General features: G+C 62.1%; 52 protein-coding genes and 1 pseudogene (2 of these 53 only partly in view). 32 read left to right on the top strand and 21 right to left on the bottom strand.

The annotated features are described in order from the left end of the window. The 7 genes from BLW05_RS13800 to ntrC all read left to right on the top strand — a co-directional run. On the top strand, positions 1–945 hold the 3' portion of the coding sequence (locus BLW05_RS13800; protein ID WP_093163352.1) for a sterol desaturase family protein. It extends 27 nt beyond the left edge of the window; 945 of the gene's 972 nt are visible here — the last part of the coding sequence; the start codon falls outside the window, past its left edge; its stop codon occupies positions 943–945. Positions 946–990: 45 nt separating this feature from the next. After that, positions 991–1,863 (top strand): EI24 domain-containing protein, encoded by an 873-nt coding sequence (locus BLW05_RS13795; protein WP_093163350.1) that lies wholly within the window; start codon positions 991–993, stop codon positions 1,861–1,863. Beyond that, the gene (locus BLW05_RS13790; RefSeq protein ID WP_093163348.1) at positions 1,860–2,660 is read left to right on the top strand and encodes a competence/damage-inducible protein A; all 801 of its coding nucleotides are present in this window, start codon (positions 1,860–1,862) and stop codon (positions 2,658–2,660) included. The genes BLW05_RS13795 and BLW05_RS13790 overlap by 4 nt, the downstream gene beginning before the upstream one ends. A 147-nt stretch (positions 2,661–2,807) precedes the next feature. Further along, positions 2,808–4,223 (top strand): type I glutamate--ammonia ligase, encoded by a 1,416-nt coding sequence (glnA, locus tag BLW05_RS13785; RefSeq protein ID WP_093163347.1) that lies wholly within the window; start codon positions 2,808–2,810, stop codon positions 4,221–4,223. A gap of 205 nt (positions 4,224–4,428) precedes the next feature. After that, the gene (locus BLW05_RS13780; RefSeq protein WP_093163345.1) at positions 4,429–4,941 is read left to right on the top strand and encodes a hypothetical protein; all 513 of its coding nucleotides are present in this window, start codon (positions 4,429–4,431) and stop codon (positions 4,939–4,941) included. Then, the gene (gene glnL / locus BLW05_RS13775) at positions 4,941–6,017 is read left to right on the top strand and encodes a nitrogen regulation protein NR(II) (RefSeq protein WP_093163344.1); all 1,077 of its coding nucleotides are present in this window, start codon (positions 4,941–4,943) and stop codon (positions 6,015–6,017) included. Before BLW05_RS13780 ends, glnL begins: the two co-directional genes overlap by 1 nt. A 22-nt stretch (positions 6,018–6,039) precedes the next feature. Then, complete coding sequence (gene ntrC / locus BLW05_RS13770) at positions 6,040–7,584, top strand: nitrogen regulation protein NR(I) (protein ID WP_093163342.1); 1,545 nt, start codon at positions 6,040–6,042, stop codon at positions 7,582–7,584. Positions 7,585–7,590: 6 nt separating this feature from the next. Here ntrC and BLW05_RS13765 read toward each other — a convergent pair whose 3' ends face one another. Genes BLW05_RS13765 through BLW05_RS13730 form a run of 8 tightly spaced genes read right to left on the bottom strand, consistent with a single transcriptional unit; the run spans position 7,591 to position 12,682 of the window. After that, a complete protein-coding gene (locus tag BLW05_RS13765; RefSeq protein WP_093163341.1) occupies positions 7,591–8,088 on the bottom strand; it encodes a hypothetical protein in 498 nt (165 codons plus the stop codon). Further along, entirely contained in the window at positions 8,085–8,864 is a 780-nt protein-coding gene (xth, locus tag BLW05_RS13760; RefSeq protein WP_093163339.1) for an exodeoxyribonuclease III, read from the bottom strand. Before xth ends, BLW05_RS13765 begins: the two co-directional genes overlap by 4 nt. Positions 8,865–8,917: 53 nt before the next feature. Continuing rightward, positions 8,918–9,415, bottom strand: a complete 498-nt coding sequence (locus BLW05_RS13755; RefSeq protein ID WP_093163337.1) for a dihydrofolate reductase — start codon at positions 9,413–9,415, stop codon at positions 8,918–8,920. Positions 9,416–9,418: 3 nt separating this feature from the next. Continuing rightward, positions 9,419–10,252: a thymidylate synthase gene (locus BLW05_RS13750; protein ID WP_177142656.1), complete on the bottom strand. Its 834-nt coding sequence runs from the start codon at positions 10,250–10,252 to the stop codon at positions 9,419–9,421. Position 10,253: 1 nt separating this feature from the next. Beyond that, on the bottom strand, positions 10,254–10,568 hold the full coding sequence (locus BLW05_RS13745; protein ID WP_093163334.1) for a CcdB family protein: 315 nt from the start codon (positions 10,566–10,568) through the stop codon (positions 10,254–10,256). Positions 10,569–10,575: 7 nt separating this feature from the next. After that, positions 10,576–10,815 carry a type II toxin-antitoxin system CcdA family antitoxin gene (locus BLW05_RS13740; protein WP_093163333.1) on the bottom strand — a complete coding sequence of 80 codons (240 nt, stop codon included), beginning with the start codon at positions 10,813–10,815 and terminating at the stop codon, positions 10,576–10,578. A 47-nt stretch (positions 10,816–10,862) separates the two neighbouring features. Further along, positions 10,863–12,284: an FAD-binding oxidoreductase gene (locus BLW05_RS13735; protein ID WP_093163332.1), complete on the bottom strand. Its 1,422-nt coding sequence runs from the start codon at positions 12,282–12,284 to the stop codon at positions 10,863–10,865. Beyond that, on the bottom strand, positions 12,281–12,682 hold the full coding sequence (locus BLW05_RS13730) for a DUF2069 domain-containing protein (protein ID WP_256330286.1): 402 nt from the start codon (positions 12,680–12,682) through the stop codon (positions 12,281–12,283). The genes BLW05_RS13735 and BLW05_RS13730 overlap by 4 nt, the downstream gene beginning before the upstream one ends. 69 nt (positions 12,683–12,751) lie before the next feature. Here BLW05_RS13730 and BLW05_RS13725 point away from each other — a divergent pair, with 69 nt between their 5' ends. Genes BLW05_RS13725 through BLW05_RS13715 form a run of 3 tightly spaced genes read left to right on the top strand, consistent with a single transcriptional unit; the run spans position 12,752 to position 15,077 of the window. Continuing rightward, a complete protein-coding gene (locus tag BLW05_RS13725; RefSeq protein ID WP_093163330.1) occupies positions 12,752–13,969 on the top strand; it encodes a YihY family inner membrane protein in 1,218 nt (405 codons plus the stop codon). A 46-nt stretch (positions 13,970–14,015) separates the two neighbouring features. Further along, positions 14,016–14,399 carry a thioredoxin family protein gene (locus BLW05_RS13720; protein WP_093163328.1) on the top strand — a complete coding sequence of 128 codons (384 nt, stop codon included), beginning with the start codon at positions 14,016–14,018 and terminating at the stop codon, positions 14,397–14,399. A gap of 12 nt (positions 14,400–14,411) precedes the next feature. Beyond that, complete coding sequence (locus BLW05_RS13715) at positions 14,412–15,077, top strand: NAD-dependent epimerase/dehydratase family protein (RefSeq protein ID WP_093163327.1); 666 nt, start codon at positions 14,412–14,414, stop codon at positions 15,075–15,077. 1 nt (position 15,078) lies between these two features. Here the strand turns inward: BLW05_RS13715 and BLW05_RS13710 are convergent, their stop codons facing one another. After that, a complete protein-coding gene (locus BLW05_RS13710; protein ID WP_093163325.1) occupies positions 15,079–15,885 on the bottom strand; it encodes an alpha/beta fold hydrolase in 807 nt (268 codons plus the stop codon). Next, positions 15,885–17,195, bottom strand: a complete 1,311-nt coding sequence (locus tag BLW05_RS13705) for an O-acetylhomoserine aminocarboxypropyltransferase (protein ID WP_093163324.1) — start codon at positions 17,193–17,195, stop codon at positions 15,885–15,887. Before BLW05_RS13705 ends, BLW05_RS13710 begins: the two co-directional genes overlap by 1 nt. A 138-nt stretch (positions 17,196–17,333) precedes the next feature. Between BLW05_RS13705 and BLW05_RS13700 the strand changes: the two genes are divergently transcribed. Next, on the top strand, positions 17,334–17,774 hold the full coding sequence (locus BLW05_RS13700; RefSeq protein ID WP_093163322.1) for a CBS domain-containing protein: 441 nt from the start codon (positions 17,334–17,336) through the stop codon (positions 17,772–17,774). Between the two features lie 131 nt (positions 17,775–17,905). Here BLW05_RS13700 and BLW05_RS13695 read toward each other — a convergent pair whose 3' ends face one another. Further along, positions 17,906–18,892: a Bug family tripartite tricarboxylate transporter substrate binding protein gene (locus tag BLW05_RS13695; RefSeq protein ID WP_093163320.1), complete on the bottom strand. Its 987-nt coding sequence runs from the start codon at positions 18,890–18,892 to the stop codon at positions 17,906–17,908. After that, entirely contained in the window at positions 18,889–19,980 is a 1,092-nt protein-coding gene (gene add / locus BLW05_RS13690; RefSeq protein ID WP_093163318.1) for an adenosine deaminase, read from the bottom strand. Before add ends, BLW05_RS13695 begins: the two co-directional genes overlap by 4 nt. Before the next feature lie 92 nt (positions 19,981–20,072). On the opposite strand from add, the gene BLW05_RS13685 reads away from it, so the two are divergent. Beyond that, positions 20,073–21,044, top strand: a complete 972-nt coding sequence (locus tag BLW05_RS13685) for a LysR family transcriptional regulator (protein ID WP_093163317.1) — start codon at positions 20,073–20,075, stop codon at positions 21,042–21,044. Between the two features lie 61 nt (positions 21,045–21,105). Here BLW05_RS13685 and BLW05_RS13680 read toward each other — a convergent pair whose 3' ends face one another. Beyond that, the gene (locus BLW05_RS13680) at positions 21,106–22,323 is read right to left on the bottom strand and encodes a polyhydroxyalkanoate depolymerase (RefSeq protein WP_093163315.1); all 1,218 of its coding nucleotides are present in this window, start codon (positions 22,321–22,323) and stop codon (positions 21,106–21,108) included. Positions 22,324–22,436: 113 nt separating this feature from the next. On the opposite strand from BLW05_RS13680, the gene BLW05_RS13675 reads away from it, so the two are divergent. Further along, positions 22,437–23,093: a glutathione S-transferase family protein gene (locus BLW05_RS13675; protein ID WP_093163314.1), complete on the top strand. Its 657-nt coding sequence runs from the start codon at positions 22,437–22,439 to the stop codon at positions 23,091–23,093. 6 nt (positions 23,094–23,099) lie between these two features. Here BLW05_RS13675 and BLW05_RS13670 read toward each other — a convergent pair whose 3' ends face one another. Then, positions 23,100–23,453, bottom strand: a complete 354-nt coding sequence (locus BLW05_RS13670; RefSeq protein ID WP_093163312.1) for a DOPA 4,5-dioxygenase family protein — start codon at positions 23,451–23,453, stop codon at positions 23,100–23,102. 134 nt (positions 23,454–23,587) lie between these two features. Between BLW05_RS13670 and BLW05_RS36420 the strand changes: the two are divergent. From BLW05_RS36420 to BLW05_RS35390, 4 genes and pseudogenes are all read left to right on the top strand, one after another. Next, positions 23,588–23,848: pseudogene (locus BLW05_RS36420) on the top strand (radical SAM protein); the annotation flags it as partial. A 41-nt stretch (positions 23,849–23,889) separates the two neighbouring features. Further along, positions 23,890–25,278, top strand: coding sequence for a tyrosine-type recombinase/integrase (locus BLW05_RS13660; protein WP_093163310.1), 1,389 nt, complete (start codon positions 23,890–23,892; stop codon positions 25,276–25,278). Beyond that, entirely contained in the window at positions 25,265–27,247 is a 1,983-nt protein-coding gene (locus BLW05_RS35395) for a hypothetical protein (RefSeq protein ID WP_143044830.1), read from the top strand. Before BLW05_RS13660 ends, BLW05_RS35395 begins: the two co-directional genes overlap by 14 nt. Further along, complete coding sequence (locus BLW05_RS35390) at positions 27,244–29,544, top strand: hypothetical protein (RefSeq protein WP_143044829.1); 2,301 nt, start codon at positions 27,244–27,246, stop codon at positions 29,542–29,544. Before BLW05_RS35395 ends, BLW05_RS35390 begins: the two co-directional genes overlap by 4 nt. Before the next feature lie 541 nt (positions 29,545–30,085). Here the strand turns inward: BLW05_RS35390 and BLW05_RS13650 are convergent. From BLW05_RS13650 to imuA, 3 genes are read right to left on the bottom strand one after another with little or no spacing between them, the layout of a single operon-like run. Then, positions 30,086–33,199: an error-prone DNA polymerase gene (locus BLW05_RS13650; protein ID WP_093163307.1), complete on the bottom strand. Its 3,114-nt coding sequence runs from the start codon at positions 33,197–33,199 to the stop codon at positions 30,086–30,088. Continuing rightward, positions 33,196–34,509 carry a Y-family DNA polymerase gene (locus tag BLW05_RS13645; protein ID WP_177142654.1) on the bottom strand — a complete coding sequence of 438 codons (1,314 nt, stop codon included), beginning with the start codon at positions 34,507–34,509 and terminating at the stop codon, positions 33,196–33,198. Before BLW05_RS13645 ends, BLW05_RS13650 begins: the two co-directional genes overlap by 4 nt. Next, positions 34,454–35,257: a translesion DNA synthesis-associated protein ImuA gene (imuA, locus tag BLW05_RS13640; RefSeq protein WP_143044837.1), complete on the bottom strand. Its 804-nt coding sequence runs from the start codon at positions 35,255–35,257 to the stop codon at positions 34,454–34,456. Before imuA ends, BLW05_RS13645 begins: the two co-directional genes overlap by 56 nt. Between imuA and BLW05_RS36790 the strand changes: the two genes are divergently transcribed. After that, positions 35,256–35,924, top strand: coding sequence for an alpha-ketoglutarate-dependent dioxygenase AlkB (locus BLW05_RS36790; protein ID WP_371126940.1), 669 nt, complete (start codon positions 35,256–35,258; stop codon positions 35,922–35,924). The two genes, imuA and BLW05_RS36790, sit on opposite strands and share 2 nt — an antisense overlap. Positions 35,925–36,160: 236 nt before the next feature. Beyond that, on the top strand, positions 36,161–36,622 hold the full coding sequence (locus BLW05_RS35385; protein ID WP_143044828.1) for a P-loop NTPase family protein: 462 nt from the start codon (positions 36,161–36,163) through the stop codon (positions 36,620–36,622). A gap of 410 nt (positions 36,623–37,032) precedes the next feature. Here the strand turns inward: BLW05_RS35385 and BLW05_RS13625 are convergent, their stop codons facing one another. Further along, entirely contained in the window at positions 37,033–38,121 is a 1,089-nt protein-coding gene (locus BLW05_RS13625; protein ID WP_093163302.1) for a helix-turn-helix domain-containing protein, read from the bottom strand. A 251-nt stretch (positions 38,122–38,372) separates the two neighbouring features. Next, positions 38,373–39,779: a competence protein CoiA family protein gene (locus BLW05_RS13620; RefSeq protein WP_093163301.1), complete on the bottom strand. Its 1,407-nt coding sequence runs from the start codon at positions 39,777–39,779 to the stop codon at positions 38,373–38,375. Positions 39,780–40,059: 280 nt separating this feature from the next. On the opposite strand from BLW05_RS13620, the gene BLW05_RS13615 reads away from it, so the two are divergent. The 13 genes from BLW05_RS13615 (at position 40,060) to BLW05_RS13560 (ending at position 53,318) form a co-directional block, all read left to right on the top strand. After that, positions 40,060–40,953, top strand: a complete 894-nt coding sequence (locus BLW05_RS13615) for a beta-keto acid cleavage family enzyme (protein WP_093163299.1) — start codon at positions 40,060–40,062, stop codon at positions 40,951–40,953. Positions 40,954–41,018: 65 nt separating this feature from the next. Continuing rightward, the gene (locus BLW05_RS13610; RefSeq protein ID WP_093163297.1) at positions 41,019–41,999 is read left to right on the top strand and encodes a 3-hydroxyacyl-CoA dehydrogenase NAD-binding domain-containing protein; all 981 of its coding nucleotides are present in this window, start codon (positions 41,019–41,021) and stop codon (positions 41,997–41,999) included. A gap of 11 nt (positions 42,000–42,010) precedes the next feature. Continuing rightward, entirely contained in the window at positions 42,011–42,817 is an 807-nt protein-coding gene (locus tag BLW05_RS13605) for a crotonase/enoyl-CoA hydratase family protein (RefSeq protein ID WP_093163295.1), read from the top strand. Beyond that, positions 42,814–44,376, top strand: coding sequence for a long-chain-fatty-acid--CoA ligase (locus tag BLW05_RS13600; RefSeq protein ID WP_093163293.1), 1,563 nt, complete (start codon positions 42,814–42,816; stop codon positions 44,374–44,376). Before BLW05_RS13605 ends, BLW05_RS13600 begins: the two co-directional genes overlap by 4 nt. Before the next feature lie 10 nt (positions 44,377–44,386). After that, entirely contained in the window at positions 44,387–45,535 is a 1,149-nt protein-coding gene (locus tag BLW05_RS13595; RefSeq protein ID WP_093163291.1) for an acyl-CoA dehydrogenase family protein, read from the top strand. A gap of 50 nt (positions 45,536–45,585) precedes the next feature. Continuing rightward, on the top strand, positions 45,586–46,731 hold the full coding sequence (locus BLW05_RS13590) for an ABC transporter substrate-binding protein (protein ID WP_093163290.1): 1,146 nt from the start codon (positions 45,586–45,588) through the stop codon (positions 46,729–46,731). A 44-nt stretch (positions 46,732–46,775) separates the two neighbouring features. Continuing rightward, on the top strand, positions 46,776–47,888 hold the full coding sequence (locus BLW05_RS13585; RefSeq protein ID WP_177142653.1) for an alcohol dehydrogenase catalytic domain-containing protein: 1,113 nt from the start codon (positions 46,776–46,778) through the stop codon (positions 47,886–47,888). Positions 47,889–47,944: 56 nt separating this feature from the next. Next, positions 47,945–48,511 carry a cupin domain-containing protein gene (locus tag BLW05_RS13580; RefSeq protein WP_093163288.1) on the top strand — a complete coding sequence of 189 codons (567 nt, stop codon included), beginning with the start codon at positions 47,945–47,947 and terminating at the stop codon, positions 48,509–48,511. Between the two features lie 73 nt (positions 48,512–48,584). Beyond that, a complete protein-coding gene (locus BLW05_RS13575; RefSeq protein ID WP_093163286.1) occupies positions 48,585–49,625 on the top strand; it encodes a branched-chain amino acid ABC transporter permease in 1,041 nt (346 codons plus the stop codon). Next, positions 49,622–51,400 carry a branched-chain amino acid ABC transporter ATP-binding protein/permease gene (locus BLW05_RS13570; protein WP_093163285.1) on the top strand — a complete coding sequence of 593 codons (1,779 nt, stop codon included), beginning with the start codon at positions 49,622–49,624 and terminating at the stop codon, positions 51,398–51,400. The genes BLW05_RS13575 and BLW05_RS13570 overlap by 4 nt, the downstream gene beginning before the upstream one ends. Further along, positions 51,397–52,131 carry an ABC transporter ATP-binding protein gene (locus BLW05_RS13565; protein WP_093163283.1) on the top strand — a complete coding sequence of 245 codons (735 nt, stop codon included), beginning with the start codon at positions 51,397–51,399 and terminating at the stop codon, positions 52,129–52,131. The genes BLW05_RS13570 and BLW05_RS13565 overlap by 4 nt, the downstream gene beginning before the upstream one ends. 309 nt (positions 52,132–52,440) lie before the next feature. Continuing rightward, the gene (locus BLW05_RS35935; RefSeq protein WP_177142652.1) at positions 52,441–52,641 is read left to right on the top strand and encodes a hypothetical protein; all 201 of its coding nucleotides are present in this window, start codon (positions 52,441–52,443) and stop codon (positions 52,639–52,641) included. After that, positions 52,560–53,318 (top strand): reverse transcriptase domain-containing protein, encoded by a 759-nt coding sequence (locus tag BLW05_RS13560; RefSeq protein WP_256330331.1) that lies wholly within the window; start codon positions 52,560–52,562, stop codon positions 53,316–53,318. Before BLW05_RS35935 ends, BLW05_RS13560 begins: the two co-directional genes overlap by 82 nt. A 15-nt stretch (positions 53,319–53,333) precedes the next feature. Here BLW05_RS13560 and BLW05_RS13555 read toward each other — a convergent pair whose 3' ends face one another. Both BLW05_RS13555 and BLW05_RS13550 read right to left on the bottom strand, forming a co-directional pair. Beyond that, the gene (locus BLW05_RS13555; protein WP_093163280.1) at positions 53,334–54,749 is read right to left on the bottom strand and encodes an argonaute/piwi family protein; all 1,416 of its coding nucleotides are present in this window, start codon (positions 54,747–54,749) and stop codon (positions 53,334–53,336) included. Continuing rightward, on the bottom strand, positions 54,746–56,111 hold the 3' portion of the coding sequence (locus tag BLW05_RS13550; RefSeq protein ID WP_256330284.1) for an SIR2 family protein. It continues 404 nt past the right edge of the window; the window shows 1,366 of its 1,770 coding nt (coding positions 405–1,770); its start codon lies off the right edge, out of view; the stop codon is at positions 54,746–54,748. The genes BLW05_RS13555 and BLW05_RS13550 overlap by 4 nt, the downstream gene beginning before the upstream one ends.

The raw sequence follows: 56,111 nt of genomic DNA, 5'->3' as shown, positions 1-56,111 counted from the left end.
ACATTGCAGCAATGGCTGTTCGAGGCCGTGGTGCAGCCGATCGTCTATGCGATCGGCCTCGGCGGCTGGGTCGAAGATGCCTTCGATGCCACCGGGTGGCTGCTGGTCGGGCTGATCCAGATCGCGGTGCTCGTTGCGGTGATCGGGCCGTTGCAGCGCTGGAAGCCGGTGGAGCCGGTGGTCGACCGGCCCGCGATCCGCACCGATGTCCTCTACACGCTGATCCATCGGCTGGGTCTGTTCCGGTTGGCGATGTTCTTCGCGGTGGCGCCGTTGTTCGACGGCGCGCTCGGCATAGTCCGCGCGGCCGGCTGGGGGACGATGCACCTGGACGAACTCTGGCCCGGCGTGACCGACGTGCCCTGGGTGGCCTTCGGGCTGTACCTCGTGGTGATCGATTTCGTCGAATACCTCATCCATCGCGGGCAGCACCGCTTCAACTGGTGGTGGGCGCTGCATTCGCTGCACCACTCGCAGCGTCAGATGACGATGTGGAGCGACAACCGCAACCACCTGCTCGACGACCTGATCCACGACGCGATCATCGTGATCGTCGCGCAGCTGATCGGCGTCGCGCCCGGGCAGTTCATCGCGATCGTGGCGTTCACCCAGCTCAGTCAAAGCCTGCAGCACGCCAATCTCCGCCTCGGCTTCGGCACGCTGGGCGAGCGGCTGTGGATCAGCCCACGCTTCCATCGCGTGCACCACAGCATCGGCATCGGGCACGAATCCGAGGGGCCGCGCACGCTCGGCGGCCACAATTTCGGCGTGCTGCTGCCATGGTGGGACATGCTGTTCCGCACCTCGAATTTCGACGAGCGCTACGACCCGACCGGCATCCGCGACCAGGTCGAGCCCGACGCGCAGGGCCGCGTGAGGGACTACGGCCGTGGCTTCTGGTCGCAGCAGTGGCTCGGTCTCAAGCGACTCGCGGGACGGGGTTGAAACGCAGGTTTTCGCTTCACGCGATGGCGTTATCCTCGGGCCCCCATGCGACTTCTTCTCGATTCGTTCTGGCGCGCGGTCGCCTACTGCATGCACCCGCGGGTGATCGTGCTGTCGTTCCTGCCGCTCGGACTGATGGTGGTCATCTCGGCGGTGCTCGGCTACTTCTACTGGGACGCCTCGGTCGCCTGGACACGGCAGGCGCTCGATGCATGGCCTCTGCTCTCTGGTGTGTGGGCGTGGATCGGCAGCATCTTCTCCAGCGACGTCAAGGCGATCCTCGCTCCGCTGCTCGTGGTGCTGGCAGTCACGCCGTTGATCGTGGTCGTGTCGCTGCTGTTCGTGGCCGGATTCATGGCGCCGGCCCTGACCCGACTGGTCGCCGAGCGCAGATTTCCTGAACTGGAGCAGAAGAAGGGTTCCTCCTTCATCGGCAGCGCCGCCCGAGCGCTCGGATTGACCGTTCTCGCAATGCTCGCGCTCGTGGTCTCGATGCCGCTGTGGCTCATTCCGCCGCTGGTGCTGATTCTTCCGCCGCTGATCTGGGGCTGGCTCACCTATCGGGTGATGAGTTTCGATGCGCTGGCCGAGCACGCCACCGCCGAGGAACGCAACGCGCTCCTGCGCACCCACCGGATGCAGCTGCTGGTTATCGGCGTGCTGTGCGGCTATCTGGGCGCGGCGCCGAGCATCGTCTGGGCATCGGGCCTGCTGTTCGCGGCGGCGTTCTTCGTGCTCGCGCCGATGGCCATCTGGATCTACACGCTGGTGTTCGCGTTCTCCGCGCTCTGGTTCGCCCACTACTGCCTCGACGCGCTCGCAAGACAGCGCCTGCAGCAGGCGGCCGCCGCGGTCGCGCCGCCGGGCCTCGACATGGCGGACGCGAAGGCCGCCGCAAGCCAATGGAGCGCACCATGAGCCGGTCATTCGGTCTGATCGTCGTCGGCGACGAAATCCTGTCGGGCAAGCGTCTCGACAAGCACATGCCCAAGGTCATCGAGCTGCTCGCTGCACGCGGGTTGCAGCTTGCCTGGGCCGAGTACGTCGGCGATGTCCCGGCGCGCATCACTGCCGCGCTCGCACGCGCTTTCGCGTCGGGCGACGTGGTGTTCTCCACGGGCGGCATCGGCGCCACGCCCGACGACCACACGCGCCAGTGCGCGGCCGCGGCGCTCGGCGTCCCGCTGGGACTGCATCCCGAGGCCGAGGCGCTGATCCGCGAGCGCATGCAGGACACGGCGCGCGAGCAGGGCGTGCCCTACGAACCGGACCGCCCCGACAATGTGCATCGTCTCAACATGGGCGTGTTCCCGCTGGGTGCGAAGATCATCCGCAATCCGTACAACAAGATCCCGGGCTTCAGCATCGGCGACGTCCATTTCGTGCCGGGCTTCCCGGTCATGGCCTGGCCGATGATCGAGTCGGTGCTCGACGAGCGCTATGCCGAGCTCTTCGCGCGCGGGCGTGCCGTCGAGAAATCGGTGATCGTCTTCGGCTCCATGGAGGCGACGCTGACTCCGCTCATGGAGACCATCGAGCGCGAACATCCGGGCATCAAGGTCTTCAGCCTGCCGAGCGTGGACCATGCCGAGCACGGCCGCCACATCGAGCTCGGCGTCAAGGGCGATGCCGACAAGGTCGATGCCGCCTACGCGCAGCTTCTACAGGGTCTGCACAGCTTTGATGCGCGCCTTGGCCCCGAGTTGGTGCGATGACCGTCTGCGCACCAATTTGGTTACAACTTGCATGTTCCTCGGTGTGCATGAGTGCACCAAAGGCTTCTGTGCGCCAGTGACAATGGCATAGAAACTGCATTCCCTTTCCCCCGTAATACCAACCACCATCCAAACCAGGAGAACCTGATGGCAAAGACCGTCGCCGATGTACTCAAACTCGTGAAGGAAAACGAGGTCAAGTTCGTCGACTTCCGCTTCACCGACACCCGTGGCAAGGAACAGCACGTGACCGTGCCGGTTTCGCACTTCGATGAAGACAAGTTCAATTCGGGCCATGCCTTCGATGGTTCGTCGATCGCCGGTTGGAAGGGCATCGAAGCCTCGGACATGCTGCTCATGCCCGATCCGAACACCGCGAACATCGATCCGTTCTTCGAAGAGACGACGATGATCCTGACCTGCGACGTGGTCGATCCCACCGACGGCAAGCCCTATGAGCGCGACCCGCGCTCGCTCGCCAAGCGCGCCGAGGCCTACATGAAGGCATCGGGCCTGGGCGACACCGCCTTCTTCGGACCCGAACCGGAATTCTTCGTCTTCGACAGCGTGCGCTGGAAGAACGACATGTCCGGCTGCTTCGTGAAGATCGATTCCGAAGAAGCCTCGTGGAACACCGACAAGGAATACGAGCACGGCAACACCGGCCACCGTCCGGCGGTCAAGGGCGGCTACTTCCCGGTTCCGCCGGTCGACAGCTTCCAGGACATGCGCTCGGAAATGTGCCTGGTGCTCGAATCGCTCGGCATCCCGGTCGAAGTGCATCACCACGAAGTGGCGAATGCCGGCCAGATGGAACTCGGCACCAAGTTCAGCACGCTCATCCAGCGCGCCGACTGGGTCCAGCTGCAGAAGTACGTCATCCACAACGTCGCCCACGCCTACGGCAAGACCGCGACCTTCATGCCCAAGCCGATCGTCGGCGACAACGGCTCCGGCATGCACGTGCACCAGTCGGTCTGGAAGGACGGCAAGAACCTGTTCGCTGGTGACGGCTATGCCGGCCTGAGCGAATTCGCGCTGTTCTACATCGGCGGCATCATCAAGCACGCCCGCGCGCTCAACGCCATCACGAACCCCGGCACCAACAGCTACAAGCGCCTGGTGCCCGGCTTCGAAGCCCCGGTCAAGCTGGCCTACTCGGCCAAGAACCGCTCGGCTTCGATCCGCATTCCGTTCGTGGCGAACCCGAAGGGCCGCCGCGTCGAGGCTCGCTTCCCCGATCCGATGATGAACCCGTACCTCGGCTTCGCCGCGATGCTGATGGCCGGTCTCGACGGCGTGGAAAACAAGATCCACCCGGGCGAAGCCGCGAGCAAGGACCTCTACCACCTGCCGCCGGAAGAAGACGCGCTGATCCCGACCGTCTGCCACAGCCTCGACCAGGCGCTCGAATACCTCGACAAGGATCGCGCGTTCCTGACCAAGGGTGGCGTGTTCACCGATGCCTACATCGATGCCTACATCGACCTCAAGATGCAGGAAGTCACCCGCTTCCGCATGGCCGCTCACCCGGTCGAGTTCGACATGTACTACTCGCTGTAATGTTGCTCGCCCCCAGGCCTGCTCGCTGCGCGTAGCCGCCAACCCCCTACCGGGGGCAACACCAGCGGACCGGCCGAGCCGGTTCCGCGGTGTTTCATGAACGAAAGCCCGTCTTTGACGGGCTTTTCCTTTTTGGGAGGAACGCTTCGGTCGTGGGGGCATCGAATTGCATCAAAATGTCCGACTGCGCACTCCACCGACGATCATGAAGACTCTTTCCGCTTTCCTGCTGGCCGCCGTTGCATTGGGCGGCCTCCATACGCAAGCCAGCGCGCAGGAACGCGTCTGGCGCTGCGGCAACGAATACACCAACAACGCCACGCTGGCGCAGCAGCGCGGCTGCAAGATCATGGAAGGCGGCAACGTCACCGTCGTGCAGGGCACCCGGCCGGTAGCGTCCGCCGCATCCTCGAGCGGCGCATCCGCCGCACGATCGCCGGCGGGCAGCCCGCGCGTCGAGAGCGCCGACCAGCGCGCGCGCGACGGCGAAGCGCGTTCGGTGCTCGAATCCGAGCTCAGGAAGGCGCAGGATCGCCAGGCGCAGCTTCTCAAGGACTACAACAACGGCGAGCCCGAAAAGCAGGGCAGCGAGTCCAAGAACTACCAGAAGTACCTGGATCGCGTGGCCGAAATGAAGGCCGAGATCGACCGCAACCAAAGCGACATCGACGGCATCCAGCGCGAAATCGGCCGGCTGCCTGCTGCGGCCAATCGTTGATGGCTTTTGGAAAGCCGGCGGGCCCCGGCAAACGCTTCCAGGCCTTCGATCTGCTCTCCACACTGATCGCGGTGGTTCGCACCGATGGGTCGGTCCTGTTTGCCAACGCGGGCCTCGAGGACGCACTCGGCACATCGCGCCGGACGCTCGAAGGCTCGCAATTCGGGGCCTGTTTCCATGAGCCCCAAGTGCTTCGCACCGCCATCGAAGGCGCAAGCAGCAACGACTTCGCGACGCTTCGCTACGAGGCGATGCTGCGCCGGGTCAATCACGAGCTGATGCCGGTGCAGGTCACGATCGCGCAGAGCGGCAAGGCCGGCGAACTCATCATCGAGATGTCGCCGCTCGAGCAGCAGGTGCGCCAGGACCGCGAGGAGCGCCTGCTCGACCAGGCGCAGGCCAACAAGGAACTCATCCGCAATCTCGCGCACGAGATCAAGAACCCGCTCGGCGGCATCCGCGGCGCCGCGCAATTGCTGCAGATGGAGGTCGAGTCGCGCGACCTCGTCGAATACACGCAGGTCATCATTCATGAGGCCGACCGCCTGCAGACGCTGGTCGACCGCCTGCTTGCGCCGCACCGTCGGCCGCACGTGGTGGGCGACGTCAACATTCACGAAGTGTGCGAGCGCGTTCGCTCGGTGATCCTCGCGGAGTTTCCGCGCGACCTGCATATCGAGCGCGACTTCGACGTGTCGATTCCCGAGTTTCGCGGCGACCGCGAGCAGCTCATCCAGGCGACGCTCAACATCGTTCACAACGCGGCGCAGGCACTCGCAGAACGACGTGCCGCGGGCGATGCGCAGATCACGCTCAAGACGCGTGTTGCGCGTCAGGTCATATTCAACAAGCAGTGGTATCGACTGGCACTGGAATTGCATGTCATCGACAATGGACCGGGCGTGCCGGACACGATCAAGGACCGCATCTTCTATCCGCTCGTATCGGGAAGAGAAGGCGGGACGGGACTGGGATTGACGCTTGCGCAAACCTTTGTGCAGCAGCATCACGGCGTGATCGAGTGCGACAGCGTCCCGGGCCGGACCGATTTCAAAATATTGATACCGCTGCCCTAGCAGCCACGCAACAAGGAGCTGCATGAAGCCGATCTGGATAGTGGATGACGATCAATCAATCCGCTTCGTGCTGGAAAAAGCGCTGCTGCGCGAAGACCTGCCGACCCGTAGCTTCACCAACACGCGCGAGGTTCTTGCCGCACTCGAAGCGGCAGCCGACGACGAACTGCAGGGCCCCCAGGTCCTGGTGAGCGACATCCGCATGCCGGGTGGTTCCGGCCTCGATCTGCTCGACAAGATCAAGGCCAAGCACCCGGGACTGCCGGTCATCATCATGACCGCGTTCTCCGACCTCGACAGCGCCGTCTCGGCGTTTCAGGGCGGTGCCTTTGAATACCTTCCGAAACCGTTCGACCTGCCGCGTGCGGTGGAACTGATCCGCCGCGCCGTCGACGAAAGCCAGCGCGAGGAAGTGGCCGAGGAACGCATGGCCGCCACGCCCGAGATGCTCGGCCAGGCGCCTGCGATGCAGGACGTGTTCCGCGCCATCGGCCGGCTGTCGCAAAGCAACGTCACGGTGCTGATCACCGGCGAGTCGGGCTCGGGCAAGGAACTCGTGGCGCGCGCACTGCACAAGCATTCGCCACGCGCCAATGGGCCTTTCGTCGCGATCAACACCGCTGCCATTCCGAAGGACTTGCTCGAGAGCGAGCTCTTCGGCCATGAGCGCGGTGCATTCACCGGCGCGCAGACCATGCGCCGCGGCCGCTTCGAGCAGGCCGAAGGCGGTACGCTGTTCCTCGATGAAATCGGCGACATGCCGTTCGACCTGCAGACGCGCCTGCTGCGCGTGCTGAGCGACGGGCATTTCTATCGCGTCGGTGGCCACAACTCGGTCAAGGCCAACGTCCGCGTGATCGCGGCGACCCACCAGGACCTGGAGCTGCGCGTCAAGCAAGGTGGCTTCCGCGAGGATCTTTTCCACCGGCTCAACGTGATCCGCCTGCGCCTGCCCGCGTTGCGCGAACGCAGCGAGGACGTACCCGCGCTCACGCGCCACTTCCTGCAGCAGAGTGCGAAGCAACTCGGTGTCGAGCCAAAGCGCATCTCCGACGCGGCACTGGCACAGCTGGCGGCGTTCAACTTCCCGGGCAACGTGCGCCAACTCGAGAACATCTGCCACTGGCTCACCGTCATGGCGCCGGCTCAGTTGATCGAGGCCAAGGACCTGCCGCCCGAGGTCATGGCGAACTCGTCCGTCGAACTGGCTCTGGCATCGCCCGCGACGTCGACCCCCTCGGTTGCCGAGCACGATTCGGCGACGGCGACGCCGGCTGCGGCTGTCACACCCAGTGCGGCGCCCTCCGTCCCGTCCGCCGCGCCGGCGATCATGGCCAGCGCTTCGGTTTCCACCGCCTCGTGGGAAAGCGGCCTCGAGCTCGAAGCCCAAAGCATGCTGGCCGCCGGCCGGACCGACGTGTGGGACGCGCTCTCGCGACGCTTCGAGTCGCGGCTGATCCTCACGGCGCTTGCGAACACGCGCGGGCGCCGCATCGAGGCCGCGCAGAAGCTCGGCATCGGCCGCAATACGATCACGCGCAAGATCCAGGAACTGGGTCTGGAGTAGCCGGTTTCAGCGGCTGCGCTGGCCCTGCGTCAGCGTATCGAGTTGGAACTGGCCGCTCCTGTCCCACAACCAGGTGTCGACGTAGGTGTGGCCGCCGACCTTGCCGGGGTTGGGCAGGGGCGAAGCGTCCTTGATCAGCTCGGCGATCATCGGCGCCACCTCTGGCGCATGGCTCGGCGTGCGGCTGAAGAAAACGCCAGTCACCTTGCCTGTCGCGTCGATGTCGGTCTCGGTCACGACGACCGCATACACGAGCGGCGGAATCTTGCCCTTGAAGATGCGCTTCGGGTAGGTCTTGTAAATGTGTTGCGCGCCGAGCTTCCGGTAGGCGCGCACCGCGGGCGTCTGGGCGGTAATGGTCCGGCCCGTCGTCTCCTGAACCGGGGTTCCGGGTTCAGCCGCGGCTTCCTTGGCGGCCTCGCTCTTGCGTCCCTCCTGGAGCGCCGAACAGCCGGCAAGACCGATCGCAGCCGCAAGAAGCGCAAGGGTGAGAGCGTGTGTCATGTTGCGAGCTCGAGGATCACCGGCGCGTGGTCACTGGGCTTGTCCCACTTGCGCGGCACGCGGTCAATCACGCAGCCCTTGACGCGCGGCACCAGCGGTTCGCTCACCAGGATGTGATCGATGCGCAGGCCCCGGTTCTTCTGGTAGCCGAGCATGCGGTAGTCCCACCATGAGTAACTCTTTTCGGGTTGCTCGAAGAGGCGGAAGCTGTCGGTGAGCCCGAGTTCGAGCAGATCCTTGAAGTGATTCCGCTCCTCGGTGGTGTGGTGGATCGTCTCCGCAAGGCCCACCGGGTCGAAGCTGTCGCGGTCTTCCGGCGCGATGTTGAAGTCGCCGAGCAGGACGAGGTTCGGGTGCGCCACGAGTTCCTGTCGCAGCCAGTCGCGCAGCGCTTCGAGCCACTTCATCTTGTAGGCGAACTTGTCGGTGCCCGGCGCCTGGCCGTTCACGAAATAGCCGTTGACGACGCGCAATTCGCCCAAGGGCGTGTCGAGGGTCGTACTGATCACGCGCGAATGTTCATCGGTGAAGCCGACGATGTTCTTCACCACGTTGCGCGTCGGTGCAAGGCTCAGGATCGCGACGCCGTTGTAGGTCTTCTGCCCGAACACGGCGGCTTCGTATCCGGCGGACTTCAGCACTTCCAGCGGGAACTTGTCGTCGCTCATCTTGAGCTCTTGCAGGCAGAGCACGTCGACCGGGTTGGCGGTCAGCCAGTCGAGCACATGCTGCAGGCGGGCAGTGAGGGAGTTGACGTTCCAGGTGGCGATTTTCATGGGGCTTGTCTCGGGACCATCGGCCGCGTCTTCCGGCCAAAATTTTCGCGTACTCAGCGGCGTTCGAGCGTAACGAAGCTGTAGGGAATACCGCTTGCGGCGATGTGGGACTCGCGCGCGACTTCGTGCCAGCCGCCGCCGAAGCGCGGGGCGAACGCGTCGCCTTCGTAGTCGCGCGCGATCTCCGTGATGATGGCGCGCTGTGCGATCGGCTCGGCCTCGGCGTAGATCTGCGCGCCGCCGATCACCCAGGCTTCGGGCGATGCATCGCGCTCGCAGATCGACAGTGCCTCCTGCAGGCTGGCCACACGCTCCGCGCCCTCGGCGAGCCAATCCGGCTGTCGGGTGATGACGATGTTGCGCCGGCCCGGCAGCGGACGAAACCGCGGGGGCAGCGAATCCCAGGTCTTGCGCCCCATGATCACGGGCGCCCCGCCGGTCTGCTTCTTGAAGTGCGCCAGATCCTCCGGCAGATGCCAGGGCATCACGCCGTTGAGGCCGATCACGCCGTTGGCGGCGCGCGCGAGTATGAGGTTGATGCGCGTCGACATGGTTCAGACGGCGACCGGTGCCTTGATGGCGTCGTGGTGCTGGTAGTCGACCACTTCGAAGTCCTCGTACTCGTAATCGAAGATCGAAGCCGGCTTGCGCTTGATCTTCAGCGTCGGGTAGGGATAGGGCTTGCGACTGAGTTGCAGCGCCACCTGCTCGGCGTGGTTGCTGTAGATGTGGCAGTCACCGCCGGTCCAGATGAAATCGCCGACGTCGAGATCGCACTGCTGCGCGATCATGTGCGTGAGCAGCGCATAGCTTGCGATGTTGAACGGCACGCCGAGGAAGATGTCCGCGCTGCGCTGGTAGAGCTGGCAACTGAGCTTGCCGCGCTCGCCCGGTGCCTGAGGCGGTGCCACGTAGAACTGGAAGAACGCGTGGCAGGGCATCAGCGCCATCTGGGGCAGCTCCGCCACGTTCCATGCGCTCACGATGATGCGGCGCGAATCGGGGTTGCTGCGCAGCGTGTCGATCACCTGCTGGATCTGGTCGATATGGCCACCGTCCGGCGTTGGCCAGCTGCGCCACTGCACGCCGTACACCGGACCGAGGTCACCGTCTTCGCGTGCCCATTCGTCCCAGATCGTGACACCGCGCTCGCGCAGCCAGTTGTTGTTGCTCGAACCGGTCAGGAACCACAACAGCTCCTGGATGATGGAGCGCAGGTGCACCTTCTTCGTGGTCACCAGCGGGAAGCCTTCGTCGAGATCGAAGCGCATCTGGTAGCCGAACACGCTCTTGGTGCCGGTGCCGGTGCGGTCGCCTTTCTGAACGCCCGTCGTGTCGACATGGCGCATGAAGTCTTCGTATTGCGAGCGGATGGGGCGTGGGGTCATGTCAGTAGGAGCCGAAGAGGGTGTCGAGTGCATCGACGATGCGTTCGCTTTGTGCTTGCAGATTGGCGATCGGTGTTCGCAGTTCGGCAGTGGGAATGGCGGCGAGCGCGGCGGTATCGAGGATCACCTCCGTGCCGTCGACGTCGAACGAGGGATTGAGGTCGCGCATCGGGGGGCCGAAGAGGCGGGCAAGCCGCAGCGGAATCACCACGCGCGTGTCCAATCCGCTGATGTAGTTGTTCTGCAGGTCGATGAGGTACGGCGTGCTCTTGCGCAGCGCCGCGTCCGGATGCCGATAGACGTCGAAGCGTGCCATGCGCGCTCTAGAACGTCCGGTACTTTGCCAGCGGCAGGCCTTCCTTCGCGATACGCGCGTTGTAGGCGGCGATCCCTTCCTGGTTGTCCTCGTTCCATTTCTCCCAATAGCGGCGCTTGACCTCCTGGGCCAGGAGTTGGTCGACCGTCTGCGAGACGTTCATGCCCAAGTCCCGGGCCATCTCGAGCACCTTGCTATTGAGGGTGAGGTTCGTTGCCTTCTTGGGCGCGTTGTCGAAGCGGAGCATGGTGGGAGTGCGATGGATCGGCAATGCGCATAGTTTACGCGCATGTCCTATGTGTTGCGAATCACCCGACCCGGATTCAGGATGTTCTGCGGATCGAGTCCGCGCTTGATGGCACGCATCATCGCCAGCGCGACCGGCGACTTGTGCTTCTCGAGCTTCTCGACCTTCAGCGAGCCGACCCCGTGCTCGGCCGAGAACGAGCCTTCGAATTTCTCGACCTCGTCGTAGACCAGCGTGTTGATGCGGTCTTCGTATTCGCGCAGAAAGGCGCCGTTGTCGCCGCCGGCCGGCGCCTGCACGTTGTAGTGCAGGTTGCCGTCGCCCAGGTGCCCGAAGTTGACCAGCCGCACGCCGGGGATCTCGCGCTGCAGCAGCCCATCGGTCTCGGCCACGAAGGAGGGGATGCGTGACACCGCGATCGAGATGTCGTGCTTGATGTTGAGGCCTTCCTCGGCCTGCGCGAGCGGAATGCTCTCGCGCACATGCCACAGCTGGTGCGCCTGAGTGAGGTTCTCGGCGACGACCGCATCGGTCACGCAGCCGGCCTCGAAGGCAGTTTCGAGCAATGCCTCAAAGCGGGCGCGGGCGTGGTCCTCCGATTCGTTGTCGGAGTTCTCGAGCAGCACGCAGTAAGGCACCGCTTCGTCGTCGATGAAGGGCACGCGCAGCGCGGGGAAGTGCTTGGCCACGAGGCTGAGCGCGAATTGGCCCATGACCTCGAAGCCGGTGAGCCCCGCGCCCAGGCGCTTGTGCGCGAGACCGAGCAGCGTCACCGCGTGGTCCAGCGACGGCACCGCCGCCCAGGCCGTGAGCTGTGCAGCCGGCAGCGGATAGAGCTTCAGCGTTGCGGCGGTGATGATGCCGAGCGTGCCTTCGCTGCCGACGAACAGGTCGCGCAGGTCGTAGCCGGTGTTGTCCTTGCGCAGGCCGCTGGTGCCTTCCCAGATCTCGCCCTGCGGCGTGACCACTTCGAGGCCGAGGCACAGGTCGCGCGCGTTGCCGTAGCGCACCACCTGCGTGCCGCCGGCATTGGTCGCGAGGTTGCCGCCGATGGTGCAGCTGCCTTCGGCCGCGAGGCTCAGGGGGAAGAGGAAGCCCGCGTTGCGCGCCGCTTCCTGCAGCGCCTGCAGCACGCAGCCCGCCTCGACCGTCACGGTCAGGTTGGCCGCATCGATGCCGCGGATCGCGTTCATGCGCTGCAGGCTCAGTAGAACCTGCGTGCCGCTGTCGTCGGGAATCGAGCCGACCGCGAGGCCGGTATTGCCGCCCTGCGGAACGATGGTGGTGCCTGCTTCCGCGCAGGCCTTGACCACGTCGGCCACCTGCTGCGTGTTGCCGGGCCGGACAACTGCGAGCGCCTTGCCGCGCGACCGCTTGCGCCAGTCCTGCTCCCAGGCGGTGAGGTCGCCGTCGGTGAGGACGTTCGCTGCGCCCACGATGCCGCGCAGTCTTTCGATCAGGACGCTCATTGCGTCGCTCCTTCCAGTCTTCGTGCCCGGTCGGCGTTGCGCAGCCGCAGTCGCACATGCCAGGCGCAGGCAATGAAAAGCGCCAGGCACAGGACCACCTGGATCAGCGCCAATACCTGGCTCACGCCGTTGGTGTCGCTCCAGGCGCGCACCACGCCCTCGGTGAAATAGAGCCAGACCAGCAGGCTGACCCAGCGGTAGGTGTACATGCGGTTCTTCAGCAGCCCCGCGAGCGGCACCACCAGCGGCAGCACCTTGAGCGCGAGCCACGAGCCGCCCGGCCTGAGCGGCGCCAGCCAGAGCTCCCAGGCGAGCCCGAGCACGATCAGTCCGGCGAGGCTGCCGACGGCCAGCCAGCGGCTGGCGGAAACGGAGGCAGGGGGCAATGGGTTGGTCACGAGAAAAATGGGTGAGCTTCGGCGAAGCAACCCGCAGTGCGCTGAGCCTTGGGGATGAGCCGATCCGGCATGATACCGGTCATGAATCGCCGTCAGCTCTGGAGGGACCTTTCGCATTTCCCATGGGGGAATACGGCGGTGGTGCTCCGCGAGCGGTTCCGTGAGGATCGCCTCGGCCTCACCGCCAGCAGCCTGACTTTCACCACCACCATCGCGATGGTGCCGTTCTTCACGGTGGCGCTGGCGCTGTTCACCGTGTTCCCGATCTTCTCGAAGATGCAGGGGCGGCTGCAGCGCTGGCTGATCGAAAGCCTGATCCCCGACAACATCGCGCGCCAGGTGCTCGGCTACCTCAACCAGTTCGCGAACAAGGCCAGCGGGCTGGGCGTGGCCGGCCTGGTCGTGCTGCTGGTCACGGCGGTGGCGCTGATCCTGACCATGGACAAGACGCTGAACAACATCTGGCGCGTGCGCTCGCCCAGGCCGTTCCCGCAGCGGGTGCTGGTCTACTGGGCCGCGATCACGCTCGGCCCGCTGGTGCTGGCCCTGAGCCTGAGCACCACCGCCTCCTTCCTCGCGGCCTCGCGCGAAGTGTTCGGCGGCGCCATCGTCAAGCTGCTGCTCGACAGCTTCGAGTTCGTGCTGCTGGCCGGCGGCATGGCGTGCCTCTATCACTATGTGCCCAACACGCACGTCAAGTGGTCGCATGCCTGGACCGGCGGGTTCTTCGTCGCAGCGGCGATCGAGATTTCCAAGCGGGTGCTCGGCTACTACCTGAGCCTGGTGCCGACCTATTCGGTGATGTACGGCGCGTTCGCGACGGTGCCGATCCTGCTGATCTGGACCTACGTGGCGTGGCTGATCGTGCTGTTCGGCGCGGTGATCGCGGCCTATCTGCCCAGCCTGCTGACCGGCGTGGCGCGACGGGGTGGTGCGGCGGGCTGGCCGCTGCAACTGGCGGTCGAGGTGCTGCAACATCTTTCGGCGGCGAAGACGACGGCGGCCAAGGGGCTCGGCGCTGCCGCGCTGGTGGCGCACATGCGGGTGGATGCCCTGCAGCTCGCGCCGGTGCTTGAAACCCTGGTCGCGATCGACTGGATTGCGCCGATCGCCGAGGAGCCCGACAACGAGGACCCGCGCTACGTGCTGCTCGCGGACCCGGCCACCACCCCGCTCGAACCGCTGCTGAAGGAACTGCTCATGCCGCAGGCGCCGCCGCTGGAGAACCTCTGGCGCAAAGGCCCTTTGGATACGCTGCTGCTGCAGGACCTGCTGGTCTATCGATAATGGCGACGGATTTCCATCCCATCCTCTTCATCGACCGGGCCTGGCCTTGACCGACTTCTCCACCTCTGCAGCTCCTGTTCCGGCCGACGATCCGCTGTGGGTCGTCTGCCTGTGCGCCGAATGGTGCGGCGCGTGCCGCGAGTACCGGCCGCTCTTCGAGCAGGTGGCGCGGTCGCATCCTCAGTTCCGGTTTGCCTGGGTGGACATCGAGGACCACGCCGATCTCGCCGACGATTTCGACGTCGAGACCTTCCCGACGATGCTGATCGCCAACGGCGACGGCACGCGTTTCCTCGGACCGCTGCTGCCGCACGCCGAGACGCTTTCGCGGATGCTGACGGCGTTGCAGCCTGCGCAGGCTTCGACGCCTGAAGTGCGGACGCTGCTCGTGGCGCTTCAGCGAGAGCCCGAGACCTTCACGGTCGCCTGAGGTGGGGCGCTGATGAGGATCATTCTCTTCGGCGCAACCGGGATGGTGGGACAGGGCGTTCTGCGCGAATGCCTCGTCGACGGCGACGTGACCCGGGTGCTCTGCGTGGGACGCAGGCCGAGCGGTGAGCAGCATCCCAAGCTGCATGAGCTGGTGGTTCCCGATCTCTACGACTATTCGGCGGTCCTGGGCCAGCTCAGGGACTACGACGCCTGCTTCTTCTGCCTCGGCGTGTCGTCCGTCGGCATGAAGGAGGACGACTATCGCCGCGTCACCTACGACCTCACGCTGGCAGCCGGACGCACCCTGGCACGGCTCAATCCGCAGATGACCTTCATCTACGTCTCGGGCGCCGGCAGCGACAGCACCGAGCGCGGCTCGGTGATGTGGGCGCGCGTCAAGGGTGCGACCGAAAACGCGCTGATGCGGCTTCCCTTCAAGGCGGCGTACATGTTCCGGCCCGGCTTCATCGAGCCGATGCATGGTGTGCGGTCGAAGACGGCCCTTTATCAGGCGGCCTATGTGATCGCCAGGCCGATCTTCGGTCTGCTCCAGCGTTGGGCGCCCGATCGGGTCACGACCAGCGTGAAGGTCGGCCGCGCGATGCTCATGGCCGCCAAGCGCGGCGCACCGACGCCGCTGGTCGAGGTGCCTGACATCAACAGGCTGGGCGGCTGATTCAGCTCTTCAGGAACGCGCCGAGCGCGAAGAGCACCTCGTCCGGTGCCTCGGTCATCAGCGCATGTCCGGCGTTGACCGTGACGACCTTCGCGTTGGCCGCCTTCGAAGCCAGCGTGCGCGCCGCGCGCGGCGGCGTCATCTGGTCGGCCGCACCCAGGAGGAACAGCGTCGGGCACTGCACCTTCGCCATCGCGGCTTCGCCGCTCGCGTAGTCGTTGCACGCCTTGAAGCCGATGTGGAAGACGTTGGCATGCGGGTTGCTCGCGAGCACGCGGCGCATGAGCGCGCGCGAGCCGCCATAGAGCCAGGTGCCCGGCCCGAGCGAAGAGGGTGGTGGCGCCAGCAGCGAATGCGAGAAGGTGTTGACCATCGCGATGGCGCGCTGCGGATCATTGAGCGCGCCGTCGAGCAGCGCTGGCGACACCGTCATCGGATAGGCGGTGCCGACCAGCGCGAGATGCGTTACGCGCTCCGGCGATCGGGCGGCGGTCTCCAGCGCGATCAGCGAGCCGAAGCTGTGGCCGACCAGCGCCGCCTTTGCCACGCCGGCTGCGTCGAGCAGCGCGACGATGAACGCCGCCGCTTCTTCGACGGTCGCGGGCGGCGGGCCTTCGCTCTTGCAGTGGCCGGGCAGATCCACCGCGAGCACGTTCCAGCCGTGGTTGGCGAACCATCGGCTCTGCAGGATCCACACGCTGTGGTCGTTCAGCACGCCATGGATGAAGACGACGGTGGGCTTGGCCGCATCGAGCTGCTTGCCACCGGTGTAGCAGTAGGTGCTGTGGCCGTTGACGACGAGTTGCATCAGGCACCTGCCTTTTCCGCAGCCTTCAGCGCGCGCTTGAGATCGTCGATGAGGTCGGCCGGATCTTCGAGCCCGATCGACAGCCGGATCGTGCCCTGCGAAATACCGGCGCCTGCCAACGCTTCATCGCTCATGCGGAAGTGTGTCGTGCTTGCCGGATGAATCACCAGGCTGCGGCAGTCGCCGACGTTCGCCAGGTGGCTGAACAGCCGCAGCGCCTCGATGAACTTCTTGCCCTGCTCGCGGTTGCCCTTGAGGTCGAAGCTGAAGACCGAGCCCGCGCCCTTCGCACCGTGCTTCAGCAGCCTGTTCGCAAGCGCATGGCTCGGGTGCGATTCGAGCAGCGGATGCCCGACGTGCGCCACGAATGGATGGCTGGCGAGGAACTCGACCACCTTCTGCGTGTTGTCGATGTGCCGCTCCATGCGCAGCGGCAGCGTCTCGATGCCTTGCAGGATCAGCCACGCGGTGTGCGGACTCATCGATGCGCCGAAATCCCGCAGCCCCTCGCGCCGTGCGCGCAGCAGGAAGGCGCCGACGGTGCTTTCCTCGCTGAAGACCATGTTGTGGAAGCCGTCGTAGGCCTCGGTCAGCTCCGCGAACTTGCCCGAAAGCTCCCAGTCGAAGTTGCCCGAATCGACCACGATGCCGCCGATGACGGTGCCGTGGCCGGAGAGGAACTTGGTGGCCGAGTGATAGACCAGATCGGCGCCCCAGTCGAAGGGCTTGACGAGGTAGGGCGAGGTCAGCGTCGAATCCACCAGCAGCGGCACCCGGGCCGCATGCGCAATTTCGCTCACCGCCGGGATGTCGAGCACGTCGAGGCCCGGGTTGCCCACCGTTTCGCCGAACAGCAGCTTGGTATTGGGCCGGATCGCGGCGCGCCAGCCGTCGAGGTCACCCGGCTTGACGAAGGTGGTCTCGATGCCGAATCGCCGCATCGTGTAGTGCAGCAGGTTCTGCGAACCGCCGTAGAGCGCGGTGCTCGCGACGATGTGCGAGCCCGCGCCCATCAGCGTCGCGATCGACAGGTGCAGCGCGGCCTGCCCGCTCGCGGTGGCGATCGCGCCGATGCCGCCTTCGAGCGCCGACACGCGCTGCTCCAGCACCGCGTTGGTCGGGTTGCTGATGCGCGAATACACATGCCCCGCGCGCTCGAGGTTGAAGAGCGCCGCCGCGTGGTCGCTCGACTCGAAAACGAAGGACGTGGTCAGGTGGATCGGCACCGCGCGCGCGCCGGTGGCGGGGTCGGGCGCCGCGCCGGCGTGCAGGGCCAGCGTGTCGAAGCCGGGGTCGGAATAACCGGGCATGAGGACCTTTCGGGAGAGGTTTTCTGCAAAGGCCCGTTACGTGCGCAATCCCTGCGATGCCGGCGTGGCCTGTGGATGGGTGGCCATTGTGGGCTATATTCAAATTGGCACGCCGCCAACCAAGAGAGGAGCAACACGATGAAGGTCAGCGACATCCTGCGAGTCAAGGGAAACACGCTGTTTACGATCACCCCCGATCAACCCCTGGCCGAAGCGGTCGGAACCATGGCCGACAACGACATCGGCTCGCTCGTCGTGATGGAGCACGGTGACCTGGTCGGCATGCTGACCTTCCGCGAAGTGATCCTTGCCATCGTCGCCAATGGTGGTCAGGTCGGTGGCACCCTGGTGCGCAAGGCCATGGACGACCATCCGGTGACCTGCACGCTCGAGACCGATCTCGACGAGATCCGCCGCATCATGCTGGAGCGCCATGCGCGCTACATGCCCGTGATGGACAAGCGCATGCTGATGGGCGTGATCAGCTTCTACGACGTCGCGAAGGCGGTGGTCGACAGCCAGAACTTCGAGAACAAGATGCTCAAGGCCTACATTCGCGACTGGCCAGAAGAGCAGTAACCCCCCAGGCTTGCTCACTTCGTGTAGCCGCCACCCCCCTGCCGGGGGCAATACCGGTGGCCCGGCGCAGCCGGTTCCACGGTGTTCCACCAACGGGCCTCGCTTTGCGGGGCCCTTGTTTTTTTCGGGGGCTACTCCTTGATGTTCGCGGACTGGACGATTTTCTGGTTGCGGGCGTATTCGGCGCGCACGAACTGGCCCAGTTCTTCCGCCGAGCCGCTGCCGGGGAGGGCGCCCTGTTCCTGGAGCTTGGCGCGGATCTCGGGGTCCTTGAGGACGGCGTTGAGTTCCTGGTTGAGCCGGGTGACGATCGCCGGCGGCGTCGCGGCCGGGGCGAAGATGCCGGTCCAGCTCACCATCGAATAGCCCTTGAGGCCGGGCATCTCGTTGAAGGTCGGGGTGTCCGGCAAGGCCTCGAGGCGCTTCTCGCTCGTCACGCCGAGAGGCCTGAGGCGGTTGGCGCCCACATGCGGAATGGCGCTGGTGCTGACCAGCATCGCGAGGTCGACCTGATTGCCGATCACGTCGGTGGCGATCTGCGCGCCGCCGCGGTAGGGCACGTGGGTCACGTAGATGCCGGTGCGCTCCTTCAGCAATTCCATCGCGAGATGGAGCACCGTGCCCACGCCGGAGGTCGCGTAGTTGTACTTGCCGGGCGAGGCCTTCGCGAGCTTGACGAAGTCGGCGAAGGTCTTGACCGGCAGTCCCGGGCGCGCGACCAGCACCATCGGCGCGGTGTTCAGCATGCCGACGGGCGCGAGGTCCTTGAGCGGGTCGAACTTGAAGGCGCCCGGATTGATGAGCCGGCCGATCGCGATGGCGCTGTCCGGTCCGGCGACCAGCGTGTAGCCGTCCGGCGCGGCGTTGACCGCCTTGGCGACGCCGATCGCGCCGCCCGCGCCGGAGACGTTCTCGATGACGATCGTCTGCTTCAGCCGCTCGCCGAGCTTGGTCGCCACCAGGCGCGCGTTGAAGTCGATGCTGCCGCCGGCCGAGTAGGGAACGATCAGCGTGATCGGCTTCGCGGACGGCCATGCGGCCTGCGCCAGCGCTGCGCCGGGCAGCGCGGCGACCAGCATCGAGGCGAGGAGAAGGGGCTTGCGGATGAGCTTGTTCATGGCGTGGGAGAGGTCAGGTCTTGCGGGAGGCGTGCGCGCAGCGCGTCGAATTCGCCGGTCCATTGCGTGCGCCACTGGCGGCGAAGCGAATCGTCGATCCAGGCGCCGTCGAGCCCGTTGAGCATGAAGCCGCGCAGGTCGTCGAGGCCGAAGCCGAAGTCCCGCACCATCATGTGCCACGCCTGCGTGGGCGTGACCTTGTGCAGGGTCGGGTCGTCGGTGTTCGGGTGGATGCGAAGGCCGAGGCCGGGCATGCGGCGGATCGGATGGTCGAGCGCCCAGCGCTCCGGCGGCAGCGTGCGCAGGTAGTAGGAGTTGGTCGGCACCACGGTGAAGATCACGCCGCGCTTGGCGCATTCGCGCGCGAAGTCGGGCTGGTCGACCACCGTGTAGCCATGGTCGATGCGGTCGACCTGGAGCAGGTCGAGCGCGGTGCGCACGTTGGTCCATGGCATGCCGAATTCGCCGGCGTGCGCGGTCGTCTTGAGGCCGGCGCGGCGCGCTTCGGCGTACGCCTGCTGGAAGAGCTCGGGCGGTCGGTCGTTCTCGCGGTAGTCGATGCCGATGCCGATCACCTCGTCGCACCGGTTGCCGATGACCCAGCGCACCATCTCGACGGCGGCCTCCGGGCTGGCCTCGCGGTCGATCGCGGCGATCAGGCGGCCGGTGATGCCATGCGCCCGCTCCGCATCGTGGATCGCGCGCACGATCGCGTCCTGCGCCTGTCGGTAGTCGATGCCGGATTCGTGCACCGTGCCGGTCGGGTTCCAGAAGAACTCGGCGTAGCGCACGTTGTGGCCCGCGGCGTCTTCCAGGTATTCGAACGTCAGCCGGTGCAGGTCGTCGGCGCTGCGCACGAGTTCCGCATCGAGCGCCCGCAGCACGCGAAGCACGCCGACGGGCTTCTCGCCGCGCGTGTAGAAGGCTTCGATCTCGTCGTCGGGCAGCGGCTGGCCGGCGCGCCGGTTGAGGTCGATGAAGGTGTCCTTCCGCACGGTGCCGAACAGATGGCAGTGCAGTTCGACCTTCGGAATCGCATGGAGGAAGGATTCCAGAGGCGATGCCGGCGTGGCTGCGGGTTGTGTCATGGCGCGCAGTCTAGGGACGCCGCTGCGATAAGGAAAATTTTGAATTTCTATAATTTGATTCAGCCAAATGATGGCGAACCGGCCCCGATCCCATGGCGAATCCGCAGCTTTCCTCCCCCTTGCGCGCACTCACGCTGCGCCAGTTGCGGTTCTTTTCGGTGCTGGTGGAAGAGGGCCAGTTCGGCCGCGCCGCGAAGCGGCTTTCCATCACGCAACCCGCGCTCAGCAATGCGATCAAGCAGATGGAGAAGCTGCTCGGCGCCGAGCTGCTGACGCGGTCCACCCACCGTCTCGAACTCACGCCACTGGGCGCCGAGGTGCTCGCGCGCACCGATTTCCTGGTCAACACCTTCGACGTGGCGTTGCGCGATATCGAGCAGACGGTCCAGCGCGGGCGCGCTTTCGTACGCATCGGCGTGATCCCATCCGCGAGCGGCCGGGTCGCGGCGGCGGTCGGCGACTTTCTGCAGGGTGATGCGGCGCGTCAGGTGGAATTCGCCTGGCGCGATGCGCCGTCGAACACCTTGCTGGCCGAGGTGCGCAGCGGGCAGCTCGACATGGCGGTGGCCGCCATCACGGAGCCGCCCGGCGGCCTCGTCTGCGTGGACCTGTTCCGCGATCCGCTGGTGCTGGTGGTGCGGCGCGACCACGCGCTCGCGCAGGCGGGCGAAGCGGACTGGGAAGCCATCGGCGGCGAGCGGCTCGTGCTGTTCGAAAGCGGCAGCATGCCCGCGCTCGGCGATCCGGCGCGTGCCCAGTTCGCGCAAGGCGCGGAACCGTATCGCGTGAGCTATTCCGAGACGCTCTACGCGCTGGTGCGCGGCGGCCTCGCGCTGGGCCTGATGCCGAAGCTCTACACCTCCTCGCTGCGCGACGACGAACTGGTGGTGCTGCCGCTTCGCAAGCCCCACATCGAGCGGCGGGTGGTGCTGGTGCATCTCCCGGGGCCGATGCGCAATGTGATGGCACAGGCCCTGATTGCGCACCTGCGGCAAAGCCTGCCGTCGCCCGCCGACGGCATTGCGCCCCGGCGCTTCCGTCCGCCGCGCAAGCGCGGTGCGTGAGCCGCCGGGCCGCCCCAAGGCGAATACCGCAGCGCTGCTGCGCGGAGGTTACCCAATGAACTCAGTGCAGCTCGGTCGCGGTGTGGATGGTTTCGCGCACGCGCGGATAGATCTGCGCGTTCCACTTGCTGCCGCTGAATACGCCGTAGTGACCGACGCCGGCCTGCAGGTGATGTGTCTTGAGATAGGGCCGCACGCCGGTGCAGAGGTCCTGCGCCGCCACCGTCTGCCCGACCGAGCAGATGTCGTCACGCTCGCCTTCGACGGTCAGCAGCGCGGTGCGTCGGATGGCGGCGGGGTTGACCGCCCGCTCGCCGACGGTGAGCTTGCCGCGCGGCAGGTCGTAGGTCTGGAACACGCGCTCGACCGTTTCCAGATAGAACTCGGCCGGCAGGTCGTTGACCGCGAGGTATTCGTCGTAGAAGGTGCGGATCGTGTCGGCCTGCTCGATCTCACCGTCCACCAGGTGCCGGTAGAGCTTGGCGAACTGCTGCTTGTGGCGGTCCGGGTTCATGCTCATGAAGGCGCTGAGCTGCAGGAAGCCCGGGTACACCCGCCGCATCATGCCGGCATGCGGCCACGGCACATGGCTGATCAGGTTGCGCTCGAACCAGCCGATGGACCGGTCGTTCGCCAGCTTGTTCACGGTGGTCGGGTTGACCCGGCAATCGACCGGGCCGGCCATGAGCGTGAGGCTTCTCGGCGCCGCCGGGTTGTCGTCCTCGCCCATCAGTGCAGTGGCGGCCAGCGCCGCGACGCAGGGCTGGCAGACCGCCACCATGTGCACGCCGGGGCCGATCGCTTCGAGGAAATCGATGATCCGCAGCGTGTAGTCGTCCAGCCCGAAGCCGCCGTGCCAGAGCGGCACATCGCGCGCGTTGTGCCAATCGGTCACATACACGTCGTGGTCGCGCAAGAGGGTGCGCACGGTTTCGCGCAGCAGCGTCGCGAAATGGCCCGAGAGTGGTGCAGCCAGCAGCACCGGCGGATGCACCGCATTGGACTCTTTCCGGAAATGCAGCAGCGTGCCGAAGGGCGTGACCAAGGCGGCTTCTTCATGCACCGCGACTTCCTCGTCGTCGACCATCACGCTGTCGATGCCGTAGGGTGGCCGGGTGTGCGTGAGCCGCATGCGCGAGTAGACCTCCATGGCCGAGGCGAAGCGGCGGGTCAGACTGCGGTCTGCCTTGTCGTGCCACAGCGCCTTGCCGAGGTACTGCGCCGCGAGCCGTGTCGGCGAGAGCAGGTCGGCGTGGGTTTGATAGGCGCGATAAAGCATGCACGGGTCGCAGGCAAGTTGCGGGCCAGTCGTTCGCGGTCCGCGCATGGCGCACCTTTCTGGCACAGGCCTTGCACGACTGAATCGCCGATCCGGCGGACCAGGAGCGATGCATGGCCAAACCCGTTCTCACCATCAGCAGCAAGAACTACGGCGCGTGGTCGTTGCGTGGCTGGCTGATGTGCAAGCTCGCGGGCCTGGAGTTCACCGAGAAGGTGATCCCGCCGGACGACCCCGCGATGAAGGCCGAGATGCTGCTGCTGTCGGCCTCGATGCTGGTGCCGTCGCTGCAGCACGGCGGCATCAAGGTCTGGGACACGCTTGCGATCGGCGAATACCTCAACGAGATCAAGCCCAAGGCCGGGCTGCTGCCCGCCGACGCCAAGGCGCGCGCGCACTGCCGGGCGATCTGCGGCGAGATGCATTCGGGCTTCTCATCGATGCGCGGCTCGCTGCCGATGAACGTCAAGGCGCGCTTTCCCGGCTTCAAGATCTGGTCGCGTGCGCAAACGGACATCGACCGCATCGTCGCGATCTGGCGCGAATGCCTGTCGACCTACGGCGGGCCGTTCCTCTTCGGCGAAACGCCTTGCCTGGCGGACGCGATGTACGCGCCGGTGGTCACGCGCTTCGTCACCTACGACGTGTCGCTGGACAAGGCCTGCACCGCGTACTGCAAGCGCATCCTCGAACTGTCCGCGATGCAGGAATGGATCAAGGCCGCGAAGGCGGAGCCGGACGAGATCGACGAACTCGACGCCGAGTTCTGAGCTAGGTCAGCCTGGCTTGCGGAACATCCGGAGGTCGAGCGTGGATTCGTTGCCGAGCCACATCGCATGCGCGGTGTGGTCGAGGTAGTCGTCGCCCGTCACACCGTGCACGAAGACGTCGAGGCCGTGGCGGTTCGCATCGAGCCATTCAATGACCTCGTCGAATTCGGCTGCGTCGAAGGCGATCTGGCAGCTCCAGTGCGGATGCGGGCCGACCAGCTTCTCGTGTACCCGGCCGACCACCACCAGCAGGTTGTGACCCGCATCCTCCGCGAGCTGCCGCGCCTGCGCGACGGTGTCGGGGCCGAAGTAGATATGGGCGTGGTACTGCGGGTAGAGGTTTTCGGGGCGGCGCGGCATCGCTGTCTTTCTGATGGATGGGGAGCTTAGCGCGCGGCACACGTGAAGCCATGTCCACGAGAAACAAGTGGTTGCTGCTCGGCCGGCACGATGGTGGAATACTGTAAATTCATCCAGTATTCTGAGCGATCGCCATGCCCGATGCTTTCATCCCCCTTCACGCGCTCAAGGGCCGCGGCGCGGCTACGCGGCTGGCGCATCGCTTCGAGCGCGACACCCGCAGCGCCTTCGACGACGGCTGGGGCACGCTCGAAGACGGTGCCGCCGAAGCCGACGAACTTCCCCCGCTCGCCACCGAGGTCCGTTTCGAGGATGCCAAGTCGGTGCTCAGTCACAACGACTCGCCGGACATCACGTTCGACACGTCCCTCAACCCGTACCGTGGCTGCGAGCACGTTATGCGACACTCGTTTTGTTCACAACCTAGGTGGCAGAGATGGGACAGTTCATTTCTATGTCTCCAAACGAACTCAGTGAGGGTCGCGCGGTGGACCTGTTCGATACCCTTCTCGAAGACCTCGCTCCCCCAGTTCATGCCACTGACTCCGGTCTGATTGAGCCGCCCAGTTGGGTCGTGAGGAGAAGTCTGACTTCGTTCTCATCGAAGTTTGTACTTCTTCCTGATAATTTCCCTATCGTTCTCGATGAAAAAACCGGCTTCATTTGCGAGCCGGTTTTTTTATTTATTTTCGAAGAATACTTCAGTCCGGCCAAAATAAATTTCTTCAACACCTGCTGGGCATATGCGGATGACTTAAAGGAGTGGATGCGCTTCTTAGAGGAGTTTCATATTCCGTGGCATAGGGCCCTAAAGCATCATTTAGATACGTTTTGCTCAACTATGAGAGCGACGCCCGCTCCGTCGACGGGGGAGCCCTATTCAACCAACACGATAAACCGGCGTAGGATTGCAATTATTCTCTTCTACGAATGGGCGCGAGTAGAGTTTGGCAGTTTCGGCGGGGGAGTTAGGCGCGACTGCCTCATGCATAAAGAGTGTCATCCGAAGCGCAAGCTAGAGAAACTCAGCACCGAGAAAAGCCATGTCTCGGTCATATTTCCACACCAAGCGCGCCCCTTGGTTAAGGCGCTTGGCAAGCGACCCTCGGAGTTGGCCGCGCTTTATAGCTCTGTGCCAGCCTTCGAAAGGAAAGCGCCAATCGTCCATCTCGAGTCCTCAAGAGATAGGCTCGCGGTAGAGATTGCGCTGAAAACAGGACTCAGGCTTTTCGAGGTTACTGGGCTGACTCTATCCAATTTCAACCCGTTCAAAAAGCAAACCATTCTTCAAACCGAGTTGTATCAGGTGGGGAATATTCTGAGAAAAGGTGGGCGGAAGAGAAGTGTAGATTTTCCTGGCGCTCTAATTACTGAAATATTAACCTACATCGATGGGGAGCGCTCATGCATTTGTCGATGGACAGGGTCTAAGACTGACCGACTAATACTGAATCCAATGCGTTCGGGATTTGCGAGAGGTAAGCCGGTCTCTCGTCGGACCATCGAACGTCGTTTCAGTTCGGCTTGTATGGAAAGCGGGCTGACCAAGATAATTCAACGGGTCCGAATTGAAGAGAGTGGCGGCGTTTCAACACCCGACGACGTAAAGGTTCCTCTTTTTGTATTTCATGACCTGCGCCACACCTACACGGTTTGGACTTACTTCGCGAGAAGGAAGTCAGATAAGGCTCCTTGGGTGTATTTGCAAAAGCAGCTTGACCATGCTCATCTAAGTACCACGACCAACATTTATCTAGACTCTCTTCCCCAGTTTGAGCAAATCGCCAGTGACAAATACATGGCGACGCTACATGGCAAGACGTAAATTATCCCGTTTTGCGCTACTCAGTGAAGACCAGCGCAAACTTATTTCCTCTGAACCCGGCAGCGTTGTTATCGGCAAGGGGTTGTTATCGTTCGTTGGGCCGGCTGGCAATCTCTCATACTACCAAGAAGCCTATGGGGAATTGGAGAGTTTGCTTAAAGACTGGAGAACCAAAGACTATTGGCTTACCGCCTTCCAGCTATATGCAAACTCTCCTGACCTCGTGGCGCCTTCGGCTTATGGTAGCGCGGTTTCGGATTTTAAATGTGGTTTTTGGAAATTTGTTGCGCATAAGCATGATGAAAGCTTTGCACTTCAAGATTTAAGTCAAGAGTACATCGACTCCTTCGAGACGTGGCTTGAAGAGGACGAGAGCAAGATTGCGAATAACAGAAATTATCTGCAGGGCGCCAAGAGAAGTCCTAATACGAACAGGCGCTACTATGCGTTTGCCCGCCGCCTAGTCGGTGAAATGTATTTTCAAGCCAATCCTGACGGGAGCATGCCATCCCCCGCGATTTTTCGGAATCGCGCCTTTGTTGACGCCCACCGGGCGACAACTCCAACACGTGTCTTGAGCGATGTCGAATGGGAAGCGCTGCACCAAACTGCAAGAAGGGTTGCTTTAGCGATTAAACAGAAAGTAGAGCAAGACTGGGTGATACTTGAAGGGGCGCCAATTCAGGCAAACAATCAGGTCAAAAATAGAAGTAAGTACAAAGACCGCGCGTGTGTGCTCTGGGAGTTGCGCAAGCTATACCCAAATCATCTCATACCATCCCGGCAGGAAATAAGAAGTGTCGATAAACTGTTGGACGGTTCGATAACGCACGTCCATGGATATCGCGACGTGGTGATATCTTTCGCACCCTCGGTCGAAACAATTTTTCCTTTCATGCTGTTGTTGGCTATTTACTCGCAGCCCAACACCGGCCCATTGACGGGCCTCAAATCTGAAAATATCACGAACGTGTCAGTCCTAGGGGCTGACAGGATTATTTTTGAGTTTTTAGACGAAGAACTCAACAGCGACAGCATTCGAGGCGATACCAATGACTTCGAGTTGGAGGGGCGCGGAGACGCGACTACTGGTCAGGGGTCGGAGCGCGTGGCTTTTGAATGGGAAAAGCCTCGAATCCATTCTAGCTATGTTAGGAGTTTCGCCGTCGACACGGTAGACCCTCTCTCCCCTTCGGAAATCTGGAAGTTCGTAGAAAAGTGGACTAGAGGAATCAGGCCATTGGCTGGGCCGCACTCCGGTTATCTGTTCATATTTGCAGGAAATACGCGGAAAGTTAGGGCCTTCTTGAATGCCGCCGGGATTGGCGTCGACGATATCTGTTGGCGCCACGCATTCAAGATGTTTTGTAGGGAAAATGGATTAGCGCGCACCAACATTTCCGAGGTCCGGATGACCGGACTCAACAAAGTTAGTGAGGTCACTGGAGGAGACTTGGTCAGTGTGCGGGAGGCCGCAGGCCATCGTCGCGGTTCTTCCACGGTGACACTTCACTACGAGGGTGACGGCGCCAGGCTTCAGAAGAACGAGCGACTTGGTGAAGTTGCTGGAACGATGGAGCGCTGGGCGACTACACGCGGACGAAGCCACGTCAGAGGCGCTCCGGATGACACGGATTTGGGAGCAGCAACTCCTGGCTGGCACTGCTTGGACCCTTTTGACTCGCCGCTCCAAGGCGAGAGAAAAGGACGCCTTTGCCAAGGGTTTGGTCGGTGTCCAGATTGCCCACTAGCAACGCTTGATATTACCTCACCATACTCCTTTGCCCGAGCTTTTCAGCTTTTGCGGGAAACCGAGCTAGCGCAAGAGTATTTGCCTGTAAAACGTTGGCTCGCTGTGTACCGACCTGTGCAAATGAAGTTGCGAGCGAAATGGTTGCCGTCTTTCAGCATTGAAGTTGTTGAAGCGGCCAAATCTTTGAATTTAGGTCCAATCGGGAGACTTGAATGAACACATCAAAAACGGGTGGCCCGTTCGCAACGCCGCACGCCGGCGAGTCAACAAATCTGGCTTCTGCCAGACGCGACCCGATGTTTAAAGTTTCTGCCATCTCTCTTTGGAAGGACCACCAATGGTTCCTGGCGTCATCAGTGCCGGGCAGCCCCACCATCAGTATCAATTTCGAGTTCGAGCTCCACGATGGTTCCAAGAGTACAGAGTCCAAATACTCTATCCTCCTGGAGTCATGCAAAGAGGTGACCTGGGGAATGATAACCGTGGATAGCTGGTGGGGGGCACGCCTTAAGCCTTCCAGCGTTTCGAGCGTCAGTGTCGGTATCCGCGAGCTTTTTAAATGGATGGTGTTTAATGAATTACAGGATTTTTCGCAATTAAATGATGTAGTTCAGGGCGAGTACCTGCGTGACTTGCCTCTCCTGATTGTGAACAGAACAGCATTTTATGAATTTGACTTTTCCAAAGGGCTGACGGATTTTCTGAGTGACGAGTCTTTACCGAACCCCGATATTGAGCTGCTCGCTTGGAGCGAAGTAGGCGACGAAGGCGACGATGAAGATGAAGATAGCGAAGGAGTTGTTCCAGATGGCATAGAACACTCTACGCCAGTAATGGGATGCGGCAAGCCCGAAGAAGTGTCGAAAAAGGGCTTGAGTTATAGCCAAGCATCTCTTCGAGTCAATGTCATTTACTACATATTCGCGCAAGGAGCCTCGCTCGCTGCTCACGGCTTGCCAACGATGCCTGCGGAGGCCTTTTCGGGCGCTTCGGCGGCGGAGGTGACGAAGCAACTAGCCAAGCATGTTGTCAACAGGACTCCCCCATTACCGGATGAAGTGGCATTGCCGTTGCTAGAAGAGGCGATTGTCTGGATAGATGAGAAGAGTCATGACGTCCTCAGGCTTCAAGGCCTTTATCTCAGTGAATTTGATTTTGCTCGCACAATGGGACCTAGGCAGCAGTGGCAGTACCTGAACGACGTACTTCACTCTTTTGAGTTTTCCGTTTTGGATGGGGGCACCGAACCGTGGCACGGAAAAATAGAGGCGAGGGAGGTTGTCCGCCCTGAGTTTGACTACGAAGCCACGCTATCTCCCACACAAATCCTCAGAGAGTTGGTGCTGACTGTGCGTGATGCAGCGCTCACAATTTTGTTGTACTTAGTTGGTCTAAGAGCTAGTGAGGTGTGTTCTCCGAAAATCGCAGAGACGAGTGATAGTTTGATTCCTGGTTGCGTGTCGATGCGTTTAAACAAGGCCGGCACAATGGAGCTCTATTTTTTGCACGGACTTCTTTCTAAGGGTGTTGACACGCCGCGAGCAGAGCAATGGCTTATCGGGAGTTGTCCTTGTGGTTCAAAAATATTGCCGATAACGGTTCGTGCTATTAAAGTTGTTGAATCGCTTTTTAAGCCTTGGCGAGAGCTTTCGGGGTTGAATCAGTTGTTTTTGAATTTTTCGCAGCCCAAGTCATTGCCACAGTCGGTGTCCAGCGTTGTGCCGATTTCGAGGAATGCGGTAGGTGTGGGGTTGAAGCGATTTGTTTATTCTCGGGTGGACCTAAGTCATTTGCCGGATACAAACGAGCGTGCCGAAGACTTGTGGAAATATAGAGACAGCAGAGGTTGGTGCATCAGGGCTGGCCAAGGGCGAAAGACTTTTGCGGCTTATATATTAGAATCTCGCACTTCGTTGCTTCCTTCGGTCCAGCACCATTTCAAACATTTCAACGATTCGGTAACCGAATCCGCATATTTTCCAGCCGTGTTCAGACTTCGCCAAGAAGCCGAGTCTGTTCGTGCAGCTGAAACGGTGAATTGGTTTTCAATGGCGCTCGACGGGGTTCCGATTTACGGTGGAATGGCGGGGCCTATATCGGAGTGGTTTGACTCATTGGGCTTGAAAGAGCTGAATAAGGGTGAACGCGAAGAAGTTCTCTCGAACATGGTTCGACTGCACGACCTTCGCATTTTCTTTTCGGACCATGGGAATTGCTTGATTAAAGCTCGGCCTTTGGCTTCAAAGTGTCAGCAGCTCAGCGACACTGAGTCTTGGGCCGCCGTTGCACCAAACTTTGAGGTCCGCACTCCAAGCATGTGTGCTGGCTGCCCATGCTTCGTTTGGGACCCCAGTCATCTCCCGTTTTGGATTGCTCGAGGCGAGGAGCTCGGCAGGGCTGTAGCTTCGGCTGACAAAGGGAACCTAGGGGAGTTCCGCGTTCTGTCCGAACGACTTGACCGAACCACTCAGATTATTCGATTAACACAAAAAGGAAAGCGAAATGTCCAGTAGTGAATTGCCCCCCGAATGGGTGAACGACCCTGCGCTGTCGGAGTTCGAAAATTCCCTCTGGGCGGCGCTGAGGCGACTGGAACGAGGAACGCCGACGAACGCAGACCTAGTCGTTGCCGCCTCCGAGGGGCGGTTGCGAATCTCAATCACTACAGTTGCCGCAGAGGCAGGCTGTTCGCGCACGCCGATAGGCACGGAGGGGTGCGACTACCCGAACGTTCGAAAAGCCATCCTAGAGCGCAAGAAGGTTACGGGAAGCTCGTTGCGACAGGAGATTGCTCGCTTGCGAGCACGAGTGGCTGAGTTGGAAACGCGACTGGCAGCGCGTGACTCGACCAGCGGAGAACTGATTTTGCGAATGCGAGCACTGTCGAAGGGGAGAACACCTTCCGGTGCGCCCCTGGCAAAACGAGATGTCAAATCGCGGCGAAACGCGCTTCGCGTTGTCGAGGGGACCAGCGATTCTCTAGAGTCCTGAGGTTTTCAGGGCTGGGCGTTCCCTCACGAGCGGCCGGAAAGGGAGATAACGGCTCGTTCGAGACTACTGGAAATCCCTAGATGAAGTGGCAAGTCTTCCTAGGAGGGGCGTCATGTCCGCCAACTTGTGAGCAATCAGGTTCTTGACGTCACCTTCCCGCTGCCACATCCCGTAAACGGCAAGAAGGCGCGCCCGCAACACCTCTGGCCGCTGTTGCTCTCGAAGTGATTTCCACACGATGACCTGCACGTTCCCAGTCTCGTCTTCCAGGCTGATGAAGACAGTTCCCTTTGCCGTCTCGGGTTGCTGCCGCACGGTCACGATGCCGGCGTAGCGGACCATTTGCCCGTCCGGCACGGTTTCGAGGTCTTCCGCCCTGAGCAGTTGCCTGCGGGTGAGGGCGGGCCGAAGTAGCGCCAGTGGGTGGCTGCGCAAGGTCAGTCCCACCGTGTCATAGTCGTGGACGACCTCTTCTCCCTCTAGGGCCGCAGGTAACTCAAGGAAATCCTCGTCAATTGAAGCGTCGTTCAAAAGCTTCGGCGGGCGCCGCAGCGCTGATGCTTGCCAGACCTGCTGCCGCCGGTGGCCCGATAGGCTCCTGAGCGCATCAGCTCCCGCGAGCAGCTGCATTTCGTGCTGTTCCAACTCGGCCCGGCGAGCCAGTTCCTCCGGGTCGTCAAACGGTGAGCGGTCCCTTGCGGCCAGTATTCGAAGCACCGACGCTTCCTTGAGGCCCTTGATGAGACGCAGTCCCAAGCGCACTGCGGGCTGCTTTGGAAGGTCTTCCAGCGTGCAATCCCAATCGCTACTCATCACGTCAACAGGGCGGACTTCTACGTGGTGTCGCTGCGCGTCCTGAACTAGCTGCGATGGCGAGTAGAACCCGAGCGGCTGCGAATTCAGCATTGCAGCCAAGAACTCCGCAGGATGGTGACACTTGAGCCAGCTCGAGGCATACACGAGCAGCGCAAAGCTCGCCGCGTGTGATTCGGGGAAGCCGTACTCGCTGAAGCCCTTGATTTGCTCGAAGATTTGCTCGGCAAAGCTGCGCTCGTAGCCGCGCGATGTCATGCCGTCGACAATCTTGTCGTAGTAGTGCTGCAGGCCGCCTTTGCGCTTCCAGGCTGCCATTGAGCGACGCAAGTGGTCGGCTTCGCCGGCCGAGAATCCCGCGGCCAACATGGCAACCTGCATCACCTGCTCCTGGAAGATGGGCACGCCCAAGGTGCGGCCCAGCGCTTCCCGAAGTGCCTCGCTCGGGAAGACCACGGGCTCTTTGCCTTGCCGACGGTTCAGATAAGGATGGACCATCTGCCCTTGAATCGGGCCGGGCCGAACGATGGCGACCTCGATGACAAGGTCGTAGAAGCATCTCGGCTTCAGGCGCGGCAGCATCGACATCTGAGCGCGACTCTCAATCTGAAAGACGCCCACGGTGTCGGCCCTGGAAATCATCTCGTAGGTCTGCGGGTCCTCCGCCGGAATGTCCTGCATCTCAAAGGCATGACCCTTGCGCATGCCGACGAACTCGAGCGACCGCCGGATGGCCGAGAGCATCCCCAGCGCCAGGACGTCCACCTTGAGCAAGCCGAGCGCGTCGAGGTCGTCCTTGTCCCATTCGCAAATGGTGCGGCCTTCCATGGCCGCGTTCTCCACCGGCACGATGCGTGTCAAGGGTCCCTTCGTAAGAACGAAGCCGCCCGGGTGCTGGGACATGTGCCGAGGCATGCCAATGAGCTGGCCCGTCAGCATCAAGAGCTGCTGTACCGCGAGGTCCTCGGGATTCAGGCCGGCTTCGGCTACTCGCTGCTGCATCGCATCCGTGCCATCCCACCATGCCAGGTTGGAGCTCAAGGCGTCGAGCTGGTCAACCTCGAAGCCAAGCGCCTTGCCGACATCCCGAAAGGCCGATTTGGCCCGATACGACGTGACCACTGCCGTGAGGGCGGCACGGTCGCGGCCGTACTTTGTGTAGAGGTACTGAATGACCTCCTCGCGCCGCTGGTGCTCGAAGTCGACATCGATGTCGGGCGGCTCGTTTCGTTCGCGGCTGATGAAGCGCTCGAAGAGCACGGACATCCGGGCCGGGTCGACCTCCGTCACTCCGATGCAATAGCAAACCACGCTGTTCGCTGCGCTGCCGCGGCCCTGGCAGAGAATCTGCTGGGACTGCGCGAAGCGCACGATGTCCGCCACCGTGAGGAAGTAGTGCTCATAGCCGAGCTCTCGAATGAGGTCGAGTTCATGCTCAATCTGCGTCTGGACCTTCGCGGGCATTCCTTCCGGCCAACGGCGCCCGGCACCGTCGTACGTGAGCTGACGCAAATAGCTCGTGGGCGTGTGTCCGACGGGCACGACTTCGCTCGGGTACTGGTAGCGCAGCTCTTCCAACGAGAACTCACAACGTGCCGCCACGTGCAGTGTTTCGGCCAGAAGGTCTGGAGGAAAGCGTTGCGAGAGCTGAAGGCGGCTGCGTAGGTGCTGCTCGGTGTTGGCCTCAAGGTCCACGCCGCACTCTGTCAATGGTCGCCCGACCCTCGTGGCCGCCATGACGTCGTGCAACGGTTTGCGAGAGCGCACGTGCATGCGGACGTCTCCTGACGCGACGAGCGGAATCGCGGTCAGTTCGCTGACCTGGCGCATGCGATGGAGCCACATCTCGTCGTCCAGTACGCGGTACATCTCGACGCCGAGCCAACACCTTCCCGTGAAGTTCGCGAGCAGCCATCTCGCAATGGTCGCAAGCTGAGCGTCCGTCGCTTCTCGGTCCGGTGATGCGAGGACCACGCAGTCCGTCATGGTCTGGGGGTCGATGGCGTCGATGGCGACGTGGTACGTGCCCTTCGGTGCGTTGCGGCGCAGGTGCGTGATGAACTCGCAGAGGTTGCCGTACCCATTGAGATTGCAGGCGAGGACGACCAATGTAAACGGCTCGTCGCAGGTGACGAGGAACTGGCTACCGAACAGGACCTTGAGTCCATGCTCTTTGCCCGCAACGTGTGCGCGCACCACGCCCGCCATCGTGCACTCGTCGGTGACGGCCAGGGCGGTGTAGCCCAGCGCCTTGGCTCGTTCGACCAGTTCCTCTGGCCAACTTGCTCCCTTGAGGAACGAGTAGTTGGTGAGGCACCGCAGTTCGGCATATTCAGGAATGCCTGCGCGTGGGTCACTGCTCATGCAAATGACCCATGCAGGTACCAGGCTGTCGCATCTCTGGCCAATCTCTCCTGGAACACCCACAAGACGCCTGCATGGGTGCTGAGTGCCACGTAGTAGTCGCGCACAACGTTGCGCGTTTCCTGCTGTTCCTCGACCTTCACGCGGTGCCACCAGCCGCCTTCGACACGGTGCGGCCCGGACAACAACTGCAGCGTGCCCTGGTACATGGGTCTGTTGCCGTCCATCGCCAACCGAAGCGGCTGCGGCAACGCGAAAGTGGGCTGCGGGAAGCGGCTTCGTCGCGGTCGCTTCTTGGGCAGCGGTGTCGGAGCGGACTGCCAGTGCTGCATCCATTCCATGCGATGGTCCTCTGACAGGACCGGACGCAGGACCTTCTGAGGCCCCAGCCGCGCGGCGACGCGTTCCAGCACCAATGTCATCGATTCGCCTTGACGCGTTGCGTCCGGGAGGAACGAGGCGCTCGTCTCTTCGAGCGGATGCACGTCGAGCGCTTCAAGCTCAAGGTCCCCGGCGGGCGCTGCGAGCTCGACCTTGGCCAAGTTCTCTGCCAGCAAGCGGCACAGGTGCTCGAGGTTACGCATCGGCTCAGCAGTTCTAATGGTCACCTCTCCGCCTTCGCCGGCCTCCCGAGGTCGCATGGTGTCGTGCATCCAGCGCAGGACGAAAGCGGTCGTTCCGGAATTGCGTGCAGCCAGCCAGCCGCAAAGCTGTACGAGTAGGCGACGCGCGCCAAACAGAATGGCGGGAGCCGATTCCACGCGCGCCATCAGCTCGAGGCGAGCCTTGAACGTCTCCGGGACCTGAACCCAGGAATGAGCTTCTGGTCGAAGGCCGTAGGCCTGGTCGAGGGCGTGAAGCAACTGCTTGTCGAAGCGCCGACTGATGCCACCGCGCGGAAGTGCACGCACATCTCCCAAGGTACGGCAGCCAAGCTGATTGAGAACGGTGACATGAGGGCGCACCGCGGATAGAGTCCCCATCGGTAGGGCATCGAGCAAAGCGGTCAAGGACCCTCGAACCCCGTTCTCCTTGCCCGCTCGTGCAAACGCGAGGGCTGCGAGGCTCGTGGGCGCCCAAGCGGTCTGGGAAACGCCTAGTTCGCTCGCTCCCTGGATGACGCGGTCGCGCAGGACGCGCTTGCCCCCGAAGAGCCGCGTGCTTGCCTCGACTTCGATGACAACTGCGTCCTCGACGACGGCCGTTCGCGGTGTGAACTGCAACGCCCATATCGAGACACCTCGCAGTTGGTCATCAGGCGGCGGCGTGTTGTCGGGGCCTGGTGGCAACAGCAGGGCTGCCCACAACATTGGGGGCCTCTTGAATCAAACGGCTGGGACGACGCAGCCGGGGGGTCAGCACGGAGGCCAAACCGCCAGGAATGGAAGGGAGCAAGATGGGATGCTCGTGCGAGGGTCCTCGGCGCTTCAGGATGTTCACCTTCAGTTCCCAGTCGAGCCCGACTGATGCCAGAACTCGCAACGGGGCTGCAGACGATTCATGCCGAGCGACGTCCGGTCGGCAAATGAAAACCAGACCTTCGCAGTTCTGAGCGCAAACCTGAAGGCGGCGAAGTTGCTCTGAACGGGCCTTCGGCAGCCACGCAATGATGGCACCCGCGGCGTTCGATTTGATGAGCTGTTCGGCAGTCCACAGGCGCTCTGCAGGTAGGTCGGCTTGAATCCAAATGAACTTCCCCTCGTCGAGGCCGACGTGCTGAAGGCCAGGGAGGTGAGGATGTCGCGGCGGACCGATGACGACGACTTGGCCACCGCCTTCGACGACTGGCTTCAACGCAGGGGCAAGCAGCCGCCATTCGAGAACGGCGGGCTGGGCAGTCAGCACTTCCGAGAGCGACTGGCGCGGCCAGCCACCGCCTGGAAGCTCCGCATCTAGCTCTGGCCATCCCGTCAGCGCAGTTGGCGCTGTCCGGAGACCAAGCTCGTTCCCGTGCCAAACGGCCTCGGCAACCCGAGGGGGCAGCAAAAGGCCGCGCGGAAGCTCGGCTGTGTGGTCATTGGCGGCACTCGAGGTGTCGCGAGCAAGAACGGCGGACATGGAGTTAAAATACTGTACAGGCATACAGTATCACCGTCGCGACCATCTGTCAGTAGGAATTCGTGCTCGCAGCAAGGCTAGCGGGAATCACATGCAAGAGGAGTTATTCGCCGAAGCCGACTTGGCCTGTCCGATTGAGGGCTTGGAATATCAGCCGGACTTCCTGAGCCCGGAGGAGGAGGGGTACTTGCTGGGTATCGTCCGCTCGCTGCCGCTTTGCGCAGCGCAGTACAAGCAGTACCTGGCGCGGCGCCGGGTAGCAAGCTTCGGCGGGTCCTTTGACTACGACACAAACATGCTTCGCCCGGGCAAACCCCTGGACGAACGGCTAGTTCCACTGCGCGACCGTGTCGCCGGCTGGCTGGGCGTGCGGCACGACGAACTCGTGCACGCGCTTGTAGCCGAGTACGTACCAGGAACGCCCCTTGGTTGGCATCGCGACGTACCGAACTTTGAAGTCATTGCGGGGGTCTCATTGGGCAACAACGCTGTGTTGCGCTTCAGGCCGTATCCTCCGGATGACGTCGCGAAGCGCGCGGTACTTGAGATGGATGTTGCTCCGCGGTCTGTCTACAAGATGGCGGGCCAAGCACGATGGGCTTGGCAGCATAGCGTGTCACCCGTGAAGGCGATGAGATGGTCGATAACTTTTCGCACGCGAAGGTAACCCGATGCGCGACGATTGCGTGCGCCCCAACTGGAGACGGCTCCCTTCGTTGGTTGCAGAGAGGATGCGAGACCTGTAGACTTTCCAGTCGGAGCCGTTCGCCGGCTCGCTCGCCCACACTTGCGAAGCCGGGCTCGGCAGCGACATCTTCATTCCCTTTGGACTTGTTTCCAACTGGCCATCTGGTATCTCGGCGTGTGGGCGCGCATGGTGCCTGATGGTCTTGGAGCAAGGCCATGGACAAGACTTTTTCAAGCGCTCGAATTGAGCAATTGAGACGCGATGCGCAGAAGCTGAAGAAGCAGCGCTCCCTTTCGATGCATGAGGCACTCGATGCGGTCGCTCAGCGTGTTGGATATCCGGGATGGTCTCGGTTGGTTGCGGCAGGAAGCACGCGTTCAGAAGAGGCTTTCACGGCGCGAATCGGCACCTGCTTTAGTTCGTCTCCGCGCCCCCTGACGCCAACCGCGGGGTTGCTGTATTGCAGCCAATGCAAGATGTTCGAGCCAGAGGGCCATTTTCTCGAAAACATCTTTCATATGCCGATGGACGAGCCACTGTTGCTAGCCTTTGTCGAGCATCTTAGGCTGCTGTCGGCGGAGCCCAGAGACGTGCACACGAGGGAGCAAGCAATGGCGGCACTTGCGCGACTCCACGCGGCATTGGAGACCCTAGGTGCTTCTGAAGAGCAGAAATGAAGAGGTCGAATCGGCAAAGCCGAGTTGATGCCGAGAAGGCTTCGGAGGGTGAAGCCGCATTTGGCATTGAGGCGGGCGCCAAGAGCTTGGTGGTCGACAACGGACCAAACGCGCGAGCGTCATCGTCGCAACCTGATGACTTCTATAAACGCGGTGACGCCGCTTGGGCCGAGTACCTCCGCACAGGGGTTTCGTTCTCGGTCGACAGGGTCTTTGACCGTATGCAAGGTCGCCTTGATGCCAAGCGGCGAGAGCTTATTGCGCGAATAACAGGCAGTGGCAGGTTGTCGGCCTGACGCTTTCTTTCGCGCTCGGTCCCTCCTCAGGTCTCGCGGTTCCCGCTCAAATCCATTTCCCGTCGCTGCACAGCGAGATGAACTGGACCGCCTCGGGCGCTGGCTGCACACCGGTCAAGCCCCTCGTTCTGAGGGTCGCATCCGCGGCTCCAGTGTATGGGTCGCGTGCTCTCCTGCTTGGAGAAGATGGAGCGTGTGTATGCAAAACGGAATGCGCAGGCCGGCCTCGTACCTTTCCCATTGAAGTGGCGGAATGCCAACCTTCCTCGCGGCATCTTTGACGGATTGACCGCGGGCCAGCCGGGCACCTCGAATGTCTTCTGAGGTGACGTCGTAGCCGCGTGGTCTTGGCCACAAGTCAGGTGGACGGTCATTCTTCCTGGCGAGCTTGACGCGGACATCATCCCAATCCGTGAAAACACTGACCCGCTCGCCGACATCGCCTTCGCTGCGTGCGCACAGTCCGAGTGTCGGATGTCCGTCGGCCCCATAGGCGTCAATGCTCTGCTCAATGGTCTTGCGTGCCGCTTGAACATCGGGATTGACAAGCTCTCGCAGCGCGATGTGAACTTCTCCGATGCGGCGGACATACTCACGGCTCGTGATTCTCAGGTCGATGACTTCCGGAAGGTCGTCTAAGTATTTCCTCTTGAACTTCCTGTTCGCGAACAACTCCTCCCGCTTTGCGGTCACTCGGAGGCTTTCCACCCAATCGTTGGCGTCGTCGTTCAGCTCATTGCCGTTGAAGCTGGTTGCCGGAAAGGAATGGTGCTGTGTGTGGTTCCTTAATGCCTCCATGAAGCGATACTCAAGCGACCCGTCGTACTGCTTCGAGAGCATCGCCTTGGCCGCATCTTCGAAGCTTGGCGCAAGCGCTATAGGTTTGAAGTCTTGAACTACTTGGTCGATGTAGCTTCGTGCCGCCGTCAGGATGTTCGCAAGATGCCGATTGGATTCTTGTAGAACTCTAGCGACCGTTGGGTAGTCCCAACTTCTCTCGATAGTTGACCGAAGACCAATTTCAGTGAACGCCATCTCCATCGAGATGAAGCTGGCGACGAGTAGCTCGTACCGCTGCTCGAAGTCCAGTGCTTCGGAGAGCGTGCTTCTCGCTTGCTTCAACGCTAAAAACTCGTCCTCGGTAATTGGAACGCTCTTCCTGGGGCCAAGAATCGCTTGCTCCAGACAGTACGTAGTTGCCATCAATCTTCCAAGTTAGATGTCGCACAGGTTGTGCCCGCCCTATTCAGCATACCTGTTGGTGAAACGCTGCCGATTGAGGGAAAGATGCGAGATTGCTTCCTGCCGTACGTCAGCGGCTGCTACGACCGGCAAGGCCAGACGTCGACATTTGGAGCTCCGACCCTCGCCGACCTAGTACCAACTGGCGCACCGGCCCCTACGTACCATTGGTCCGACCTTAGGCCTGTCAGCCGTGGCCGCGTCGAAGCCGCCTACCGGTCGCTGCACAATTTCTCCTGTCCAAATTGGACGAGCACTCCAGCCCGCCTGAGAAAGGCGGCTGCCGCCTCCAAGTTCATTTGCAGCTCCGCGGCGACCCTACGCATGCAATCCAGCTCTGAGAGTCGGGTATCCGTAGAGGTCAGTTCTGCGTGAAGGTGTTGGAGCCTTTCGTCAGATGCGCGGATGCCAGATGCTTCAGCCGCTTCCAGGAAGCGCTTCTGCGACGGCTGATTTTTGGCCCAGAACAGCAGCGGTGGTTCGCTCGGAATGAACGCCCGAAGGGCGTCGCGTCTTATGTTGAAGCGCTGCCGAACCTTCCGAGCCAAGTACCCTCTGCGCTCAAGCGAGGTGAAGAAATCCCAGATGGCGATGCGAACTAGCTTTGCCGACGTGGGCTCGAGTCCATAGCGCCGGATTAGCCAATCTGCAGCAAATTCGACCTCGACGTCTGTCGGTCCCTTGGGGGTACTACCGATAATGTGTCGTCGAAACAGGTCGCCTTGCCAGATTCGGTGGGGCGCGCCGATTGCGGACGAGCCACGCACGTCTACGTCCAATTCAGGCGGCCATTCACGAGGGAAGCCAAGCTTGGATGACACAAACGCCAATTTGCGTTCGTTGGAGCTCTCGCGGAGTCTCCTGTCTGCCTGCCGCGCTCTCCGCCACCTTTCCGTCTCGCGCTCCTGCAAGGCTTGCATCCTCCGTTGGTCCTCCTTGAACCGCTCGGCCTCGGCCAAGCGACGTCGTGCCTGAGCCTCGGTTTCCTCGTGTGCAAGTCGCGCGTCCTCCTCAGCTCGCTCGGCCCGAAGCAGCTCGAGGGTTTCGGCTTCGCCCTCATGGAAAATCCAACGCTTGCACTCAAGGTTCTCCAGAATCAGTTCCCGAAGAGGTCCTTCCGTGATATCCCGTGAAACAGAAGACAAGTCGATTTCGATGGCGGGAATACCAAGGTCACTGAGCTTCTGACGCTTAGCGTCATCGCAGAGGTGCGTGACAGCCACTTCTACGATGAGCGGTGCCTGTCCTGGGAGCACAACGTCGGGGCGAAAACCTCCCAGCCACTTCTCGACTTCTCCAGGCCCTACCCACGTTCGAGTTTCTGCGTCCCGCAGCGTGACGCTGCGTCCAAACGGCGACACCTGACACACCATGGCGGGCGTTCTAAGATGCCGCGCCTCCACCAAGATTTGCTTGGCAAAGAGGTGCACCGCCGTCTCGAATCCTGTCTTGCAGTCCGAGCCTGCTCGATGCGCGAAGTGCCATATTCGCTGCTTGCCTTGTTTTAGGGTCACCGGCTTTTGGCAAGCGGCACAGAAGAACGGACCAGGGGCGCCTTCGACGAGTCCGGTCGCAGCTACGAGGTAGTCTCCAGCGGTTACGGCAAAGGGAATTTTCACGGCTCGAACTCGAGTTCGCTCAGCATGATGAGGCGACGATTATTGAGCGACTCCGTCGACCTCCGGTATCGGGCAGGAACGGACATTGCAGCCTTTCTCTCCAAAGCAGCCCTGAGACACGGCTGTCCCCAATTGGCGCTGAACGCACCTCGGGGCTCTGTTACCCGAATACTGGATAGCCAGTATCCTTCGCAGGCATTATTCAGATAACCCCCCTCTGACTAGCATTGTCTCCAACGCAACGCGTACACCAAGTGCGCAGACTCGAAGGAGACAAGCAATGAGCAAGCCCAAGGTCATCGTCACCGTCGCACCCACCGGCGGCATGGCGAGCAAGAAACAGAATCCTCATCTGCCGACCCAGCCCGACGAAATCGCGGCTGACGTCTACGACTGCTACAACGAGGGTGCTTCCGTGGTCGCTTTGCATGCTCGCAGGGCCAGCGACGACGAGGCAACGTGCGACCCCAAGGTCTACGGTCGGATGAACGAGCTGATTCGCGCGAAGTGCGACATCGTTCTGAACAACTCCACCGGCGGGGGCATCAACGGCGACATGATTCACCAGCTCAACAACGGGCTGTGGGAAATCAACTTCGACGAGCGCGTCAAGGGAATGGAAGCGCCCGGCGTCGAGATGTGCACACTGGACGCGCAGACCATCTGCGCAAGCTTTGGCGGCAAGGAAATCCTGGTGCCGACAACGCCAAAGCGTACGCGCCAGCTCGCTGAAATGATGAAGGCTCGGGGCATCAAGCCCGAGTGGGAGGTCTTCAGCCTTGAGGACATCATCCAGGACGTCGGCCGCGCAATTGCGGAAGGTCTCGACGAGCCGCCGTACTTCATCAACATCGTTCTTGGCGTGACTGCCTTCCAGGGAGCGCTGCCATACACGCCGCGCATCCTGCAGATGATGGTCGACCATCTGCCCAAGGACTCGGTCTTCAACGTCAGTGCCATCGGTCAGGCGCAAATGCCGGCGACCACGCAGTCGCTGCTGCTCGGCGGCCATGTCCGCGTCGGCCTCGAAGACAACCTGTACTACGCCCAAGGCGAACACGCGACCAACGTCGCACTCGTCAAGCGAATGGTCCGAATCGTTCGCGAGCTGGGCTTCGAGCCCGCGACGCCCGCGGAGGCCCGCGAAATCATGGGCCTCCGTCCGCTGCGCTGAGCGCGGTTCCCTCCCCCAATAGCAACTGTCTGAGTACCGGCGCGTCGCGCCGGCTTGGTGTCCCTATGCCCAAAGAAACCTATCTTCGCCCGGAAGAAATCAGGACCGTCGCCGTCATCGGAACCGGCTCGGTTGGCGCGAGCTGGGCCGCGCTGTTCCTGGCGCACGATATTGCCGTGGTCGCGCATGACCCAAGTCCGAATGCTGAAGCCGTTGCACGGTCGTTCATTGCCGATGCGTGGCCTGCACTAGTGGAGCTTGGAGTCGCGAACGCTCCGGTGCCGCCGCTTCAGAAATTGAGCTTTGTTGATTCGCCCGCGGCCGCAGCTCGCGTGGCAGACCTCGTGCAGGAAAACATCCCCGAGAAGCCAGAGCTCAAGGCGAAAGTGCTGGCGGAAATCGATGCCGCATCTCCGCCCGACAAAATCATTCTGTCCAGCACCGGAGGCATCCCGCCGTCTCAACTGCAAGCGTCCTGTGAGCACCCCGAGCGCTTCGTAGTCGTCCATCCGTTCAATCCGTCGCACCTGATTCCGCTTGTCGAAGTCGTGGGTGGGCGGGAGACGGCCCCCGAGGTCGTCGAGTGGGCCATTGACTTCTCGCGTTACGTTGGCAAGCAGCCGATTCGCCTGAATGTCGAGGCAAGCGGTCACATGACCAACCGCCTCCAGTTCGCTCTAGTGCGGGAGGCCGTCCATTGCTTTCTGGAGGGCATCGCGAGTGCCAAAGACATCGACGCTGCGGTCAAGTATGGCCTGGGTCCTCGCTGGACGCTGATGGGCAGCCTGCTGACGCTGCATCTTGCCGGCGGTCCTGGCGGCATGAAGGGAATTCTGGACCACGCAGGCAAGGCCATCGAGGAGTGGTGGACCCCCCTTGGCCAACCGAAGCTCACTGCTGAAGTGAAAGCGCGCCTGGTGGCCGCGGGCAACGAAGTCTCCGACGGTCAGCCCATTTCGGATTGGGTCGGGTGGCGTGACCAGCAACTCGTTGACGTAGTGAGGCTGCAAGCAGCAGCTGAGAAGAACGAGCCTCGGCGCTCTTGAAAGGAATCCCCGTGTCCCAAGAATCATTCACCTGGCCTGTCGCGCTGCCGGCGTGCATCAAAGTCGAGCTGCGCAACGCCATCGCCCTGGTTGCACTCAACCGACCAGAGAAGCGCAACTCCCTGAGCGACGAGCTTGTGCTCGGCCTTCAGACCCTCTTTAGCACCATCCCCTCCGAAGTGCGCGGCATCGTCCTGCACGGCGCCGGCGACAACTTCTGTGCTGGTCTCGACCTCAATGAACTGAAGGAAGCCAGCACACAAGAGAGCTTTGACACTGCGGCCATTGGTCAGCGCCTGAACGACACGATTCAGTTCTGCAAGGTTCCCGTCATCTCGGTACTTCACGGTGCAGTCATCGGTGGCGGTTTGGAGCTTGCTGCCGCAACGCACATTCGCGTCGCCGAGCGCACCGCGTTCTATGCACTTCCGGAAGGTACCCGAGGCATCTTCCTTGGGTCCGGTGGGTCGGTGCGCCTCCCCCGCATGTTCGGCGCATCGACCGTCATCGACATGATGCTTTCCGGTCGCGTGTACGAGGCGGAAGAGGGCCACACACTGCTCCGCTTCTCGCAGTATCTGACCGAGCCTGGAGAAGGTCTGGAGAAGGCCATCGCCGTCGCGGAGAAGATTGCCAAGAACGCTCCTCTCGCGAACTTCGCAGTCATCCAGGCCATTCCTCGCATCGTCGAGCAAGACCCCCAGTCCGGCCTCTTCACGGAAATGCTGATGGTCACCCTTGCGCAGAATGACGACGAGGCCAAGCGTCGGCTGCGCGACTTCCTCGAGCGCAAGGCTGGGAAGGTGGTACGAGGATGACCACCCTGGCCGCCGCACGAACGCTGGGCGACGTGCTGCGCGGAAACGCGCAGTCGCTTGCTAACAAGACTGCGTTCGAGACCGTGGACGGACGTACTGTCACGTTCTACGACTTCAACGCTCGCGTGAACCAACTGTGTGCTGCGGTCGCCGCGCAGGGCGTTGGCAAGGGCAGCCGCGTCGCCATCCTTTCCAAGAATCGACCTGAGTACCTCGAGGTCTACGGCCTTGCCAAAGCAGGCGTCATCGTCGTGCCGCTGAACTGGCGCCTCGCACCGAAGGAAGTCGCCAAGCTCATCAACCACAGCGCGCCTGAGGTGCTCATCGTGGATGAGACGCACCTTCCAGTGGTCGACCAAATTCAGGCGCAACTCCCTTCTGTGAAGAAGTTCGTTGCGCTGGGAAATGCGCCCACCGGGTGGACTGAATACGAAGCTCTCCTCGCGACCGGTGAGGCGGTAGAGACGACCGTGACCGTTCTGCCTGAGGACGTCCTCTGCCTGATTTACACCAGTGGCACCACCGGTGAGCCCAAAGGCGTCGCAATCACGCATGCCGGTGCGCTCGGGAACTGCAGGACTGCCGCGACCGAGATGCTCGAACTCGTTCCGCAAGACCACACGCTCGCGGTCATGCCGCTCTTCCACGCCGGCGGCATGTGGTACCACCTCTTCCCGAGTTTCGCCACCGGCTGCACGACGCTGCTTCTCTCTGAGTTCGAACCCGGGACGTTGCTGCGCGAGATGGAGGCGCGTCACATCACGAACGTGCATCTGGTCCCGACCATGATTGGCGCGCTCCTCGCCCATCCCGCTGCCAGCACGACAGACCTGAGTCGGGTGCGTCTGCTTTTTTACGCAGCGTCCTCGATGCCGGCCGACCTGCTGCGCCGCGCGATGCTGGCGTTTCCCCGGTGCGGCTTCGCACAAGGCTACGGCTCGACCGAAGCGGGAGTCGTGACCGTGCTTGGTCCGGAGGCCCATCGCAGAGCGCAGGAGCCTGAAGGCGAGCACCTGCTTGCCTCGTGTGGCCGTCCGTTCACCGGTCACGAGATTCGCCTGGTCGATGACGTCTCAGGCGAGGTTGCTCCCGGCGGTGTCGGGGAAATCGAAGTACGCAGCGCCGATTTGATGAAGGGCTACTGGCTGAACGACGAGGCCACCAAGAAGGTCCTCAACGACGGTTGGCTCAAAACGGGGGACCTCGGGTACTTCGACAACGAGGGCTTCCTCTACATCATCGACCGGAAGAACGACATGGTGGTCACCGGTGGGGAGAACGTCTTCCCCACCGAGGTCGAGGGATATCTGTTCCGTGACCCGGACGTGCTCGAGGCAGCCGTGTTCGGCGTTCCCGACCCGCAGTGGGTGGAGCGCGTCGTCGCCGCAGTCGTACTGCGCCCGGGCGCCGTAGTGACTGCGGAAGAACTGATTGGTCGCCTGCGCAGCCAGTTGGCTGCTTACAAGTGCCCAAAGACCATCCATTTCATGCCCGCGCTTCCCAAGAGCGCTGTGGGCAAGGTGCTGCGCAAAGAGTTGCGCCAGCAATGGCAGCAGTGAGGGTTCAGAGATGACCGACCTTGATTCCGATGTCCAAGAGTTTCGAAGCTACGTCGCACGCTGGGTGGACGAGCGCCTGATTCCCCAAGCTGAAGCCCTGGACCACGCTGGAGAATTTCCGTTCGAACTCTTCCGCGAGCTTGGAGAGCTCGGCTACTTCGGCGCAATGTATCCGGAGAGCGTCGGCGGCAGCGGCATGAAAAGCCCGTACACCGCCGTCACCGTTCTGTGCGAAGAACTTGCACGAGGTTCGATGGGCTTCGCCGCCGGCGTTTGCATGCAGGCATCGACTGCGACCCACACGCTCTTCCATTGGGGCAGCCCCAAACTCCATGAGCTCTACCTGGCGCCAGCGCTGCGTGGCGAGAAGATTGGCGCGTTTGCCATCACCGAACCGAACGCGGGTTCGGATGCTGCGTCACTGCGCACAAAGGCGACCAAGGTCGACGGTGGCTGGCTGCTGAACGGCACCAAGATTTTCACGACGAACGGGACGGTGGCGGACTTCATCACGGTGGTTGCCAGCCAGCAACCTGGGTCAGGCGCGAAGGCTTTGGACCTCTTCGTCGTCGACACCAAGACGAAGGGCTTCTCCGTTGGTCGCAAGCTCGACAAGTTCTCGATTCACTGCTCCGACACCGCCGAGCTCGTGCTGCAGGATGTGTTCGTACCGGATGACCACCGCCTCGCCGCCGGAGAGGAGGGCGGTAGTTTCAAGAACGCATACAAGTCGCTGACCATCGACCGCATCTTTACCGCGGCGTTGGCTCTCGGAACCGGTCGCGCGGCATACGACGCGGCGCTGCAATACGCGAAGGAGCGTTCGCAGTTCGGGCAGCCCATCGGAAAGTTCCAAGCGGTGCAGTTCAAGCTCGTGGACATGTACGCCAAGCTCGAACAGGCTCGGCTGTACACGTATCACGCGGCGGCGTTGGCCGATGCGGACAAGCCCATCACGACCGAGGCTGCAATCGCAAAGATTGTCGCGGGCGACGGCTGCAACGAGGTTTGCCAGAAGGCGCTCTCCATATTCGGCGGCTACGGGCTCATGAACGAGTACCCGGTCCAGCGCTTCCTCCGCGATTCCTACTTTCCCATGGTTGGTGGTGGAACGAGCGACGTCATGCGTCTGCTCGTCGCACGCCAGCTTGGCTTCTGACACCTCGCGCGTCCTGCGCAGCCTGTTTTACAACCAAAGGAGACTTCGAAATGTTCAAACGACTGTTGTTGGCCACCGCGATTCTGGCCACGTGCGCACTTCCCGCCGTCGCGCAGGTCAAGGTCGGCGTCATCACCGGTGCGACAGGCCCCGGCGCTTCCCTGGGCATCCCCTACAAGAACACCTTCACCGTCCTGCCGAAGACGCTCGGCGGCCAGCCGGTCCAATACATCATCCTGGACGACGCGACCGACCCGACGAATGCGGTGAAGCTTGCCCGCAAGCTGGTGGTTGAAGACAAGGTCGACCTGCTCATCGGTTCCAGCAGCGTGCCTGCCGCCACTGCTATCACCGACGTCGCCGCTGAACTGAAGACGCCGCAGATTGCGCTCTCTCCCGTGGGCGCCGCGGCCGCCAAGAATCCGTGGGTCTACTCGATTCCTCAGCCTGCGTCACTGATGATGGGCGCCGTCGCTGAAGACATGAAGGCGCGCAAGGTGAAGCGGGTGGCCTATATCGGCTTCAACGATTCATGGGGCGACCTGGTGCTGAGCGGTCTCAAGGCAAACGCCGAAGCCGCGGGCATCACCATCGTCGCGGACGAGCGCTACGCGCGCCTCGACACCAGCGTGGCAGGGCAGGTCCTGAAGGTGGTCGCGAGCAATCCGGATGCTGTCGTCGTCGGCGGTTCCGGTACGCCCGGCGCATTGCCGCAGATGACGTTGGTCGAGCGCGGCTACAAGGGACCGGTCTATCACAACCACGGCATCATCAACAAGGACTTCCTGCGTGTCGGCGGCAAGGCCTTGGAAGGTGCAATGGCGCCCACCGGTCCTGTGATGGTTGCGGAGCAGCTGCCTGACAGCAATCCCGTCAAGAAGACCTCGCTCGAGTTCACCAAGCTCTACGAAGGCGCCTTCGGTGCGGGCACGCGCAATGCGTTCTCCGCCTATTCGTATGACGCCTACCTGCTCGCGGACAAGGCTGTGCAGGAGGCGATGAAGAAGGCTAAGCCTGGCACTCCCGAGTTCCGCCAAGCGTTGCGTGACGCGCTGGAGCAGACCAAGGAAGTCGTCGGCACGCACGGCGTCTACAACATGTCGGCCACCGACCATGCAGGCGTCGACAGCCGCGCACGCGTGCTGGTGCGCGTCGAGAACGGCGATTGGAAGCTCGTCAAAAGCAAGGCCGATTGATTCGGCAGTTGCTCCCCACCTCAGTACTTTCTAAGGAGACAGCCATGGGAAAGATGATGCGTGCAGCACGCCTGCACAAGATTGGTGAACCATTCCAGGTCGACACTATCCCCGTGCCGGAGGTGCGTCCCACCGACGTCCTCGTGGAAGTGAAGGCCGCGGGCGTTGTTCCGAACCTGCGCAACGTCGTCACGAGCTATCCGAAGTGGTTCCCGTTCCTTCCGCTTCCTGCTCTTCCCGCCATCTACGGGCTCGACGCCGCCGGTGTCGTGTCGCAAGTTGGCAGCCAAGTCCGCTCCGGTATCAAGGAAGGCGACCGCGTCTACATCAACCCTGGGCTGTCGTGCGGTGGGTGCATTGCTTGCCGTCGTGGCGACCACGTGAACTGCACCGCGTACACGTTCCAGGGCTACTTCGGCTTCGGTGAAGGTTCGCAGAAGCTGTTCGAAGACTATCCGTACGGTGGCTTCGGTCAGTTCCTGACGGCACCGGTTGCGAACCTCGTGAAGCTGCCCGACAGCATCAGCTTCGAACAAGGCGCACGCTTCGGCTACCTGGGTACGTCGTACTCCGCTCTGAAGAAGGCACAGTTCTGCCCGGGGCAGACGGTCCTCATCGACGGTGCAACCGGCACGCTCGGGCTGGGCGCCGTCATCCTTGCCTTGGCGATGGGCGCCGCGAAGATTTTCGGTACCGGCCGCAACAAGGTCCTGCTCGAGAAGCTTCGTGCGCTGGACCCGTCGCGCATCGTGCCCATCTCGCTCGGCGAGAAACCCACGGCCGAAGTCGTGATGGCAGCTACGGAAGGTTATGGCGTCGATGTGCTCATCGAAACGCTTGGCCCGAACGCGCCGGTCAGCAACGTTATCGATTCGTTCAACGCGCTGCGCAGGGGGGGCAAGGCCATCAACATCGGCGGCGTCGCGGACCCTATCCCGCTCGAGCCCTTCCCGCTGATGTGCCTGCAGAAGTCGTACATCGGCTCGCTCTGGTTCACGACTGCCGAGGGCCAGGACATGGCGGACATGGCTGCATCCGGCACGCTGAACCTTGGCGTGTTCGAGCACGAGCGATTCAAGCTCGACCAGGTCAACGAAGCCCTGGACGCCGTCGAGCAGCGCACTGGCGGCTTCACCAACGTCGTAATCATGCATTGAGGTCGGCGGCCGCTCGCCGGCCGCTCTCAGGTTCACGAAAGCAAAAGGAGACAACCATGCAAGTGCGAACCATCGTGACCGGCCACACGCCCGAGGGCAAGTCGGTCTTCGTGTCTGACGCGCCGGCTGAGCGCAGTACCGCGTTCCAATCTGTTCCCGGCTTCGAAACGACCATGGTCTGGGAGACGCTTCCCGGTGCCACTGTCCCCGCATCTGAAAAGAATCCTGCCCCGCTTGCCAAGTCGTGGGTTCCGAATGCGGGGGGAACCAACCTTATGTTCATCACCTTCCCTCCGGACTCGGTGATGGGCAGTCCTTCGTTCGACCCGGCTGCGGCCGGCGCGGAGTACATGAAGGTGCTTCCGGGACTTGCAGAAAAGTTCGAGATGGAGCATCCGGGCATGCACACCTGCGACACCGTGGACTACGGCGTTCTGCTCGACGGCGAAATCCATCTCGAACTGGATGACGGTGCTACCAAGAAGCTTGCCCCGCGGGACGTTGTCATCCAGAACGGCACGCGTCACGCGTGGCGCAACAAGAGCGACAAGCCGGCAACGATGCTGTTCGTCCTAGTCGGTGCGTCGCGAGGCACTGCAGACTCAACCAGGCGCTGGCCCTAGTGGGTTCGCGGCGACAGCGCCATGTTGTTGAACGACACGCGACCTGCCGCCGCCTTTCAAAGAACAAATCATCATGGACTTCAGCATTGCAGCCTTCCTGGTGCAAGACGGTCTTATCTCGGGCGCCGTCTACGCCTTACTGGGCGTCGCCATCGTTCTTGTCTTCTCTGTCACGCGCGTCATTTTTGTCCCGCAGGGCGAGTTTGTCGCGTACTCCGCCCTGACGATGGCGGCTCTTCAAGCAGGGAAGACGCCGGGCACGCTTTGGTTGCTGCTGATGGCTTCCGCGGTCGCCTGCATCATGGAGCTCTGGGGCAGCTTCCGTGCGGGCGACAAGGCCCGTGCCATTCGCGGGCTTCTTGTCTACGGCGCCGCCCCCGCCGCACTGGCCGCAGTCATGCTGTGGGCCCTGCCGCCCCAGCTGCCGATGTTGGTCCAGGCCTTGATTGCGCTGCTGCTGGTCGTCCCCCTCGGGCCCTTGGTCTACCGAATCGTCTATCAGCCGGTCGCGCACGGCTCGGTGCTGGTCTTGCTCATCATCTCAGTGGCGTTGCACTTGGCGCTGACCTCGTTCGGTCTGCTCGTGTTCGGCGCCGAGGGCTCAAGAACGCCCACATTCAGTGACGAGCGTTGGCAGGTCGGCCCACTATCCATCACTGGCCAGTCCATATGGGTCATCGGTGCAAGCGTCGTTGCCATCGCGCTGCTCGCTTGGTTCTTCACCTATACGTTCCGCGGCAAGGCGCTGAAGGCGACGTCCGTGAATCGGGTTGGGGCCGAGTTGATGGCAATCAGCCCGACCGGTGCTGGCTCATTGGCGTTCACGCTTGCGGCCGCAATCGGCGGTCTGTCGGGGCTCCTCATCGGCCCCATCAACACCATGTTCTACGACACGGGCTTCATGATTGGCCTCAAAGGATTCGTGGCGGCCATCGTCGGAGGTCTGGTCAGCTACCCGCTCGCCGCGCTCGGAGCGCTGCTGGTCGGGTTGCTCGAGAGCTTTTCATCGTTCTGGGCAAGTTCGTACAAGGAAGTCGCGGTGTTCACGCTCATCCTGCCGGTGCTGCTGTGGCGCTCGCTGCGTACCCACCACGTTGAGGAGGATGAAGAATGAGCCCCGGACGCATCGGCGTTGCAGTTTTCGTTGCCCTCGTGGTTCTGGGACCGCTCTTCCTGCCGGAAGGGCTCATCACGATGCTCAACTACACAGGCCTCTACGGCCTGGTTGCCGTCGGCTTGGCCTTGGTCACGGGGATTGGTGGCATGACCTCGTTTGGTCAGGCGGCATTCGTGGGCATCGGCGCGTATGCGACGGCCTACCTTTCGACGGCCGCCGGATGGTCTCCCTGGGCTGCTCTGGCGGTGGGGATTGCCGTGACGTGTCTGACCGCTCTGCTTTTGGGTGCGTTGACCCTGCGCCTGGCCGGGCACTATCTCCCGCTCAGCACCATCGCGTGGGGGCTGAGCCTCTACTTTCTGGCTGGGAACATGGAGTTCCTCGGCGGGCACAGCGGCATCAGCAACGTTCCGGTCGTCCAGTTCGCCGGCTTCGCTTTCGACAACCCTCGCAAGTTTTCGTATCTCATCTGGGCGTTCGTGCTGCTCGCAATCTGGCTACTGCGCAACCTGCTGGCATCCCGAGAGGGCCGCGCCATCCGCTGCTTGAAGGGCGGCAAGGTCATGGCAGAGTCCATGGGCGTGAACATCCCGCGCAGCAAAATCATCGTGTTCGTGATTTCAGCGCTGCTCGCCGCCGTCTCCGGCTGGCTCTATGCGCACCTGCAGCGCTTCGTCAACCCCACACCGTTCGGGCTGAACTACGGCATCGAGTACCTGTTCATGGCCGTCATCGGCGGCGCCGGTTACGTGTGGGGCGCATTGCTTGGCGCCGGCATCATCACGGTGATTCGGGAATGGCTGACTGATGTGCTGCCCGGCCTTCTTGGCCAGAGCGGCAGCTTCGAGGTCATCTTCCTGGCGATTCTCACCATCGTCTTGCTGCAGCGCGCGCCAGACGGCCTCTGGCCGTTCATCGCGGGCCGGTTCTCGGCCAAGGAAGGGACCAAACGGTCTCGCGGGCAGGTGGAGGCCCAGGCTTCGCCGTTGGCGAAGCGGTCGGCGGCGGCTTCGGGGACGCTCCTGCTGGAAGTGAAGGAGGCAACGAAGCGCTTCGGCGGCCTGGTCGCCGTCGGTGGGGTGAGCCTCGAGGTCAAGGCAGGTGAAATCCTCGCGCTTCTGGGCCCCAATGGTGCCGGCAAAAGCACCATGTTTAACCTCATCTCGGGAGTTTTGCCGTCGACGTCAGGTTCGGTTTCCTTCCTGGGAAAACCGATTGACGGGCTGCGCGCGCATCACATCGCGAAGCTGGGCATGAGCCGGACGTTTCAGCACGTCAAGCTGCTGCCCAACCTTTCGGTTCTGGAGAACGTGGCCATCGGCGGTCACCTTCGGGGCAATGCCGGCATCGGACGGTCTGCCCTGCATCTCGAACGGGCCGAAGAAGCGAGCTTGCTGGCCGAAGCATCGCGGCAACTCGACCGCGTCGGCCTTGGCCAACTCAAGCATGTGGCTGCCGGCGGGCTGTCGTTGGGTGACCAGCGGATTCTTGAGATTGCCCGAGCCCTGTGTGCCGACCCCTCGTTGCTTCTCTTGGACGAACCTGCAGCGGGCCTGCGGCTGAAGGAGAAAGAGGCACTCGCAGCACTGTTGAAGAAACTTCGCGCAGAAGGCATGGGCGTGCTGCTCGTCGAGCACGACATGGACTTCGTGATGGGCTTGGTGGACCGAATCGTGGTGATGGAATTCGGTCAGAAGATTGCCGAGGGCCTGCCTCATGAGATTCAACAGAATCCGGCGGTGCTCGAGGCCTACCTGGGAAGCGTGGAATGAGCTCGGTGGCACTCGAAGTCAAGGACCTGTCCGTTGCGTATGGCAAGGTCGAGGCGCTGCACGGCGCGAATCTCAAGGTCGGCGCCGGACAGATTGTCTCGGTCATCGGCCCGAACGGGGCGGGTAAGACCACCATGCTCTCCGCCATCATTGGGCAGCTGGGCTCCAAGGGGAGCGTGGTCTTTCAAGGCAAGAGCCTCAATGGGACGAAAGTTGAGCGGCGGGTCGCCGGGGGGCTGAGCCTGGTGCCTGAGAAGCGCGAGCTCTTCTCGACGATGACCGTGGAAGACAACCTGTTGATGGGAGCGTATGCGCGCCACAACCGGGGCGAACGGGACCACCGGCAGACCATGGAAGAAGTTTTCCAAAGGTTCCCTCGTCTCAAGGAGCGGCGACAGCAGTTGGCCGGCACGTTGTCGGGCGGCGAACGGGCCATGTTGGTCCTTGGACGCGCGCTAATGGGCAAGCCTCAGGTCCTGCTTCTCGATGAGCCGAGCCTCGGGTTGGCTCCGCTCATCGTCAAGGACATCTTCCACATCATCTCGGACCTGCGCGAGTCCGGAGTTGCGGTCTTGCTGGTTGAGCAGAACGCACGTGCGGCCCTGCAAATCAGCGACTACGGCTACGTGCTGGAGACCGGCGCCGTCGTGCTCGAAGGGCCCAGCCGGAATCTTGCTGACGACCCGCGAGTCGCGGAGACTTATCTGGGCGGGGCAAAGCGTCCGCATTGATGCCGACTCGGAATGGTGTGCGCGACGCCGTAGCCTCGCTTCCTGCGATTGCACGAGCAGTACTTCACGCAACCCTCGGGCGGCGGCCTGGTCGGGACGCGGAAGAGCATGCTAGTATCACCGCGCCCTGGCGGTAGGCGGCCTCATCGCTGTCTGCTCCTCTCCTTCTTGCCACTGAGTGGCCTCCTATGGGCGTCCTACGACAACTTGGAGTAATCCATGTTTCTCGCTGGCGCCATATTGGTTAGCTGAATGTTCGCGCGCTCCATGCGCTGGGCCGGCCGGGGTTTTGAGAAGGAGAACGTTAAGATGAAGAAGAAGTCTCGTTTTAACGAACGCCTGGTTTGCGAATGCCTGATGTTTGGAACGGCCCTGCTGCAGTTCCTGACGGCAATCGTGAACGCGTTCGTCAACTATCTACCCCTGTCATGGCTGCAAAGTGGGAACATCGTTTCGAGCGGAAGCCGGGGCGATGGGTCTTTGTTCCTTCGGACGAGGCCCGGGCTATAGGCGAGAACATTAGGGCTCTAATCGCCGGTCTATGGCAGGCGCCTGAATACTACTTTCACCTTCGAGCTGGTGGTCACGTGGCCGCCCTGCGAGAGCACCAAGCTAGCTCATTCTTCTTCAAGGTTGACATCTCAGACTTCTTCGGGTCGGTGAGCCGCTCACGTTTGAGTCGGGTGCTCAAGGCGTACTTCTCACATCAAGAGGCGCTTCGCTTCGCGACGGAAAGCACCGTCCGTGACCCTGCGAATCCGGGCCGAACAATGATTCCGTATGGCTTTGTTCAGTCGCCATTGCTTGCCTCGCTTGTGTTGCAGACCAGCAGGCTCGGCTTGCTGCTCGATAGACTAAGCAAAGAGGAGGACCTTGTCGTCACCGTGTACGTGGATGACATAGTCGTTTCCGGTCATGACAAAGAACGGTTGGAGCGCATCCTTGAGGACCTGAGGATTGTTGCTAGGCGGTCCCGTTTTGAGCTTCGTGACGAAAAGCAACAAGGGCCTGCGTCATCTATCGAAGTTTTCAACATCGAATTGTCGGCAGGTACCGAACTCGCGGTTTCGGCTGCGCGCCTAGCCGAGTTCAGCGAGGCCCTTCTTACGGCGACGAGCGCCAACCAAGCCGCGGGCATCAGCAACTACGTCCGTGGCATCAATGCCGCTCAAGCAGCCGACCTTTGAGCCACGGCCATGCATCTACATGAAGAAGCGGAACTGATAGGGGGTTGTCCCAAGCCGCTCCATCCGCTTCACCACACGCGAGAGGACTTTCGCGTACTCTAATGTGACTGGAAGAGGGTTGTACAACGCGTCGTTGTTCCAGTCCATCTTGCTTAGCGCAAGAATGGCCCAAGCGGTCTCGTCCCAGTTTCCGTGGCCTGCGTGGCGAACGAGGCGAATTGGCCTCGGGGTTCCTCTGCCCCCTTGAAAATATGGACGGTTGCCAATATTGCTGACGGCGCCATGGGTCCACAGCAGGGCGTCGTAGTGGCCAAGACCCAGGAGGGTTCCACGGGGGACCGGGTAAGCGGCGGCTTGGGCGTTCCCTGATTTCTCGTGAAAGGCGCCGCGCCAGCCGACGTCTTCTACCACTTGGACGAGGTCGACCGATTCACAGAGATGGAAGGCCTCCATGCACCCGTCCACCTCGTCTGGTTTGAACTCGGTCGTCTTGTGGACCATAACTCGCCTCGGGACGCGGCCCGCATGGCGCCGGCGGTACAGGTCCATCGCCCGAGTCATTACCCTGAACATCTCGGTTCGCGAGAGAAATGGGTTCTCTCGCTGGACCTCGAACTCGTTGGTGTCATAGGCGATGAACTCGACGCCAGCACCATCAGCGTCGAAGACTTGGCTGCAGCAGGTAACAAATCGCGGTTTGCCAGACACCATCGGGCGAAGAGAGTACGAAAGACCGATGTATGCGGTCTCGGGTTCCGTGTGGGCAAGCTTCCATGGCACGCCTCCGGCCTTCGCGTAGAGCGCCAGGCCGATGCGCCACATCACGCTTGCGCGGTCTGAATACGAGAGGCCGCTTCCTTGACGGACGATTTGAACGGGCATGCTGGCCCCAGCAGTAAGGGCCTTGATGTGGTCATGTAAGTCGAAGTCTTCATCGGTGCCACCGGTAAAGCCGCGCTGCCATCTGTCAGGCAGGTAGATAAAGAGCACATCAAACAGATTGCGCTTGCTGTCCAACTGTTGAAGCGCTCTCGTGATTGCCATTGCGAGGGCGATGTGGGGGGCTCCGCTGACATCCACTTCTTGCTCTAGTTGGGACTCGAGCTCCAGATGGCAACCTTGTCCCGCGGCTGTCATTCGCACGTTGAAAACACGTTGGAAGCCAGGCCATGCAGGCAGATACTCCTTGCGCTCAGTCGGCTCATATGCCGAGTTGAGCTCTTTCAAGAAGCTGTACAGGTACTGGGACTCTCCCGCGGGCGCTAGTGTGGCTATCCTGATGGGGTCGGGTACAAGCAGACCTTTCGAGTACGGACCAAACTGGAGCAAACCCTTGAGAGGGTGAATGTGAACATCGCTGCGGCGGGACGGGTGAAACGACAGCTTGGGCTCACTGAGGAACACGTGGTTGAACAGCTGACTTTGGCTCATGCGGCAGCTCTCCGGCTGTAGGCATTTCGCTGGCCGAATCGAAACGAGGCATCGACTCCGGTGGTTGCTCCAAGCGCGTAGATTTCCTCTCCGTCGCCGAAAATGTAGTCAGACCAAAAACCAATCAAGGCGTCAAGTTTTTGGTTGTAGCGATTGAAAGTTCGCCTGCGGCCAAAGTCAGCCGCCGCCGCTTTGTTCTCCAGGGTGATGTTCAGAAAAACAGGGCTTGGCTCAAGCAGCAGCCAAAGTGCATCTGCAGCCCATTCGAATCGAACAGCGCAACCTTCTCTCCATTCCAAGTCTGGAAAACCTGGCACCGACCCGCCCAATCCCGGAACCAAGCTCTTCAAGGGCTGGAGACGTGGGATGTCGACTGCGATTGGGTAGAGGAGGTCAGCCGTGCGCTTGCGAATTCGGTTGAGGCCTCTATCGCGACATAGGGCTCTTCCGACGGCCTCTCGAAGTAGTCCTCTTTCCGACGAGTCGTAGCGGAGTCGTCGCAGCTCAATGGTTGCGAGGTCGAATTCCGTGATGTTGAACGGTTCGAATGCCTTGCGGATGTCCGCGTCGTTGCCGAACGCAAGTACGCCTGACCTTGTTCGAGTCGTCAGCACGTCAACGCCCGCGAGTTCCACTGCATCTCGCGCTTCAGCAAATCCTCCCACTGCGCATACCACCCGTCGGCACACAGTCGGAGTTTGAGTGACCCTTAAAGCGTTAATGCGCAGGACTGGCCAGTGAGACTTGCCGACGATGGCCGGTGCAGGCGACCTAGGCTCGCGCTGCTTGCCGAAGCTATCGAGTGACTTCATGTCCAAGTCTGCAACCATTCTGGCGAGGTCCCGGAGTCCTTCGTCAAAGCTCTGGACTCGAACAAGGCCGGTTTCGATACCATTGGCATCCGCCCGCGCGAGGAGCGCCGATACGCGCTGATAGGGTTCGCCGTCGCCGCGGTGAAGCCAGAAAAGACCTGCGGGAAACGCTCCGGGTAGTGCAACTGCCTCTTCCAGGGTGTCCATCACCGAATCATCTCTACCGCTGTAGCCGCAAACGACTAGCCCCGAAGTTCTGCAGCTGTCTACCAACACAGCTCGAAGCTCCTTGTCTTGATGGCGCAATTCGTCCGGTGTGTTCTTCAGTCGACGCCATCTGAAGTCGCCGTGAAGCTTGACCTCAATCGGCCATCGGCCGTCGACCATTGCCTGCCGTGCGATGGCCGGTCCAATGCCAAACGCGAGCGAAGTGAGAGCTCCGGTTCCGTCGAAGACTTTCGCGCACGCGTCGGCGATAAGAGGGTCGAAGTTCGTTGTCCACACGACGCGCGTATGCCCAGACTTCATTAGCGAAGCCAATGCCATGTGG

Source organism: Variovorax sp. YR216, assembly GCF_900107745.1.
Classification (GTDB): Bacteria; Pseudomonadota; Gammaproteobacteria; order Burkholderiales; family Burkholderiaceae_C; genus Variovorax.
The sequence above is the reverse complement of the archived record's forward strand: the minus strand, read 5'-3'. Positions and strand labels throughout refer to the sequence as shown.

What these genes read in the sequence shown, in the direction of transcription:
- BLW05_RS13585 (WP_177142653.1), top strand. Translation starts at nt 46,776, where the DNA reads ATGGGAAAGATGATGCGTGCAGCACGCCTGCACAAGATTGGTGAACCA.
- BLW05_RS13715 (WP_093163327.1), top strand. Translation starts at nt 14,412, where the DNA reads ATGAGGATCATTCTCTTCGGCGCAACCGGGATGGTGGGACAGGGCGTT.
- BLW05_RS36790 (WP_371126940.1), top strand. Translation starts at nt 35,256, where the DNA reads ATGGAGTTAAAATACTGTACAGGCATACAGTATCACCGTCGCGACCAT.
- BLW05_RS13570 (WP_093163285.1), top strand. Translation starts at nt 49,622, where the DNA reads ATGAGCCCCGGACGCATCGGCGTTGCAGTTTTCGTTGCCCTCGTGGTT.
- BLW05_RS13555 (WP_093163280.1), bottom strand. Translation starts at nt 54,749, where the DNA reads ATGAGCCAAAGTCAGCTGTTCAACCACGTGTTCCTCAGTGAGCCCAAG.
- BLW05_RS13590 (WP_093163290.1), top strand. Translation starts at nt 45,586, where the DNA reads ATGTTCAAACGACTGTTGTTGGCCACCGCGATTCTGGCCACGTGCGCA.
- BLW05_RS13560 (WP_256330331.1), top strand. Translation starts at nt 52,560, where the DNA reads ATGGCTGCAAAGTGGGAACATCGTTTCGAGCGGAAGCCGGGGCGATGG.
- BLW05_RS13790 (WP_093163348.1), top strand. Translation starts at nt 1,860, where the DNA reads ATGAGCCGGTCATTCGGTCTGATCGTCGTCGGCGACGAAATCCTGTCG.
- BLW05_RS13580 (WP_093163288.1), top strand. Translation starts at nt 47,945, where the DNA reads ATGCAAGTGCGAACCATCGTGACCGGCCACACGCCCGAGGGCAAGTCG.
- BLW05_RS13735 (WP_093163332.1), bottom strand. Translation starts at nt 12,284, where the DNA reads ATGAGCGTCCTGATCGAAAGACTGCGCGGCATCGTGGGCGCAGCGAAC.
- BLW05_RS35390 (WP_143044829.1), top strand. Translation starts at nt 27,244, where the DNA reads ATGAACACATCAAAAACGGGTGGCCCGTTCGCAACGCCGCACGCCGGC.
- BLW05_RS13765 (WP_093163341.1), bottom strand. Translation starts at nt 8,088, where the DNA reads ATGACACACGCTCTCACCCTTGCGCTTCTTGCGGCTGCGATCGGTCTT.
- BLW05_RS13610 (WP_093163297.1), top strand. Translation starts at nt 41,019, where the DNA reads ATGCCCAAAGAAACCTATCTTCGCCCGGAAGAAATCAGGACCGTCGCC.
- xth (WP_093163339.1), bottom strand. Translation starts at nt 8,864, where the DNA reads ATGAAAATCGCCACCTGGAACGTCAACTCCCTCACTGCCCGCCTGCAG.
- imuA (WP_143044837.1), bottom strand. Translation starts at nt 35,257, where the DNA reads ATGTCCGCCGTTCTTGCTCGCGACACCTCGAGTGCCGCCAATGACCAC.
- BLW05_RS13615 (WP_093163299.1), top strand. Translation starts at nt 40,060, where the DNA reads ATGAGCAAGCCCAAGGTCATCGTCACCGTCGCACCCACCGGCGGCATG.
- ntrC (WP_093163342.1), top strand. Translation starts at nt 6,040, where the DNA reads ATGAAGCCGATCTGGATAGTGGATGACGATCAATCAATCCGCTTCGTG.
- BLW05_RS13565 (WP_093163283.1), top strand. Translation starts at nt 51,397, where the DNA reads ATGAGCTCGGTGGCACTCGAAGTCAAGGACCTGTCCGTTGCGTATGGC.
- BLW05_RS13645 (WP_177142654.1), bottom strand. Translation starts at nt 34,509, where the DNA reads ATGTTGTGGGCAGCCCTGCTGTTGCCACCAGGCCCCGACAACACGCCG.
- BLW05_RS13660 (WP_093163310.1), top strand. Translation starts at nt 23,890, where the DNA reads ATGGGACAGTTCATTTCTATGTCTCCAAACGAACTCAGTGAGGGTCGC.
- BLW05_RS13740 (WP_093163333.1), bottom strand. Translation starts at nt 10,815, where the DNA reads ATGCTCCGCTTCGACAACGCGCCCAAGAAGGCAACGAACCTCACCCTC.
- BLW05_RS13675 (WP_093163314.1), top strand. Translation starts at nt 22,437, where the DNA reads ATGGCCAAACCCGTTCTCACCATCAGCAGCAAGAACTACGGCGCGTGG.
- BLW05_RS13710 (WP_093163325.1), bottom strand. Translation starts at nt 15,885, where the DNA reads ATGCAACTCGTCGTCAACGGCCACAGCACCTACTGCTACACCGGTGGC.
- BLW05_RS13750 (WP_177142656.1), bottom strand. Translation starts at nt 10,252, where the DNA reads ATGACCCCACGCCCCATCCGCTCGCAATACGAAGACTTCATGCGCCAT.
- BLW05_RS35395 (WP_143044830.1), top strand. Translation starts at nt 25,265, where the DNA reads ATGGCAAGACGTAAATTATCCCGTTTTGCGCTACTCAGTGAAGACCAG.
- BLW05_RS13680 (WP_093163315.1), bottom strand. Translation starts at nt 22,323, where the DNA reads ATGCTTTATCGCGCCTATCAAACCCACGCCGACCTGCTCTCGCCGACA.
- glnL (WP_093163344.1), top strand. Translation starts at nt 4,941, where the DNA reads ATGGCTTTTGGAAAGCCGGCGGGCCCCGGCAAACGCTTCCAGGCCTTC.
- BLW05_RS13600 (WP_093163293.1), top strand. Translation starts at nt 42,814, where the DNA reads ATGACCACCCTGGCCGCCGCACGAACGCTGGGCGACGTGCTGCGCGGA.
- BLW05_RS13695 (WP_093163320.1), bottom strand. Translation starts at nt 18,892, where the DNA reads ATGAACAAGCTCATCCGCAAGCCCCTTCTCCTCGCCTCGATGCTGGTC.
- BLW05_RS13670 (WP_093163312.1), bottom strand. Translation starts at nt 23,453, where the DNA reads ATGCCGCGCCGCCCCGAAAACCTCTACCCGCAGTACCACGCCCATATC.
- BLW05_RS13575 (WP_093163286.1), top strand. Translation starts at nt 48,585, where the DNA reads ATGGACTTCAGCATTGCAGCCTTCCTGGTGCAAGACGGTCTTATCTCG.
- BLW05_RS13725 (WP_093163330.1), top strand. Translation starts at nt 12,752, where the DNA reads ATGATACCGGTCATGAATCGCCGTCAGCTCTGGAGGGACCTTTCGCAT.
- BLW05_RS13625 (WP_093163302.1), bottom strand. Translation starts at nt 38,121, where the DNA reads ATGGCAACTACGTACTGTCTGGAGCAAGCGATTCTTGGCCCCAGGAAG.
- BLW05_RS13595 (WP_093163291.1), top strand. Translation starts at nt 44,387, where the DNA reads ATGACCGACCTTGATTCCGATGTCCAAGAGTTTCGAAGCTACGTCGCA.
- BLW05_RS13705 (WP_093163324.1), bottom strand. Translation starts at nt 17,195, where the DNA reads ATGCCCGGTTATTCCGACCCCGGCTTCGACACGCTGGCCCTGCACGCC.
- add (WP_093163318.1), bottom strand. Translation starts at nt 19,980, where the DNA reads ATGACACAACCCGCAGCCACGCCGGCATCGCCTCTGGAATCCTTCCTC.
- glnA (WP_093163347.1), top strand. Translation starts at nt 2,808, where the DNA reads ATGGCAAAGACCGTCGCCGATGTACTCAAACTCGTGAAGGAAAACGAG.
- BLW05_RS13685 (WP_093163317.1), top strand. Translation starts at nt 20,073, where the DNA reads ATGGCGAATCCGCAGCTTTCCTCCCCCTTGCGCGCACTCACGCTGCGC.
- BLW05_RS35385 (WP_143044828.1), top strand. Translation starts at nt 36,161, where the DNA reads ATGGACAAGACTTTTTCAAGCGCTCGAATTGAGCAATTGAGACGCGAT.
- BLW05_RS13780 (WP_093163345.1), top strand. Translation starts at nt 4,429, where the DNA reads ATGAAGACTCTTTCCGCTTTCCTGCTGGCCGCCGTTGCATTGGGCGGC.
- BLW05_RS13745 (WP_093163334.1), bottom strand. Translation starts at nt 10,568, where the DNA reads ATGGCACGCTTCGACGTCTATCGGCATCCGGACGCGGCGCTGCGCAAG.
- BLW05_RS13795 (WP_093163350.1), top strand. Translation starts at nt 991, where the DNA reads ATGCGACTTCTTCTCGATTCGTTCTGGCGCGCGGTCGCCTACTGCATG.
- BLW05_RS13650 (WP_093163307.1), bottom strand. Translation starts at nt 33,199, where the DNA reads ATGAGCAGTGACCCACGCGCAGGCATTCCTGAATATGCCGAACTGCGG.
- BLW05_RS35935 (WP_177142652.1), top strand. Translation starts at nt 52,441, where the DNA reads ATGAAGAAGAAGTCTCGTTTTAACGAACGCCTGGTTTGCGAATGCCTG.
- BLW05_RS13700 (WP_093163322.1), top strand. Translation starts at nt 17,334, where the DNA reads ATGAAGGTCAGCGACATCCTGCGAGTCAAGGGAAACACGCTGTTTACG.
- BLW05_RS13755 (WP_093163337.1), bottom strand. Translation starts at nt 9,415, where the DNA reads ATGTCGACGCGCATCAACCTCATACTCGCGCGCGCCGCCAACGGCGTG.